Source organism: Haemophilus seminalis, from assembly GCF_006384255.1.
Lineage (GTDB): Bacteria > Pseudomonadota > Gammaproteobacteria > Enterobacterales > Pasteurellaceae > Haemophilus > Haemophilus seminalis.
The window spans coordinates 57,672-115,342 of sequence record NZ_VCED01000007.1; the positions used below are offsets into that span (position 1 = coordinate 57,672).

At 37.8% G+C, this 57,671-nt stretch carries 47 protein-coding genes and 2 pseudogenes; 27 read left to right on the forward strand and 22 right to left on the reverse strand.

The genetic code is table 11. The annotated features are described in order from the left end of the window. Positions 1-53 precede the first annotated feature (53 nt). Together FE813_RS10880 and FE813_RS08960 are read right to left on the reverse strand one after the other, a co-directional pair. Positions 54-380: pseudogene (locus FE813_RS10880) on the reverse strand (AAA family ATPase); the annotation flags it as partial. A 65-nt stretch (positions 381-445) separates the two neighbouring features. Continuing rightward, positions 446-1,651 carry an acetate kinase gene (locus tag FE813_RS08960; RefSeq protein WP_048954092.1) on the reverse strand — a complete coding sequence of 402 codons (1,206 nt, stop codon included), beginning with the start codon at positions 1,649-1,651 and terminating at the stop codon, positions 446-448. A 220-nt stretch (positions 1,652-1,871) separates the two neighbouring features. Here FE813_RS08960 and yfbV point away from each other — a divergent pair, with 220 nt between their 5' ends. From yfbV to purF, 3 genes are all read left to right on the forward strand, one after another. Next, the gene (yfbV, locus tag FE813_RS08965) at positions 1,872-2,315 is read left to right on the forward strand and encodes a terminus macrodomain insulation protein YfbV (protein WP_048954091.1); all 444 of its coding nucleotides are present in this window, start codon (positions 1,872-1,874) and stop codon (positions 2,313-2,315) included. 86 nt (positions 2,316-2,401) lie between these two features. Further along, the gene (locus tag FE813_RS08970) at positions 2,402-2,893 is read left to right on the forward strand and encodes a CvpA family protein (RefSeq protein ID WP_005626270.1); all 492 of its coding nucleotides are present in this window, start codon (positions 2,402-2,404) and stop codon (positions 2,891-2,893) included. A 10-nt stretch (positions 2,894-2,903) separates the two neighbouring features. After that, positions 2,904-4,421, forward strand: a complete 1,518-nt coding sequence (purF, locus tag FE813_RS08975; protein ID WP_139990278.1) for an amidophosphoribosyltransferase — start codon at positions 2,904-2,906, stop codon at positions 4,419-4,421. 66 nt (positions 4,422-4,487) lie between these two features. On the opposite strand, the gene FE813_RS08980 is transcribed toward purF, so the two are convergent. Together FE813_RS08980 and argR are read right to left on the reverse strand one after the other, a co-directional pair. After that, positions 4,488-5,378, reverse strand: coding sequence for a TIGR01777 family oxidoreductase (locus FE813_RS08980; protein ID WP_048954089.1), 891 nt, complete (start codon positions 5,376-5,378; stop codon positions 4,488-4,490). Next, positions 5,378-5,833, reverse strand: a complete 456-nt coding sequence (argR, locus tag FE813_RS08985; RefSeq protein ID WP_005638679.1) for a transcriptional regulator ArgR — start codon at positions 5,831-5,833, stop codon at positions 5,378-5,380. Before argR ends, FE813_RS08980 begins: the two co-directional genes overlap by 1 nt. A 207-nt stretch (positions 5,834-6,040) precedes the next feature. Between argR and mdh the strand changes: the two genes are divergently transcribed. Continuing rightward, a complete protein-coding gene (gene mdh, locus FE813_RS08990; protein WP_005634845.1) occupies positions 6,041-6,976 on the forward strand; it encodes a malate dehydrogenase in 936 nt (311 codons plus the stop codon). Positions 6,977-7,061: 85 nt separating this feature from the next. On the opposite strand, the gene lysS is transcribed toward mdh, so the two are convergent. Continuing rightward, the gene (gene lysS / locus FE813_RS08995; protein ID WP_050838325.1) at positions 7,062-8,570 is read right to left on the reverse strand and encodes a lysine--tRNA ligase; all 1,509 of its coding nucleotides are present in this window, start codon (positions 8,568-8,570) and stop codon (positions 7,062-7,064) included. A gap of 112 nt (positions 8,571-8,682) precedes the next feature. Further along, a protein-coding gene (gene prfB, locus FE813_RS09000) for a peptide chain release factor 2 (protein ID WP_139990279.1) occupies positions 8,683-9,781 on the reverse strand; the annotation gives its coding sequence in 2 pieces (ribosomal slippage) (positions 8,683-9,705 and positions 9,707-9,781; 1,098 coding nt in all). A gap of 132 nt (positions 9,782-9,913) precedes the next feature. Here prfB and dsbC point away from each other — a divergent pair. The 4 genes from dsbC (at position 9,914) to FE813_RS09020 (ending at position 14,003) form a co-directional block, all read left to right on the forward strand. Then, the gene (gene dsbC / locus FE813_RS09005) at positions 9,914-10,603 is read left to right on the forward strand and encodes a bifunctional protein-disulfide isomerase/oxidoreductase DsbC (protein WP_139990280.1); all 690 of its coding nucleotides are present in this window, start codon (positions 9,914-9,916) and stop codon (positions 10,601-10,603) included. Between the two features lie 286 nt (positions 10,604-10,889). Continuing rightward, positions 10,890-12,617, forward strand: a complete 1,728-nt coding sequence (recJ, locus tag FE813_RS09010) for a single-stranded-DNA-specific exonuclease RecJ (RefSeq protein ID WP_139990281.1) — start codon at positions 10,890-10,892, stop codon at positions 12,615-12,617. After that, entirely contained in the window at positions 12,610-13,314 is a 705-nt protein-coding gene (locus FE813_RS09015; protein ID WP_139990282.1) for a thiol:disulfide interchange protein DsbA/DsbL, read from the forward strand. Before recJ ends, FE813_RS09015 begins: the two co-directional genes overlap by 8 nt. Next, on the forward strand, positions 13,314-14,003 hold the full coding sequence (locus FE813_RS09020) for a 5'-methylthioadenosine/S-adenosylhomocysteine nucleosidase (RefSeq protein ID WP_139990283.1): 690 nt from the start codon (positions 13,314-13,316) through the stop codon (positions 14,001-14,003). The genes FE813_RS09015 and FE813_RS09020 overlap by 1 nt, the downstream gene beginning before the upstream one ends. A 97-nt stretch (positions 14,004-14,100) precedes the next feature. Here FE813_RS09020 and FE813_RS09025 read toward each other — a convergent pair whose 3' ends face one another. The 5 genes from FE813_RS09025 to FE813_RS09045 form a co-directional block, all read right to left on the reverse strand. Further along, positions 14,101-16,947, reverse strand: a complete 2,847-nt coding sequence (locus tag FE813_RS09025) for a TonB-dependent receptor domain-containing protein (protein WP_139990284.1) — start codon at positions 16,945-16,947, stop codon at positions 14,101-14,103. 179 nt (positions 16,948-17,126) lie between these two features. Continuing rightward, positions 17,127-17,825: a LutC/YkgG family protein gene (locus tag FE813_RS09030; protein WP_139990285.1), complete on the reverse strand. Its 699-nt coding sequence runs from the start codon at positions 17,823-17,825 to the stop codon at positions 17,127-17,129. 5 nt (positions 17,826-17,830) lie between these two features. After that, on the reverse strand, positions 17,831-19,243 hold the full coding sequence (locus FE813_RS09035; protein WP_111407237.1) for a LutB/LldF family L-lactate oxidation iron-sulfur protein: 1,413 nt from the start codon (positions 19,241-19,243) through the stop codon (positions 17,831-17,833). Between the two features lies 1 nt (position 19,244). Then, complete coding sequence (locus FE813_RS09040) at positions 19,245-19,976, reverse strand: (Fe-S)-binding protein (RefSeq protein ID WP_106013375.1); 732 nt, start codon at positions 19,974-19,976, stop codon at positions 19,245-19,247. 68 nt (positions 19,977-20,044) lie between these two features. Next, entirely contained in the window at positions 20,045-21,640 is a 1,596-nt protein-coding gene (locus FE813_RS09045; RefSeq protein WP_180978724.1) for a lactate permease LctP family transporter, read from the reverse strand. A 275-nt stretch (positions 21,641-21,915) separates the two neighbouring features. Between FE813_RS09045 and FE813_RS09050 the strand changes: the two genes are divergently transcribed. From FE813_RS09050 to yciH, 14 genes are all read left to right on the forward strand, one after another. Next, entirely contained in the window at positions 21,916-23,277 is a 1,362-nt protein-coding gene (locus tag FE813_RS09050) for an adenylosuccinate lyase (RefSeq protein ID WP_139990287.1), read from the forward strand. Continuing rightward, positions 23,277-23,795 (forward strand): GNAT family N-acetyltransferase, encoded by a 519-nt coding sequence (locus FE813_RS09055; RefSeq protein ID WP_048954075.1) that lies wholly within the window; start codon positions 23,277-23,279, stop codon positions 23,793-23,795. Before FE813_RS09050 ends, FE813_RS09055 begins: the two co-directional genes overlap by 1 nt. A gap of 18 nt (positions 23,796-23,813) precedes the next feature. Next, complete coding sequence (locus tag FE813_RS09060; RefSeq protein ID WP_139990288.1) at positions 23,814-24,611, forward strand: amino acid ABC transporter substrate-binding protein; 798 nt, start codon at positions 23,814-23,816, stop codon at positions 24,609-24,611. Positions 24,612-24,677: 66 nt separating this feature from the next. Next, positions 24,678-25,349 carry an amino acid ABC transporter permease gene (locus FE813_RS09065; RefSeq protein WP_139990289.1) on the forward strand — a complete coding sequence of 224 codons (672 nt, stop codon included), beginning with the start codon at positions 24,678-24,680 and terminating at the stop codon, positions 25,347-25,349. A gap of 18 nt (positions 25,350-25,367) precedes the next feature. Next, the gene (locus tag FE813_RS09070; protein ID WP_139990290.1) at positions 25,368-26,120 is read left to right on the forward strand and encodes an amino acid ABC transporter ATP-binding protein; all 753 of its coding nucleotides are present in this window, start codon (positions 25,368-25,370) and stop codon (positions 26,118-26,120) included. An 8-nt stretch (positions 26,121-26,128) separates the two neighbouring features. Then, complete coding sequence (locus FE813_RS09075) at positions 26,129-27,451, forward strand: MmgE/PrpD family protein (RefSeq protein ID WP_139990291.1); 1,323 nt, start codon at positions 26,129-26,131, stop codon at positions 27,449-27,451. An 8-nt stretch (positions 27,452-27,459) separates the two neighbouring features. Further along, positions 27,460-28,617: an amidohydrolase gene (locus tag FE813_RS09080; protein ID WP_139990292.1), complete on the forward strand. Its 1,158-nt coding sequence runs from the start codon at positions 27,460-27,462 to the stop codon at positions 28,615-28,617. A 55-nt stretch (positions 28,618-28,672) separates the two neighbouring features. Continuing rightward, complete coding sequence (gene cmk, locus FE813_RS09085) at positions 28,673-29,350, forward strand: (d)CMP kinase (protein WP_180978725.1); 678 nt, start codon at positions 28,673-28,675, stop codon at positions 29,348-29,350. Between the two features lie 96 nt (positions 29,351-29,446). Continuing rightward, on the forward strand, positions 29,447-31,096 hold the full coding sequence (rpsA, locus tag FE813_RS09090; RefSeq protein ID WP_139990293.1) for a 30S ribosomal protein S1: 1,650 nt from the start codon (positions 29,447-29,449) through the stop codon (positions 31,094-31,096). A gap of 122 nt (positions 31,097-31,218) precedes the next feature. Continuing rightward, positions 31,219-31,500 carry an integration host factor subunit beta gene (locus tag FE813_RS09095; RefSeq protein WP_065264606.1) on the forward strand — a complete coding sequence of 94 codons (282 nt, stop codon included), beginning with the start codon at positions 31,219-31,221 and terminating at the stop codon, positions 31,498-31,500. Positions 31,501-31,581: 81 nt separating this feature from the next. Then, the gene (locus FE813_RS09100; protein WP_065264607.1) at positions 31,582-31,875 is read left to right on the forward strand and encodes a LapA family protein; all 294 of its coding nucleotides are present in this window, start codon (positions 31,582-31,584) and stop codon (positions 31,873-31,875) included. After that, the gene (lapB, locus tag FE813_RS09105; RefSeq protein ID WP_139990294.1) at positions 31,875-33,065 is read left to right on the forward strand and encodes a lipopolysaccharide assembly protein LapB; all 1,191 of its coding nucleotides are present in this window, start codon (positions 31,875-31,877) and stop codon (positions 33,063-33,065) included. The genes FE813_RS09100 and lapB overlap by 1 nt, the downstream gene beginning before the upstream one ends. Before the next feature lie 23 nt (positions 33,066-33,088). After that, entirely contained in the window at positions 33,089-33,781 is a 693-nt protein-coding gene (gene pyrF / locus FE813_RS09110) for an orotidine-5'-phosphate decarboxylase (protein WP_139990295.1), read from the forward strand. A 5-nt stretch (positions 33,782-33,786) separates the two neighbouring features. Next, complete coding sequence (yciH, locus tag FE813_RS09115) at positions 33,787-34,107, forward strand: stress response translation initiation inhibitor YciH (protein WP_106013367.1); 321 nt, start codon at positions 33,787-33,789, stop codon at positions 34,105-34,107. A gap of 28 nt (positions 34,108-34,135) precedes the next feature. Here yciH and hda read toward each other — a convergent pair whose 3' ends face one another. The 6 genes from hda to dnaK form a co-directional block, all read right to left on the reverse strand. Then, positions 34,136-34,831 (reverse strand): DnaA regulatory inactivator Hda, encoded by a 696-nt coding sequence (hda, locus tag FE813_RS09120; RefSeq protein WP_139990296.1) that lies wholly within the window; start codon positions 34,829-34,831, stop codon positions 34,136-34,138. A gap of 69 nt (positions 34,832-34,900) precedes the next feature. Next, the gene (locus FE813_RS09125; protein WP_139990297.1) at positions 34,901-36,145 is read right to left on the reverse strand and encodes a nucleobase:cation symporter-2 family protein; all 1,245 of its coding nucleotides are present in this window, start codon (positions 36,143-36,145) and stop codon (positions 34,901-34,903) included. Between the two features lie 109 nt (positions 36,146-36,254). Next, positions 36,255-36,881: a uracil phosphoribosyltransferase gene (upp, locus tag FE813_RS09130; RefSeq protein ID WP_139990298.1), complete on the reverse strand. Its 627-nt coding sequence runs from the start codon at positions 36,879-36,881 to the stop codon at positions 36,255-36,257. A gap of 178 nt (positions 36,882-37,059) precedes the next feature. Beyond that, the gene (dnaJ, locus tag FE813_RS09135) at positions 37,060-38,208 is read right to left on the reverse strand and encodes a molecular chaperone DnaJ (protein WP_139990299.1); all 1,149 of its coding nucleotides are present in this window, start codon (positions 38,206-38,208) and stop codon (positions 37,060-37,062) included. Positions 38,209-38,270: 62 nt separating this feature from the next. Then, a complete protein-coding gene (locus FE813_RS09140) occupies positions 38,271-38,675 on the reverse strand; it encodes a GyrI-like domain-containing protein (RefSeq protein WP_139990300.1) in 405 nt (134 codons plus the stop codon). A gap of 233 nt (positions 38,676-38,908) precedes the next feature. Next, positions 38,909-40,816 (reverse strand): molecular chaperone DnaK, encoded by a 1,908-nt coding sequence (dnaK, locus tag FE813_RS09145; protein ID WP_139990301.1) that lies wholly within the window; start codon positions 40,814-40,816, stop codon positions 38,909-38,911. A gap of 313 nt (positions 40,817-41,129) precedes the next feature. Between dnaK and FE813_RS09150 the strand changes: the two genes are divergently transcribed. Further along, positions 41,130-42,572 (forward strand): YdgA family protein, encoded by a 1,443-nt coding sequence (locus FE813_RS09150; protein WP_139990302.1) that lies wholly within the window; start codon positions 41,130-41,132, stop codon positions 42,570-42,572. Positions 42,573-42,659: 87 nt separating this feature from the next. Here the strand turns inward: FE813_RS09150 and FE813_RS09155 are convergent, their stop codons facing one another. The 4 genes and pseudogenes from FE813_RS09155 to mgsA all read right to left on the reverse strand — a co-directional run bounded on the left by FE813_RS09155 (position 42,660) and on the right by mgsA (position 46,824). Continuing rightward, entirely contained in the window at positions 42,660-42,974 is a 315-nt protein-coding gene (locus tag FE813_RS09155; protein WP_139990303.1) for a hypothetical protein, read from the reverse strand. Between the two features lie 32 nt (positions 42,975-43,006). Beyond that, positions 43,007-44,476 (reverse strand): annotated as a pseudogene (locus FE813_RS09160) (surface lipoprotein assembly modifier). 91 nt (positions 44,477-44,567) lie between these two features. Beyond that, positions 44,568-46,082 (reverse strand): cell envelope integrity TolA family protein, encoded by a 1,515-nt coding sequence (locus FE813_RS09165; RefSeq protein WP_139990304.1) that lies wholly within the window; start codon positions 46,080-46,082, stop codon positions 44,568-44,570. 283 nt (positions 46,083-46,365) lie between these two features. Then, positions 46,366-46,824: a methylglyoxal synthase gene (mgsA, locus tag FE813_RS09170; protein WP_139990305.1), complete on the reverse strand. Its 459-nt coding sequence runs from the start codon at positions 46,822-46,824 to the stop codon at positions 46,366-46,368. Between the two features lie 303 nt (positions 46,825-47,127). On the opposite strand from mgsA, the gene aceE reads away from it, so the two are divergent. From aceE to FE813_RS09190, 4 genes are all read left to right on the forward strand, one after another. Continuing rightward, a complete protein-coding gene (gene aceE / locus FE813_RS09175; protein WP_139990306.1) occupies positions 47,128-49,788 on the forward strand; it encodes a pyruvate dehydrogenase (acetyl-transferring), homodimeric type in 2,661 nt (886 codons plus the stop codon). 63 nt (positions 49,789-49,851) lie between these two features. Continuing rightward, positions 49,852-51,744: a pyruvate dehydrogenase complex dihydrolipoyllysine-residue acetyltransferase gene (gene aceF, locus FE813_RS09180; RefSeq protein ID WP_139990307.1), complete on the forward strand. Its 1,893-nt coding sequence runs from the start codon at positions 49,852-49,854 to the stop codon at positions 51,742-51,744. 110 nt (positions 51,745-51,854) lie between these two features. After that, positions 51,855-53,279, forward strand: a complete 1,425-nt coding sequence (gene lpdA, locus FE813_RS09185) for a dihydrolipoyl dehydrogenase (protein ID WP_114890866.1) — start codon at positions 51,855-51,857, stop codon at positions 53,277-53,279. A gap of 266 nt (positions 53,280-53,545) precedes the next feature. Next, complete coding sequence (locus FE813_RS09190; protein WP_139990308.1) at positions 53,546-55,471, forward strand: LTA synthase family protein; 1,926 nt, start codon at positions 53,546-53,548, stop codon at positions 55,469-55,471. Positions 55,472-55,501: 30 nt separating this feature from the next. Here the strand turns inward: FE813_RS09190 and uvrB are convergent, their stop codons facing one another. Beyond that, the gene (uvrB, locus tag FE813_RS09195) at positions 55,502-57,541 is read right to left on the reverse strand and encodes an excinuclease ABC subunit UvrB (RefSeq protein ID WP_005646675.1); all 2,040 of its coding nucleotides are present in this window, start codon (positions 57,539-57,541) and stop codon (positions 55,502-55,504) included. Positions 57,542-57,671 lie beyond the last annotated feature (130 nt).

The window sequence follows — 57,671 nt, forward strand, 5'->3', positions numbered from 1 at the left end:
ACACCTAATATATCAGCGTTGTTCACACCACCAAATTCTGAAGCAACGGCTTCTATTAATGTGCTTTCTTCATTGTTTGCTACTAAGATGATTTGTGCATCTAAGGTTTGCGCAATCGCAAAGTTTAAGCTATTTGCAAAAGGCGCTTGAGCTGAAGGTTGAACACCTTTAACAACCACTAGATTTGCATTTAATGCTTGGAAATCAGCAACGATTTTTTCTAACAACACGTCTTTTTGATTATTTGCGATGAATGCTTGAGCGGCTTTTACATCTTCTACTGCATTGAATATAACCGCATTTGTTGTTTTAGCGATTTGTAATGCTGATGCTAAATTGGCTTCTGTGCTAGTTGGAATAAGAATAACTGCTTTAGTCATTTTGATATACCTTTTAATAAATGAAAAAAACCTGCTGATTTTTCAGCAGGTTTGATGGAAGTTGATTAGCCCGCTAAACGTGCGGTATCTTGAGCGATGACTAACTCTTCATTAGTTGGAAGTACAATCGCTTTAAATGCAGAATCATCAGTAGTGATTACGCCATCTTTACCGAAGCGTGCCGCAAGATTGCGTTCGTTATCCACTTTAATACCAAATAATTTTAAGTGATTTAATGCTAATTCACGAACATGAGCGGAGTTTTCACCGATACCACCCGTAAATGCAATGGCATCTAAGTGATCATCGCCTAATACCGCCATATAAGCACCGATGTATTTTGCTAAACGGTAACTATAGACGTCTAATGCACGTTTTGCTTCAGGCTTAGACAGATCGTCGTAGTTATCTTCTGCATAACGACAGTCACTGGTTACCTCAGTTAAACCTAAAAGACCGGATTTTTTCACTAAAGTCTCTTCGATTTGTTCCATTGACATACCTAAGTTTTTGTATAGGTAGAATACTATTGCAGGGTCGATATCACCACAACGAGTGCCCATTACTAAACCTTCTAACGGAGTTAAGCCCATTGATGTATCAATACATTTACCGTTACGAACAACAGAAACAGACCCCCCATTACCTAAGTGACAAATAATCGTATTGACTTGGTCTGCAGGTTTACCTACATATTCAGCGACTTCACGAGAAACGAAGTAGTGGCTAGTACCGTGAGCACCATAGCGACGAACAGCGTGCTCTTTATAGAGTGAATATGGAAGCGCATATAAGAATGCTTCTTCAGGCATAGTTTGGTGGAAAGCAGTATCAAATACGGCAACATTCTTATCTTTTAAATGTGGGAAGGTTTTAAAGGCTTCACGAATACCGATTAGGTGAGCAGGGTTGTGAAGTGGGGCAAATTGTGCTGCATCTTCAATACCTTTAACCACTTCATCTGTGATTACAACGGATTGAGTGTATTTTTCACCACCGTGAACGATACGGTGACCAATCGATGTGATTGAGTTTTTAAGCTCATCAGTCATAATGTTTGATGCAATGAAGTCAAGTGCTTCAGTATGTGCTGCACCTGCACCTAAATCTGCGCTCCCTTTCTCACCGTTAAGTTTCCATTTAATGCGAGCTTCTGGAAGGAAAAATGCTTCAGCTAAACCAGATAATTTTTCTTCACCTGTTGCTGGATCAAGGATTGCAAATTTTAATGAAGAACTACCACAGTTAAGGATTAGAACAAGTTTTGACATAGGAACCCTATATTTGATTAAAGTTAATGAAAATCCACTCAGTTGAATGGACTGAAAAAATCGGACATAGGATACACTTTTTGACAAATAAAATAAATTCGTCTATGCATAAAAATTCATCAGGTTATTAAATTTTTTGAAAATTTAAACTTTTTGGGTAAGGTGACAAAATAATATAAAGTGGGGTATGATAAGTGCGGTTATTTTAACGAGCATTTTTATGGCATTTTTTTCCATTTTAAAACAGGGACAAGTTTATCTTAATACTTGGCCGCAGGAGGCTAAGTTAGGCATGATTTTCCCTGAAAACCGTATTATGAAAGCCACGAGTTTTGCACAAAAATTCATGCCCTTTGTTGCTGTATTTGCAGTGGTGTGGCAACAGATTTATGCAAAAAATGATTTGATGGCCTTTTCTATTGCAATTTTGACCTCACTTTTTGCCTTGCTTATTCCTTTTCAAGGTCTTTATTGGCTTGGTAAGCGTGCGAATTCGCCATTAGAAAATCAAAGTGCGGTATGGTTTTATGATATTTGCGAACGCTTAAAACAACTACATGAACCCTTGCCTTTTGTGCAAGATCAACCGACATACCAACATTTAGCAGAAGTCTTAAAGAAAGCTCAAAGCAAATTTGAACGTGCTTTTTGGCAGGAAATTTAGTTTACGCAAACGTTTTCTTTTTGGCTTTATTTTTGTAAAATACCTCGGTCGTTTTAAACGGCCGTTTTTTATTGAGAGATTATTTAATGATCGATTACATTATTATTGGCATTATCGCTTTTTCTATTCTTGTCAGTTTATTACGCGGTTTTGTTCGCGAAGTGCTTTCACTCGGTAGCTGGGTTGTAGCATTTATTGTAGCAAGCCAGTTCTATCCTTATCTTGCAGCTTATCTTACGCAAATTGAATCAATGTATATTCGTAATGGAACCGCGATCGGGATTTTATTTGTACTGACTTTAATCGTGGGTGCCATAGTAAATTATGTGATTAGCCAATTAGTAGATAAAACTGGTTTAAGCGGCACTGATCGTGTTTTAGGTGCGATTTTTGGTTTAGTGCGCGGTGCACTGATTGTCGCTGCGTTATTATTTTTCATGGATACCTTCACCAATTTTGAACAAACTGATTGGTGGAAAGAATCTCAATTAATACCGCACTTTGGTTTTATTATTGAATGGTTCTTTCAACAACTTCAGGCTAGTTCAAGTTTTTTAAATCCAACGCTTAATCAATAAGGAACACAAAATGTGTGGTATTGTCGGTATTGTTAGCCAAAGTCCGGTTAATGAATCTATTTATGCGGCATTGACGCTTTTGCAACATCGTGGGCAAGATGCTGCGGGCATTGTGACGGTTGACGATGAAAATCGTTTCCGCTTACGCAAAGCTAACGGTTTAGTGAGTGATGTGTTCCATCAAGAGCATATGCTACGGTTGCAAGGAAATGCTGGGTTGGGGCATGTTCGCTATCCTACAGCAGGGAGTTCTAGCGTCTCAGAGGCGCAGCCTTTTTATGTGAATTCTCCTTATGGTGTCACTTTGGTGCATAACGGCAATTTAACCAACTCAGTGGAGTTAAAAGAAAAGGTCTTTAAAACTGCCCGCCGTCATGTAAACACTAATTCAGATTCCGAACTTCTTCTAAATATTCTTGCAAATCACCTTGATCACATTCCTCAAGAGAAACTTGATCCAAAAGATATTTTTAATGCTGTTAGTCAAACTCACAACGATGTTCGTGGTGCTTATGCTTGTTTAGCGATGATTATTGGGCATGGCATGGTTGCGTTTCGTGATCCTTTTGGTATTCGTCCTTTAGTGTTGGGTAAACGCGAAGAAAATGGCAAAACTGAGTATATGTTTGCCTCTGAAACAGTTGCTTTAGATATTGTGGGTTTTGACTTTGTTCGCGATATTGCCCCTGGTGAAGCTATTTATGTGACGTTTGATGGTGAGCTTTATTCGCAACAATGTGCCGAAAGTGCGGTGCTAAATCCTTGTATTTTTGAGTATGTTTATTTTGCACGCCCAGATTCAACAATTGATGGTGTCTCTGTTTATGCTGCACGTGTTCACATGGGGGAAAAACTCGGACAAAAAATTGCAAAACAATGGGCGGATGAAATTGATAATATTGATGTGGTGATTCCCGTTCCTGAAACCTCCACAGATATTGCGTTACAAATAGCTCGTGTACTAGGGAAACCTTATCGCCAAGGATTTGTGAAAAATCGCTATGTCGGTCGTACGTTTATTATGCCGGGACAAGCGCAGCGTATTAGTTCTGTTCGTCGCAAATTGAATACCATTAAAGCTGAATTTAAAGATAAAAATGTCTTATTGGTGGACGATTCTATCGTTCGCGGTACAACCTCTGAGCAAATTGTTGAAATGGCTCGCTCAGCTGGCGCGAAGAAAATTTACTTTGCCTCTGCTGCTCCAGAAATTCGTTATCCGAATGTATATGGTATTGATATGCCGAGTCGCGATGAACTGATCGCTTACGGTCGAAATGTTGATGAAATTGCGCATTTGATTGGCGTAGATAAACTAATTTTCCAAGATCTGACCGCACTTACCGAATCTGTTCAATTAGAAAATCCGGCTATTCGAGGATTTGATTGTTCAGTATTCACTGGCGAATATATTACAGGCGATATCACGCCAAAATATTTAGAAAAAATTGCAAGTCAACGGAACGACAGTGCAAAGAAAAAACGTGAAAAACAAGCATCTAATCTTGAAATTTATAATGAACAATAAATGGCGATAAGGCGAGATATTTAGTCTGATAAAAAATCACCGCATTAAAAAAGTGCGGTGATTTTTTTATTTGTTTTTTAGGATATCTTTTAGATAGTTTTCGCAATCAGAATATTGAAATTGGAATCCAGCGTTGAGTAATTTTTCAGGCACAACATTTTGGCTTTCTAGTAATAGATTCGCTCGTTCGCCAAGAATGAAATGTAATATCCATTTGGGAATGATTGCAAAGGCAGGGCGCTTTAATATTCCAGCCAAAGTGCGGTTAAATTTATGCTGTTTTATAGGATTCGGGGCGGTGAAGTTAAATGAGTCTTGGCACTCTGAATGATCGAGTAAAAATAAAATGCCATTGACCATATCTTCCAAAGCAATCCAGGGAAAATATTGCTCTCCATTGCCTAGTTTGCCACCAAGTCCCCATTTGTATAAAGGCAACATTTGAGCAAGGGCACCTCCTTTCTTAGAAAAGACCATGCCTGTTCGAATCAAACAAACCCTCCCATTAGCTTGTCGCGCAATATTTTCCCAATCTTGGCATAATTGTGCGGTGAAGGTTTTTGCTGTTTTGCTTGTTTCGGTAATTTTTTGTTCGTCTTGATCGCCATAAATTCCAGTCGCTGAACCTGAAATAAAAATAGGGTGTTGTTGATACTGATTGATGAATTCAACTAGTTGAGTGGTAAGGCTTAAACGACTTTCTCGTAAAATAGATTTTTGCTTTGTCGTCCAAGCTTTATGAAAAATCGGCTCACCAGCAAGATTGATGATGGCATCAAACTGTTCTTGTAAATCGAGTTCTGAAAGTGCGGTAATAAATTTGATATTTTTTTGCTTTGAGATAGTGTGCGGCGTACTTGAGCGCGTTAAGATCGTCACTTGTTCATTGCGTAAGCAGAGTTGTTCAACAAGTGCTTTGCCGATAAGTCCCGTGCCCCCAGTTAATAAAATGTTCATTACAGCGCGTTTTCAAATAAACGTTGAACATTTTTGAGTAAATCGACAATTTTTGTACCACGCGTTGGTGTGATAAAAATTGTGTCATCGCCTGCGATAGTGCCTAAGATGCCTTCTGATTTTCCAATTGAATCGAGCAAGCGAGCGATGAGTTGTGCCGCACCTGGAGAAGTCTTAATGACAATTAACATATCATTGTAATCAACGTCTAATACAAGATTTTTTAATGGACTACTGGTATTAGGAACACTTAATTCACCTGGTAAGCAATAGACCATTTCCATTTTGGTATTACGGGTGCGAACAGCGCCAAATTTGGTGAGCATTCTTGATATTTTTGATTGATTAATGCCTGTAAAGCCTTGTTTTTTTAAGGCATCGACAATCTCACTTTGAGAGCCAAAGCGTTCTTGATTGAGTAATTCTTTAAAAGCGCGAGTTAAATTGTCAGTCATTTTTATTTTTCAATAGTCAAAAATTTGCATAAGAATTGCATAAAAATTCATTTTCAGCAACTTGAATGTGAATAAAAGCAAAGAGAAGGAAAAAATTACCTCAGAAATGTGAACTAGATCATAGAATGATATTTCTCTGTTTGTAATTGTGAGATGAAAATTTTAAAATCAGGTCATCTTAAATTAACTAACACATAAGGAGTATTTATGAAAGTTGCAGTATTAGGCGCCGCAGGCGGTATTGGTCAAGCATTAGCGTTATTACTAAAACTTCAATTGCCTGCTGGTTCAGATTTAGCATTATATGATATTGCCCCTGTTACCCCAGGTGTTGCAGTGGATGTGAGCCATATTCCAACTGCAGTGAATGTGAAAGGTTTTTCTGGTGAAGATCCAACGCCTGCACTTGAAGGTGCGGATGTTGTATTAATTTCTGCTGGTGTTGCGCGTAAACCTGGTATGGACCGCTCTGATTTATTTAACATTAATGCAGGCATTGTTCGTGGTTTAATTGAAAAAGTCGCGGTTACTTGCCCGAAAGCATGCGTTGGTATCATTACTAACCCAGTAAATACTACCGTTGCGATTGCTGCAGAAGTATTGAAAAAAGCAGGCGTTTATGACAAACGTAAATTATTTGGTGTGACAACTTTAGACGTGTTACGTTCTGAAACCTTTGTGGCTGAATTAAAAGGTTTAAATGTTTCTCGTACGAGCGTTCCTGTTATTGGTGGTCACTCAGGTGTGACTATTCTTCCATTACTTTCTCAAGTTCAATATGCTGAGTGGAATGAAGATGAAATCGAACCATTAACAAAACGTATCCAAAATGCAGGTACAGAAGTGGTCAATGCAAAAGCTGGTGGGGGTTCTGCAACGCTTTCAATGGCGCAAGCTGCAGCGCGTTTCGCTCGTTCTTTAGTGAAAGGATTGAGTGGCGAGACAGTTGTTGAATGTACTTATGTTGAAGGTGATGGCAAATATGCTCGTTTCTTCTCTCAACCAGTTCGTTTAGGCAAAGAAGGCGTAGAAGAAATTTTACCAATTGGCCCATTAAGCAATTTTGAACAACAAGCCTTAGAAAATATGTTGCCGACTTTACGTGCAGATATTGAATTAGGTGAAAAATTTATTAATGGTTAATCATTAAAAAAATAAGGGGAGCGTTAGCTCCCTTTTTCATGTTTAGATAAAAAGCCACCAAATGGTGGCTTTGTTTGTATCTTTATTATTTCTGACGCATTGCAGGGAATAAGATAACATCACGAATTGATGGTGCATTTGCATAAAGCATTGCTAGACGGTCGATACCTAAACCTTCACCGGCTGTTGGTGGTAAGCCGTGTTCTAGCGCAACAACAAAGTCTTCATCTTTAAACATTGCTTCATCATCGCCCGCTTCTTTCGCAGCCACTTGTGCATCAAAACGTTCATTTTGATCTTCCGCGTCATTTAATTCTGAGAAACCATTACCGATTTCACGGCCACCGATAAAGAGCTCAAAACGATCTGTCACATCTGGATTTTCATCATTACGACGTGCAAGTGGCGAAATTTCCGCAGGGTGAGCCATTAAGAAGGTTGGCTGAATTAAGTGATGTTCAGCCACTTCTTCAAAAATTGCATTGACAATGCTACCTAAGCCCCAAGATTTTTGTACTTCAATACCTAAGCGTTCAGCCGTGGCTTTTGCACGATCAAAATCATATAAATCTTCTTTTACGATACCTTTGTCTGCACCATATTTAATGGTTGCATCGTGTAATGTAATACGTTCGAATGGTTTACCAAAATCAAATTCGTATTCGCCGTATTTCACAATGGTAGTACCAAGAATATCAATCGCTAATTTACGAAGAAGTTCTTCGGTGTTATCCATTAAATCATGGTAATCCGCATAAGCTTGGTAGTATTCAAGCATGGTAAATTCTGGATTATGGCGAACAGAAACCCCTTCATTACGGAAGTTACGGTTTAATTCAAATACTCGTTCAAACCCACCAACAACTAAGCGTTTTAAATAAAGTTCAGGTGCGATACGCAAATACATATCCACATCTAATGCATTGTGATGGGTTACGAAAGGACGTGCAGATGCACCGCCTGGAATCACTTGTAACATTGGCGTTTCCACTTCCATAAAGCCTTTAGAAATGAAATATTCACGAATACCCGCGACAACTTTAGAACGAATAATAAAAGTGCGGCGAGATTCTTCGTTAGAAATTAAATCTAAATAACGTTGGCGATAACGAACCTCTTGGTCGGTTAAACCATGGAATTTGTCTGGTAATGGGCGAAGTGCTTTAGTTAAAAGTTGAACTTCAGTGGTTTTCACTGTGAGTTCATCTGTTTTTGTTTTAAATAAAGTGCCTTTAACGCCAACGATGTCACCTAAATCCCAAGTACCAACATCATCTTTATAAACGCCTTCAGGCAAATTATCGCGTGCAACATAAAGCTGGATTTTACCGCTCATATCTTGAATGGTGATAAACGTCGCCTTACCCATTGCACGGCGAGTCATAATACGGCCAGCAACTTGTACTTCAATGCCTTTCTCTTTTAAGATTTCACCGTCTTCTGCATCATATTGATTGTGCAAATCTTGTGCGAGAGCATCACGACGAAACTTGTTTGGAAAGGCATTACCTTTTGCACGTAATGCTGCTAATTTTTCACGACGAACGAGCATTTCGCCATTGAGATCTAATTCTTTAACTTCTTGTTCTGACATGTTGTTTACCTTTAATTTTAACTTTAAAAATACCTTTAAAAATAACCGCACTTTGGGGTTATTTCTTATGATGGGATAAGTAACGCGTCTTTACTTATCCAGCAAATCATGATTAAAGCCCAGCTTTTAAACTCGCTTCAATAAATCGATCTAAATCACCGTCTAATACGGCTTGCGTATTACGGTTTTCCACGCCAGTACGCAAATCTTTAATGCGTGAATCGTCTAATACATAAGAGCGAATTTGGCTTCCCCAACCAATGTCGGATTTATTATCTTCCATTGCTTGCTTATCTGCATTTTTCTTCTGTAATTCAAGCTCATACAATTTCGCTTTTAATTGTTTCATCGCTTGATCTTTATTTTTGTGCTGTGAACGATCGTTCTGACATTGCACAACAATACCACTTGGCATATGGGTAATTCGCACCGCACTTTCAGTTTTGTTTACGTGCTGTCCACCAGCTCCCGATGCACGATACACATCAATACGTAAATCAGCGGGATTGATTTCAATATCAATATCGTCATCAATTTCAGGATAGACAAATGCCGCGCTGAACGATGTGTGACGACGGTTATTGGAATCAAATGGACTTTTACGCACCAAACGATGAATACCAGTTTCTGTTCGTAACCAACCAAAAGCATATTCACCGCTCACTTTAATCGTTGCCGATTTCAACCCAGCTACATCACCGTCAGATACTTCCATCAGTTCTGTTTTAAAACCTTTGCTTTCAGCCCAACGGAGATACATACGGAGCAACATTTCTGTCCAATCTTGAGCTTCCGTACCGCCAGAACCAGCTTGTAAGTCCACATAGCAATCGCAAGCATCATGTTCGCCACTAAACATTCGACGGAACTCTAATTTTTCGAGTTGTTGTTCGAGTTCATCTAATTCAGATACCGCTTCATTGAAAGTGTCTTCGTCTTCTGCTTCGATGGCAAGTTCTAATAATCCATCAACATCTTCTAAACCTTGTTCTAAGTTTTTGATGGTATTTACAACTTGTTCTAAAGAAACGCGTTCTTTACCAAGCGCCTGGGCTTTATCTGGATCATTCCAAACATCTGGCTGTTCTAATTCGGCATTGACTTCTTCTAAACGCTCAACTTTGGCATCGAAGTCAAAGATACCCCCGAAGCACCGAAGTGCGGTCGGATAAGTCGGTGATTTTATTTTTTACAGGATTGATTTCAAACATAATAAATTCACTGTGTGATAAAGTGTGGAATTATATGCTATTTTCTGATTTTTGGATAGTTTGACCTTGCAGAAATTAGCAATCTCTCTATAATTTCAGACTTTCTTGCTCAAGCTAATTTAGGAACAAAAAATGAAGAAAATTCTTACCGCACTTTTGTGCGTGGCTGCGGCTAATGCAATGGCAAACGATGCCACGATTAAAAGCAAATTACAGTCTCTTGGCGCATCAAATATTGATGTGAAATCCTCGCCAATTTCAGGTATCAAAACTGCCGTAACAGATCAAGGCGTACTTTATGTGACAGAAGATGGAAAATATGCTTTCCAAGGTAAACTTTACGAACTTACAAATAATGGCCCTGTTGATGTGGCGGGTAAAATTTTAGTGGATAAACTTAATTCTTATAAAAATGAGATGATTGTTTACCCCGCTAAAAATGAAAAGCATGTTGTGACGGTATTTATGGATATTACTTGCCATTATTGCCATTTATTACATCAGCAATTAAAAGAATATAATGATCTTGGTATCACCGTGCGTTATTTGGCTTTCCCTCGTGCGGGCATGAATAACCAAACTGCACAACAAATGGAAGCTATTTGGACGGCAAAAGATCCTGTTTTTGCTTTAAATGAAGCAGAAAAAGGCAATTTACCGAAAGAAGTTAAAACCCCAAATGTGGTGAAAAAACATTATGAATTAGGCGCACAATTTGGCGTAAATGGCACACCTAGTATAGTTACCTCAACTGGTGAGCTTATTGGCGGTTATTTAAAACCAGCTGATTTATTGAGCGCACTTGAAGAAACCGCGAAATGATTTTATAATGAAAAGCAAGGGGCAGATGCCTACCCCTTGTATTTAGTCGGTTATGCTTAATATGCTGGGGAGCTTAAAAGCATTAACAATACGAAGACTATGATATAACTACATAATTTAGGCATTATTAAAATCCTTAGCTGACACAATAGTTAGACTAATGGTCAGTAGGGCTTTTAACCCCTGTCAGCATTCAGGGTTAAAAGCCCTGACCGACGGGAAAAGTATAGATAAAAGAGCTGTTGATTTCAACAGCTTTTTGCTTTTAGATATGAATTAATATCCAGTGAAAAAACTTATCAAACGCCGTGAAATTCCAATTGGAAATTCTGTTTCAAACCATCCGTTATTAGATCGCCTTTATCGCGCACGCCATATTCAAAACACCGAAGAATTAGACCGCACTTTAAAATCAATGCTGAATCCAAATCAGTTATATGGTATTGAACAAGCGGTAAATTTATTAGTGGAAGCTTACCAACAACAGCAAAAAATAGTGATTGTTGGGGATTTTGATGCTGATGGTGCAACCAGTACAGCATTGAGTGTGCTGGCTTTAAGACAACTTGGTTTTGCGGATGTGGATTATCTCGTACCAAATCGATTTGAACAAGGTTATGGTTTGAGTATTCCAGTGGCTGAAATGGCGATTGAAAAGGGCGTTCAGCTATTAATGACGGTGGATAATGGCGTTTCATCTTTTGAAGGCGTTGCATTTTTGAAAGAGAAAGGTGTCCGTGTTTTAGTGACGGATCATCATTTACCTCCCGAAACTTTGCCGCTAGCCGATGCTATTGTTAATCCTAATTTAAGCCAGTGTGGTTTCCCTTCAAAATCCTTAGCGGGCGTTGGTGTTGCGTTTTATTTGATGTTAGCCGTACGAGCAAAATTTCGTGAACTGGGTATTTTTACTGCAGAAACACAACCTAATTTTACTGACTTGCTCGATCTAGTAGCATTGGGTACTGTTGCGGATGTGGTGCCTTTAGATCAAAATAATCGTATCCTTGCTTATCAAGGCTTAATGCGGATTCGTGCACGGCGTTGCCGCCCAGGTATTGTTGCATTAGCAGAAGTGGCTAACCGTAATGTTGAACAGTTTACTTCAAGTGATCTCGGTTTTTGTATCGGACCTCGTTTAAATGCAGCGGGGCGTTTAGACAATATGTCGATTGGAGTAGAGCTTTTACTGGCGGACGATATGCTAAAAGCCAGAGAATTGGCTTTAGATCTTGATCAACTCAACCAAACGCGTAAAGAAATTGAAGCTGGCATGAAGCTTGAGGCGTTAGAAATTTGCCAAAATCTCACCGCACTTTTTAAAGAGTTACCTTCGGGGATTACACTTTATCAACCAAATTGGCATCAAGGTGTGTTGGGAATAGTATCCTCTCGAATTAAAGAACAATATCACCGTCCAGTCATTGCCTTCGCGAAAGATGGTGAGGGAATCTTGAAAGGTTCTGCGCGTTCTATCGAAGGTTTGCATATGCGTGATGTTTTAGAGCGTATTCATTCGCAACATCCTAATATGATTTTAAAATTTGGTGGCCATGCGATGGCTGCAGGATTAAGCCTTCGAGAAGAACACTTTGATGATTTCCAACATATTTTTAATCAAACCGTTGCCGATTGGCTTGATGAAGAACATTTACAAGGTGTAATCTGGACCGATGGCGAATTAAATTTAAATGAATTTAATCTTGAAGCGGCGGAACTAATAAAATCAGCAGGCCCTTGGGGACAAGCTTTCCCAGAGCCTTGTTTTGATGGCGAATTTAAAATTTTAGACCAGCGTGCAATTGGACAAAATCAAAACCATCTCAAAATGTTAGTGGAACCAAAACAAGGTGGGCCTTTATTAGATGCGGTTGCGTTTAATATTGACACAAGATTGTATCCTGATCTTTCAATTAAACAGGCAAGATTTGCATATAAATTAGATGTTAATGAGTTTCGTGGTAACCGAAATGTACAGCTTTTAGTGGAATATATTGAAGCGATTGATGAGTAATGTTTTGAAATTTTATGGATTATTCGTATTAGGCTTATTTGGATTTGCATCATCGGTTCTAGCCGAAGTAAATCAAAAAGAATTTTCTACTCAAAATTCACCGCACTTACCATCTTCTGATGTCATGCATTTTGAAGATGGGCGAGATTATTTTTCTTATCAAGAGCCTATTGAACAAGCGCCTAGAGCGGATAAAAAAATACGTATTCAATTCTTTTTTGATTACGATTGCCGAGTATGTTCGTCAGCGCAAGATATTTTGGAGCTTTATAGTCAAATGCGTACAAATAAAGTTGCGTTGGAACAATATCCTATTGCAACTGCCGATAGCCAGTTTAGCGCACGCGTTTTTTATACCTTGCAAGCACTAAGTGCGGGTGAATTATCTAATGTTTTATTATTTGAAACTTCAGAAAAATCTCGTTATGCAGAGTTGTCTGCGACAAATAAAATTCAACAATGGGCGGAAGAACAAGCTCTAGATAAACAGTTATTTATTCAGGCTGAAAATTCAGAAAGAGTAAAAGAGCAAATTCAAGATGCAATTGAATTGACGGAAGAATATGGTGTTTTTACCTATCCTTACGTTGTCATTGGTGGAAAATATGTACTCACGGCGAGCACGCTTTATAACGATGATTATAGCGTGGCGGTGTTAGATTTTTTGGTAAATAAAATAGAACAGGAACAAAAGTGATGAAAATCGGAATTGTTGGCGCAATGGCGCAAGAAGTAGAAATTTTAAAAAATTTAATGGCAGAGAGAACTGAAACTCGAGTAGCAAGTGCGGTCATTTTTGAAGGCAAAATTAATGGTAAAGATGTTGCATTGTTGCAATCAGGTATTGGAAAAGTAGCCGCTGCAATTGGCACGACGGCATTGTTACAAGTAGCCAAGCCAGATTTTGTGATCAATACTGGTTCTGCGGGTGGGGTAGCAAAAGGCTTGAAAGTGGGAGATATTGTAATTTCAGATGAAACACGCTACCACGATGCGGACGTGACAGCTTTTGGCTATGAAAAAGGGCAGTTGCCAGCTAATCCAGCAGCATTTTTATCTGACAAAAAGCTAGCTGACCTCGCTCAAGAAATTGCAGAAAAGCAAGGACAATCAGTAAAACGTGGTTTAATTTGCTCTGGCGATAGTTTTATTAATAGTGAAGACAAAATTGCACAAATAAAAGCAGACTTCCCGAATGTGACGGGAGTTGAAATGGAAGCCACAGCGATTGCACAAGTTTGCTATGCTTTTAATGTGCCTTTTGTAGTGGTTCGAGCCATTTCAGATGCAGGCGATGGTGAAGCAAGTATGTCTTTTGAAGAGTTCTTACCGTTGGCTGCAAAACAGTCTTCGGCATTAGTATTAGGGATGATTGATAGACTGTAGTAATAATCTTTTCATAAGATAATAAATTCTAAAATTGAATTATAAACATTATTTAAAAAGGCATAGTTTATTAGCTATGCCTTTTTATATGAGCCAATTAGAATTTATAGTTCAAACTTAGAATATAAGTTCTTCCACGTGCAAAGTTATAAAGTACAGATTTATCTTTTCCTCCATCTTCACAAGTATTATTTTTACTACAAATTGAATCATTTAAGCTTGAATAATAGCGCTGTGAAGCAGCATCATTGCCTGAGTCTAAAGGATCAACATAACGTTTATCTAGTAGGTTTTGTACTTCAGCTTTGATAATTAAATCTTTAACAGGTTCATAACTTACATGCAAATCTAAAATAATCGGTTGTTTATTAATTTCCTCTGTTTTCTTGATTGCATAATAAGTTCGTTCATGGCTCGTATTTAATTCAAATTGAGAACCGTTAATATAATCTTCTTGAATGGTTGCTCGTTTACTTTTCCCATAGTAACGTGCTGCGATACCAAGAGTTAATTTTTGATCAAACCAGCGAGATCCAAGTTCTAATCTTCCATAATCTTTAGGTAACATTGAGATACGAGATAGACCATAACCTTGTTTCAGAATATCATCTTTTGATGCGTTGTTAGGACGTGGGCTTGCGTCTGCATAATTGGTTGGTTGATTTGTTCGTTGGTATGCATAAGACAGATTTGCAAAGAAACGTCCCATGTCATAATTTACTTCTAATTCAACACCGCTCTTTTTCACAATTGGCTTATAATTTTGATGAGCAATGGTAAATCTAAATCCATTCTCAGAAGCCCAGTCAGGAACAATGCCATCTCTCCACCATACACCATATACATTATGAATATAATTTTTGATAAAACTACGATAGCCCACTAATTTTAAACCTAATACATCTTCTTTAGTGAAAACGCCTTTTTTATAGGTATTAAAACCAAGTTGATAAGTTTCAGCTCGCTCAGGTTTCAATGCGGTATTCACCCCCGCATCAGACACTTGAGAGAAAAACATCTCTTGAATATTCGGCATTCTGTGTGTTCGTGAATAAGTAAAAAATGGCATAAAATAATCACTCAGTTCTGCACTTAATGTAGCAGAATGATTGAATGCTTTTTTATGACCTGATTTATGCAAAATCGGTTCATCAATTTGTGTTGGTGTATTTTCGTAACCTACATACTCACCGTTAAATGCATAATGCGTAAAATTGACACTATAGTCTAAATGGTAAATACCTTTAGAAAGTGCGGTATCAAAATAAACAGTTTTAAATTTTTGTTTCCCAGAAGGTTGTAAGATTACTGAACGTTGGGGGAGTAAGGCTCTAGTGCCCTCAAGTGTTCCTAAATAATTGTAACGACCAGGATCGTGCGATGCTTCTTTGGAAAATAAACTTAATTCGTCTGGAAAACGATTTTTGCTATATTCATTGGTAATATAGTTAAAACCTAACGTAGCTTTTAAATCAATTTCTTTTGGTAATAAGAAGGTATAGCTGTTATTAATATCAATGATATTTGCTACATTTTTTGTGATAAGTTTATCTGTGACTCGCCAGCCAGAAAAAAATCCTCCCTTAGGATAAATTGTTTTTCCAAGGTTATGTGCCACCATTAAGTTAAGATCGAGATAACTGTTATTATTAAAATTATAATTGACTTGGTAATTTTGATTCTCAATTTTGCGAGAACCAATTTTATTATCCAATGTACGTAGTTGCGCCCCTAGAGTATGGTGATCATCCCCATACTCAAATTTTAATAAATGGCTACGCGAACGAGATTGCAAACTGCCAGGTTCAATAGGGGCGACGCTATATTGATCTTTATTACGTTCAAATGATTTGTCAGTTTTTTCAATTCCATCATCACCTTTTTGGAGTTCTTCAATGTCTTCGGGTTTTTTGCCAGCTCCTAATTGTTGTAGAATGTTTTTTCTAGCCTGATTTTTATAAATATTCTTTACACTGGTCTCGGTTTCTTCAGGATCATATATATTGGATTTTTCAATATGGGTAATGCAATTTGAATCAGTCCATATGGTTTCTGTTTCTCCTGTGAAATCATTAGAGTTTGTCGTTTTTTCTGTACTTCCATGAAATGTTGGAGTGGGGGCATTACAAGACCAATGGTTTTTGTTTAAATCAGGTGTCCATTGCCCTGCAGGATTTAAAACATAACCCGCATTACGAAAATAAGCTTCTTTTTCTTTCTCTAGAATATCCTGCCCTAATGATGCTAATCGTTCTCCGCCACCGATACGATAATCTTGTGAAACGTCACGTTGGCTATAACCATACACCACGCCTACATAGCCACCATTATCAAGCCATTTTCTGCCTGCCGCCATTGTCATAAAATTGGATTTAGTGGCATTGCTCCCTGTCATTCCTTTCAGAATAATACCAAATGGTTTGTCATCGGTAATAACATCATTAACGCCCAATGTTCTAAAATTAGCACTGCCCGCTAACGCATTTATACCGCTTGTTCCTGAAAAGTTGCTTTTATTGACATCGACACCAGCAATAAAATTGGGCTCTATCGCTGCTCCAAATTGAGAGCTACCACCAGATTGTCCCGAATCCATTGAGGTGGAATAAAAGGTTTGTGTAACCCCATCAACCATTGTATTGACACGACCTAACCCATTTTCGCCACGAATATTCACAGAAACTACGCCAGAGCCTTTATCTTGTTGAGTAAAAGCACCAGGAATACTTCGAATAACTTGATCTATAGTTTGGGTTTCTTTAAAAATATGCTCTCGGGTGCTTTTGGCTTTCGCTTCCGTAAAAGGTTTTTTATCGTTGGCGACATTTTTTTCTACTACATCAATTTGATCTAATGTTTCTTCAGCTTTTGCATCAACGATAGAAACACTTAGGGTATTGATTAAGCAGAGTGTGATTAAATTTAATTTAATAACTTTCTTCATTATCATATCCTTTTATTATTGAGAAAGATTATCATTATTTCACTTTAACTAAAAAACTCAAGAGGTAATTTAATAAAATTAATGAAATAACAAAAAATAATGAAAAAAACTAATTTCAGATAAAGGTGGAAAAATGTCTTGATAGGGGAAAGAAAAAGGGGCATTTGCCCCTTTCTGCATTATAGATCATCAATTATTAAATAGATTTTTGCTACGGGTCCATGGACACCAATCACTTTAATCAATTCAATATCCGCCGTTGAGCTTGGGCCTGAGATAATATTGATACAAGATGGCATACGCTCGCCTTGTTGTGCTTTCTCGTGTAATACTTTCGCCACTTGTGCAACACGAGGAACAATTTGACTTTTACGTAAAACAACAATTGATTTCTCAGGTAATAAACTCACTGAACGTCCACGATCTGCGCTAGAGAATAAGACGATTCCGCCAGTTTCCGCCAAACCATATTCTGCATAAACTACGCCAAGATTAGCTTTTTCAGAAAAACGAATGTTATCTTGTGCCGTTTCTGATGACCACGTATGGCAAGTATATTTCGCTTCAAGCGTTGCAGGAATATCAAGTGCGGTCAATCTTTCATCGGAATTAAGTACAACATCACCGCCACCATATTTTTCACAAAGAGCAAGTAAAGTTTGCACTGCATCAGATTCTTTACACACATTTACGTCCACCATCATGGTTTTTGCAGAATTGATAAATTCATTCGCTAAATCAACCGTACTTAAATGAGTTAAACGCTCAGTTGGGTACGTATTGACCGGTGTATCCATCGGTTCAGGTACGATAGCACGGGCTTTTCCCATTTTCGCCGCTAATTTATTAAGAAAATTTTCGCGATTTTGTAAATCCATGCTTATTACCCTCTCTCTCTATTATTAAACCATTGACGGAAACTTTCACCATCTGCTTGTGGTAAATCTCGTGCTTTTGTCCATTCACCCAATGCACCAAATGTAATTGGTGCTTTCCCATTTTTGATCAGCTTACCCGCTAATTTCGCACCGATATTCACACCTGCTTTCCATAGTGTTGGGTTGGCATTGGCTGTGGTGAAACCAAAAATAGATAAACGTTCCATTGCGGGAGTTTTACCTAACTCTACCATTTTCTCACGGTGTTTTAAGATTAACTGCGCTAATGGAATACGCACTGGGCAGACAGAATTACACGCATTACATAATGAACAAGCATACGGCAATTCTTTGAATTCATCATAACCACCTAGTAATGGAGAAATTACTGCACCAATTGGACCCGGGTAAATAGAACCATATCCATGGCCACCGATTTGACGATATGCCGGACAGGTATTCAAACAAGCACCGCAACGAATACAACGTAAAACTTCTTGGAATTCAGACGCTAAAATATCTGAACGGCCATTATCCACAATAACCAAATGGAATTCTTCAGGACCGTCGGTTTCACCAGCAAGACGAGGACCGGTTAACCACGTGTTATAACCGGTTAATTTCGCCCCTACCGCACTACGAGCAAGCATCGTAATTAACACATCCACCTCTTGGAAAGTCGGCGCTAAACGCTCCATTCCCATCACGGCAATATGCGTTTTCGGCAATGTCGTCGCTAAACGTAAGTTACCTTCGTTTGTCACCAAACAAACTGAGCCAGTTTCCGCTACGGCAAAGTTACAACCACTGATACCGATATCAGCCTCTAAAAAATCTTGACGAATTTTTTCACGTACAAAACGCGTCATATCTTCAGGCGTTTCCTCGCCCTCATAGCCGAGTTTTTCAGATAAATCTTTGCGGATTTGGTGACGATCTTTGTGAATTGCAGGCACAACGATATGGGATGGTTTATCACCTGAAATTTGTAATAGATATTCACCCAAATCGGTTTCGATCACTTGCATGCCCTCTTTTTCAAGCACTTCGTTTAAACCGATTTCTTCTGTCACCATGGATTTGGATTTTACGATTTTCTTCGCATTTTTCTCTAATGCGACTTTGCGAATATAAGCACTCGCTTCTTCGGCCGTTTCAGCAAAATACACTTTACCGCCATTTTCCATCACTTTTTCGCTCAATTGATACAAATAAGCATCTAAATTAGCTAAAACATGGTTACGAATCTGTTTAGATAAATCACGCCATTCTTCCCAATGACCTAATTCGTCCACCATTTTTTGTCGATTAGCCCCAATAGTTTCTTGGGCTTTCACTACCGCTTTACGCATGATAGTGTTATGTACTTCATGATCGACACGCGCTTTAAAAGGAAGATTACTGGTTTTCAATGACATCTTATTTCTCCCCTTGCATTAATACTTCCGCAATGTGCATCACTTTGATCTTACTGCCTTCGCGTTGTAAACGACCACCAATATTTAATAAACAACTTACATCTGCACCGATTAAATATTGCGGTTCAACCTCTTCAATATGCTCAACTTTTTCTTTCACCATTTCTCCAGAAATCTCTGCCATTTTCACAGAGAAAGTCCCACCGAAGCCACAGCAGGTTTGTTGATTATGAATAGGAAGCAGCTCTAATCCTTTCACATTTTTTAACAGTGCGATAGGCTCATTTACGATGCCCAGTTTACGTGTAAGGCTACAAGAAGGGTGATAAACCGCTTTACCTGGCAAATAGGCACCAATATCAGTTATTCCAAGTTTATTCACGATAAAATCGGTTAAATCACAGAAACGTGAAGCGACTTTTTGGGCACGTTTAGCCCAGTCTAATTCTCCTGCGTTAGTGAAGTAGTTGGGGTAATTTTTGATCGCATAAACACAAGATCCGGCAGGTGCTACGATTGGGTAATCATTTACTTCAAAGGTTTCGACTAAGTTTTTCATGCCTGGGATGGCTTGTTTTGTATAGCCACTATTTAATGCAGGCTGCCCACAACAACCTTGTTTTTCAAGGAAAGTAACATTGCAACCGAGTTTCTCAAGCAGTAAAACGGTGTTTTTGGCCACACCACTTTTTACTACGTCTGCAATGCAGGTTACGTAGAAATTTACGTTCATTTTTAATCACTCCAATAAGAGAAAAGTAACAAATGACCGCAAAAGTGCGGTCATTTTTCCAAGTAAATTTATAGATTATAAAGTAAAGGTACTAGGTACAGCGCACAGAGTGCCGCAATAATACCGTAAATCATCATAGGGATAATGGTTTTCTTAATAATGGTACCTTCTTGGTTAGAAATATTTAATACTGAACTGACAGCAACGATATTATTAATACATACCATATTCCCCATTGCGCCTCCAACAGATTGTAAAGCTAGGACTAACGCTACTGAAATTCCTGTTGTTTCCGCTGTAGAAAGTTGAACACTACCAAATGTTAGGTTAGATACGGTGTTTGATCCTGAGAAGAATGCCCCTATAGCCCCTAAGAAAGAAGAGAAAATTGTCCAGTTACTGCCGGATATTTCTGCAAAGGTGCGACCAATAATTTTCACCATGGAGTGTTCGCCTCCGACTAACATTAAGTTCACCATAACCAAGGCTCCCACTAAGGCTATAAATGGATTTTTTGATTGTTGTAAACTTGAAGCAAAAACGTTTTTAACATTGCTAATTGAGACGTTAAATATAGGAATTGCAATTAAAACTGTGATTACAAATGGAATTAACGCCGGTACGTAAAGCAATTTGTAGCTTGATGATACATCAGAACCAAAAATATCTTTTAAAGTAAAGATTAAGCCTTTACTAATTTCAAATGTACCTAATGATCCTAGGGTTGTTGAGAACCAAATTGTAGCGTCATTCATCATTGCTTTGAAAGGTAATTGATGGATACGTGTAATGATTAGGAATGCAATCAATAAACCTGTTGGGAATAATGCTTTCATTACTTGCTTAGTTGTTACCGTATTATTATCCAGACTATTTTCTACTTTTGTTAAGCCAATATTGCGATTTGCAGCCCATACAGAAATAAATAAACCAATTGCTCCGCCTACTAATGATGGAAATTCATCATTAACTTGGGCAAGTAAGAAATAAGGAATGACACAGGCAAAGACACTGATATAGATAAATAGAATATTTTTACGAATATCGTTCCAACTTACTAAGACTCGTAATGCTAATAATGGAATAATAAATGCGGCAATGGAATGGATAAATGCTGTAATCGAACCAATTTCCAAAATTATATCTTCTGATAGTTTTAGTGGACCGAAACCAAACCATGTAGGCGTTCCCACAGCCCCAAAAGAGACTGGGACGGAGTTCATGATTAGTGCCAACATGGCGACTTTTAATGGATGAAAACCTAGCCCGACTAAAATAGGTGCCGCAATGGCTGCAGGTGTACCAAAACCACTTGCTCCTTCAATCATAAAAGCAAATGCCCAACCGATAATCATTAATTGAGCTACAGGATTGGGATTAATATTCCCTAGCCATTTACGCATGGTATCTGTCGCACCTGAAATTTCTGAAAAGCGATTAAATAAGATCGCGCCAAAAATAACTGTAATTGGGGTTTGTACAGCAATAATAGCGGAAACAACATTGGCACTAATTGTGACAATATCAGTATTAAAGTGAAGAAGATGGACACCCATTACTAATGTTGCAATCCAAGGTAATGCGACATAAGAAGGCAAGGCATTTCGTTTTACCATTAGATAAATCAGCAAAACAATAGGAAAAATACTCAGAACAAAAGACATCAGAAAATATCCTTAAATTTATAATAAAAAAGACTCGTGCATTGTATGGATTTAGGCATAAAAGAATATACCTCTTTGGGGAAAATGTGATCAATATCTCATAAAAATTAACATTTTATTTTCATTTTTTACATTTTTATTACCGAATTTCTCTGATTAAAATCTTAATAGACTAAAATGGAATATGATGTGGGGATTAATTATTAGATGGGGAGATAAAAGATTTATAGAATCATCGTCATTCCAAATTAGTTATTTTATAAAAGGGAAGCAAAATGGCAGCACATGTAATTGATTTTCTTACATTGGGGAATAATTTTGGTACTCCTGAGATGAGAGCTATATGGTCAGAGGAAAATCGTTTTCGTAAGCAAATTGAAGTCGAAATTGCTTTAGCAAAAGCTGAGGGGGAATTAGGGGTTATTCCATCAGAAGCGGCAAATAAAATTGCTCAATTGGTGAAGGTTGAGGCGCTTAATTTTAATGAACTTGCAGAGGAAGCTGTTCGCTTAAGACATACTTTTATGGCGACCATTAATGCTTTACAGCGTCAATCCGGTGATGCCGGGGAATATATTCATTATGGCGCGACAACACAAGATATTGTTGATACGGCAACAGTGCTTCAGTTAAAAGAAGCTTTTGAGATTGTACTACGTGATACACGTCTTGTTGCGCAAGAATTAAAGACATTAGCTAAAAAATATCAATATTTACCTATGGTGGGGCGGACTCATGGAATGCAAGCTTTACCAACAACATTTGGTTTTAAATTAGCGGTGTGGTTAGATGAATTTGTTCGCCATTTGCAACGTTTAAATGAGATTCGTGATCGTGTGTTGGTCGGCAATATTAGTGGTGCGATCTGTACTTATGCATCATTTGGTAAAAAAGGTCCTGAAGTGGAAGCGAGAGCATTAGCATTATTAGGATTAAATGCACCGAATATCGGATGGCAAGCCGCACGGGATCGCTTTTCTGAATATGCTTCGGTTGTAGCCTTAATCAGTGGAACGTTGGGTAAAATTGCTAATGAGTTTTACAACTTAATGCGTACAGAGATTAATGAAATTGAGGAGCCTTTTTCTAGTGGAAAAATTGGTTCATCAACAATGCCTCATAAACGGAATCCTGCTGCATTAGAGGGAATGGCTAGCCTTACCTCACCTATTTTTAAAAGTGTTGCATTAATTCATGAATCAATGAGAGTTGAGCACGAACGTGATGCCATGAGTTGGCGAGCAGAGTGGATTGCTTTGCCTGAGATGAATATTTATCTTTCAGCTCAATTACAAATTGGTTTATCTATTTTACGCGGAATGAAAGTGAATGCTGAGCAAATGTTAAAAAATTTGGAGTTGCAGAATGGGCTACTTCTTTCTGAAAAAGTGATGTTTGAATTAGGTAAACGTTTAGGAAAACAAAGTAGTCATAGCTTAGTATATGAATGTTCAATGAAAGCTTTTGAAGAAGCTCGATCATTTAAAGATGTATTGTTAGAAAACCCTATTATTAAGAAAGAATTTAATGAGTCTGAAATAACAGAATGGCTTGTTCCACAAAATTATTTAGGAAGTGCTCCAGATAAAGTAGATATCGTTATTCGTTATGCAGAGCTATCGGGGTTATTAGATTAATGGATATTAGAACACTAACGCTTGTTGATATTGAATCATATCAAAGTTTATTACATCGTGCTTATCAACCTATATTAGCTTTAGGAATTCATTTTTCTGCATCAACGGTTTCTAAGTCTGAAATTGAGCAGCATTTATGCGCTAATTTAGTCTTTGGTGGATTTATTGATGGCAATCTTGTTTGTTCTATTAGTTTACGTTTGCCTTGGGGGAATAATCCAGGACCTTATGGTGTACCTCATATTGGCTGGTTGGCAACCCATCCAGATTATAAAAAGCAGGGGCTAGCAGTAGAGCTTATAAAGTGGACAGAGGAGAATATTTTACTAAAGCAACTTAAAGTGCCTTTTGTGACACTAGGTACTGCAGAAAATCATCCTTGGTTAAATTCCTTTTATATAAAACAAGGTTTTGAAGAAATCGGAAAAGCAAATTTAACCGATGATCATACTACAATTTATTATCGAAAAATTTTAAACACAACATTATTTCAAGAGTATCAAAAACATCATCATTAATTAAATAAGGAGTTAAAAATGATTTTAAAACATACCGCACTTTTCACTATTTTAGCAACAACAGTTGTTTTAGCTGGTTGTAATGATAAGGACAATGATAGCTCAAAGATAGTTTCACCTAAGATATTAAAAATAGGATCTACTGGACAAAGTTATCCAAATGGTTTTAAACAGAATGGTAAATTAGTTGGGTTTGATGTAGAGACAACTGAGGCAATAGCAAAAGAATTAGGCTATACCATTGAATGGACGACAGCTGAATTTTCAGGGCTTATGGGCCAACTTGATTCAGGCCGTTTAGATACTGTTGCTAATGCAGTCGCAGTAACTGAGGCGCGTAAAACTAAATATGATTTTACACAACCTTACAGTTATTATGGTAGTCAACTTGTAGCTCATAAAGATAATAGCACAATTAATATTTTGGATGATTTTAAAGGAAAAACGATTTCAGGGGTATTGGGTTCTAATCATTTGAAAAATTTGCAGAAACGCTTTCCTAATAATGAAGTAAATGTGAAAACTTATGAAACTCGCGATGGTGCAATGTATGATTTGGTATATAAACGTGTTGATGGTTATATAAATTCTAAACCAATCTTATTGGCTGAGATTAAACGCGGTAATTTACCATTTAAATTAGTAGGAGAACCATTAGTAATTGAAGAAGTAGCATTTCCATTTGCTAAAAATGAAAAAGGAGAAGAACTACGTAAAGAATTTAACCAAGCTATAAAGAAATTAAAAGAAAGTGGGAAATTAAAAGAGCTTTCTATTAAATATTATGGCGAGGATATTACCGCATCAGATAAATAAGAATTGGGAGGTTAAACCTCCCGGTTTTTGATAGGATATTTCTTGGTTTCACCTAATGGATTATATATGAGTTTTGATTTTGTATATTTTATTTCAGTTTTCCCTAATATTATTTCATATTTGCCAACTACATTATTTATTGCGGTAGTGTCAATTTCTATAGCAATTTTTATTGGTTTATTTATTGCTCTAATTCGTGTGAATAAAAGTTTTATGATAGATGGGGTACTTGCTTTATATATTTCATTGTTTCGTGGGATGCCAACGGTAGTGTTGCTATTTATCATTTATTATGGTTCACCACAGTTATTTCCTAGTTTAAAAGAAATGTCAGCAATGAACGCTGCATTACTTTGTTTTAGTTTGAAATATTCAGCTTATTTGGCCGAAATTTTTCGAGCAGGTTTAGAGTCTGTAGACAATGGTCAGAAAGAGGCAGGTATGGCGATGGGATTATCTCTTATAAATGTTTATCGTCATATTATTTTACCTCAGGCTTTTGTTAATGCCTTACCAAGTACAGGGAATATGTTTATTTCTTTATTAAAGGATTCATCAGTAGCATTCTTCGTTGGGGTGCCAGAATTATTAGCTGCAGGTAAGTTATTAACGGTAGAATCATATAAATTCTTTGAAACCTATCTAGCTGTAGGTATTGTTTATTGGCTTGTGGTTGTTCTTTATTCTTGGGCCCAAAAACGATTGGAAGTGGCTTTATCTTCCCCTTATAAACGTTAAGGATGTATTATGACTACAATGATTTCTGTTGAAAAACTTTCAAAATCCTTTGGAAAAAATACAGTATTAAAATCAATTGATTTATCTATTCAAAAAGGGGAGGTTGTCGCAATTATTGGACCTTCAGGATCAGGGAAATCTACTTTATTACGGTGTTTAAATTTATTGGAAAAACCTGATGAAGGGAAAATTAAAATAGCATCTAAAGAGTTTGATGTTAAAGAGCATTCTCGTCGGGATGAAGTCTCATTACGTCATCAATCAGCAATGGTGTTTCAAAGTTATAATTTATTTAAAAATAAAACTGCACTTGAGAACATTACACTAACGCCGTTGGTTAATCAGAAAATGAGCAAAATTGAAGCGCAAAAATTAGGTTTGGATTTACTAAAACGGGTCGGACTTTCCGAGCAGGCCCACCAGTATCCTATTACGCTTTCTGGTGGGCAGCAACAACGTATTGCGATAGCTCGTGCTTTGGCTGTAAAACCTAAAGTTTTGCTTTTTGATGAGCCTACATCTGCGTTGGATCCAGAGCGTGTAAATGAAGTTTTACAAGTGATACAACAGTTAGCTAAACAAAAAATTACAATGGTTATTGTTACTCATGAAATGGAATTTGCAAAACATGTGGCTGATCGTATTATTTTTATGGCAGATGGAAATATCATAGAACAAGGACCTGCTAAGCAGCTTATTGATTTTCCTAAGCAAGAACAAACAAAACGTTTTGTAAAGCAATTTTCAGATCCCATTGAATTTTATATTTAGGGGGAGGAATGAATGCACAAGAATTGGCAAATAAAATTCTAAATACCCCCTTAATTAATGAACAAGATACATTAAAAAAGGCTACAAGAGGGGTTGTAGATTATTTTGCCTCTTCACTCCAAGCTAAAAATCAAGTTGAATTACAACAATTTAAAGATTGGATTATGCTAGAGGGAGGAAATAAGAAGGCATGGTTAATTGGACAAAAACAGTTAGTGACCGCAAGACAGGCTGCCTTATTTAACGGTTTTCAAGCACATTACTTAGATTATGATGATGTGCATGCGACTGTACGTGGACACCCTTCATCTGTGATTTTAAGTGCGCTTTTTGCCAGCATTGATAAAAGTATACATAGAATTGACAGTAGGCGTTTTTTAACTGCTTATGTTATTGGTGTAGAGGTTATGGCTCGTTTGGGTCAGATACTAAATCCTAAACTCTATATCAGGGGATGGCATAGTACAATCACTTTAGGAGGAATTGCCGCAACTTGTGCTATAGGCTATTTACACCAATATCTTTTTCTATCTGATGCTATTTCTTTGGCTGCAACACAATCATCAGGAATGCGTTTTGTGTTTGGTTCTCCTATTAAGGCTTTACATGCAGGAATTGCTGCACAAAATGCGATTCAATCTATTGATTGGATTAAAACAGGCTTGTCTTTACCACAAAATCCATTTGATAAAAAAATTGGTTTTTTTATGTTATTTGGAGACCAATGTTCGGTTGAAGACTGGGGATATGATTGGGAGAAAAATTGGCAAATTCATCAGCTTTGGTTTAAAAATTATCCTTATTGTTCTGCCGCAGCAGGAATTGCTGATATTTCTTATAAGTTAAGAAATAAGATTTCAAATATAAGTGATATTCTTCAAATTGAGATTTGTTTTTATGTTAACTCAGATGCTGCATTAATTTATCAAAAAGTAGATATTGCTAGCCAGGGAAAATTTTCTGCAGAATATATTTTAGCTTCAATTTTGCTAAATAAAAAATTGGATTTTCAACATTTTGAGCAGTCTCAAGTTGAACCATGTATTTGCCAGATTATGTCTAAAATTCATCGAACTTATCAAAATAATGAAGTAAATCCTAAAAAAGTGAAAATTAGAGTACAGTTAAAAAATGGGGCTATTTTAGAGGCCAGTTCTAATTTCCCAAAAGGAAGTCCTATGAATCCTTATTCCAATACTCAATTAAAAGAGAAACTTGAGTTCGCTATAGGTAATAATTCCTTATCTCAGCAACTTTATCAAGATATTAGCAATTTAAAAAATGGAATTAATATTCAGGATTTTATTCAAGCTTATCAATCAATATTGTGAGATGTAATATGGAAAAATTAAATCAATTGACACAACAATATCAAATCTTGGCAGATTTTTTACGTCAATTTCGTCAAGAACGCCATCAATATCCAGAGCTTTCCAATGAAGAATTTGAAACAACGGCAAAAATTAGGGAAGTTTTAGAAAAACATCATATTGATATTTTACCATTTCCACTTCAAACAGGATTAGTGGCAGAGATTAAAGGCCTTAAAGCTGGAAAAACCGTAATGCTGCGTGCAGATATAGATGCATTACCAATAGAGGAAGAATCAGGTGTTGAATTTAGCTCAAAAAAAGTTGGTATTATGCATGCCTGTGGACATGATTTTCATATGTCAGCTGCACTTGGTGCTGCAATTTTATTAAAACAGCATCAAAATGAATTAGAGGGGACAGTTAGAGTATTGTTTCAGGCTGCAGAAGAAACAGGTTTAGGTGCATTGAACGTATTAAAGTCTGGTGCTTTACAAAATGTAGATGCTATTTTTGGTTTACATAATGATCCCATGTTGCCTGTAGGTACAGTAGGTACCAAGTCACATGCATTAACAGCAGGAGTGGATCGTTTTGAAATTCGTATTTTAGCAAAGGGAGCTCATGCGGCTTGCCCACAGGATGGTAAAGATCCCATAGTAGTACTTGCTCAGATTATTAGTGTTGTTCAAACTATTATCAGTCGAAATATTGCGGCTAATGAAAATGCGGTTATTTCCATAACTCATATTGAAAGTGGTAATACTTGGAACGTCATCCCTGACAATGCTTATTTAGAAGGAACTGTTCGAAGTTTTAATGCGAATGTAAGAACTCAGATTGAACAGCGTTTACGTATGTTATTGCAAGGTATTGCGATTACGTTTGATGTTGAAATAGAACTAGATTGGCATGCTGGCCCGCCTTCTGTAAATAATGATGAGCAGTTGGTTCCTTTTGTTTTAAATGTAGCAGGTGCTATTGGATTTGAGACTAAAATTGTGGAAGCGAGTCCCATTGGTGAAGACTTTGCTTTTTATCAAGTAGAAGTGCCAGGTGTATTTGTTATGATAGGTTCAGGTGGAGCTTATGCATTACATCACCCTAAATTCCGTGTAGATGATAGGGTGTTGTTTCCAACCGCTTATTACTTATATGAGTTAGCAAAAGAATTTTTAGCGAAATAACTCGTTTATCTCTATAATACGATAGATTGTCATAATTAGGTAAGAGATAGGTAGCATGGGAACGATTATTACCGTTGATGGGCCTAGCGGTGCTGGGAAAGGTACGCTTTGTTACGCTTTGGCTGAAAAGCTAGGTTATGCGTTGTTGGATAGTGGAGCGATTTATCGCGTTACAGCATTAGCTGCATTACAACGTAAAACTGATTTAACAAATGAGTCGGCGCTAGCTGAATTAGCCCGTCACTTAAATATTCAATTTATTCCTCAAAATGGCGAGGTGAATATTTTGCTTGCTGGAATGAATGTAAGCCATTTAATTCGTACTCAAGAAGTCGCTGATGCCGCATCTAAAGTAGCTGTGTTTCCAGAAGTGCGGTCAGCTTTGCTACAACTTCAGCAAGATTTTGCGAAAAATGATGGATTAATTGCTGATGGTAGAGATATGGGTACTGTGGTATTCCCAAATGCTCAAGTGAAGTTATTTTTAGATGCGAGTGCTGAAGAACGTGCAAAAAGACGTTATAAACAGTTGCAAAATAAAGGAATAAATGGTAACTTTGAACAGATTTTAGCCGAGATAAAAGAGCGTGATTTTCGTGATAGAAATCGAGAGGTTGCGCCTCTAAAACCGGCTGATGATGCTTTGTTATTGGATAGCACAACGTTGAGTATTGGTGAAGTTATTGATCAGGCGTTAGCTTATATTCAAGAAAAGGTGTCAGTTTCGATTTAACTGTTTGTTCAAGGAAGAATAAGCATTTATCCTCAACCCCGCATTTTATGGATTTTAATGTGGATGTTATTAACTTAAATTAAGAAGATTATTTATATGTCAGAATCTTTTGCTCAACTTTTTGAAGAATCATTAAAAGGCCTTGAAACTCGTCAAGGTTCAATCGTTAGCGGTACTGTAGTAGCTATCCAAAAAGGCTTTGTGCTTGTTGATGCAGGTTTAAAATCTGAGTCTGCAATCCCAGTTGCTGAATTCTTAAATGCACAAGGCGAACTTGAAATCCAAGTTGGCGATACTGTAAATGTTGCATTAGATGCAGTTGAAGATGGTTTCGGTGAAACTAAACTTTCTCGTGAGAAAGCTGTTCGTCACGAATCTTGGATTGAATTAGAAAAAGCTTACGAAGAAAAAGCGACCGTTATCGGTTTAATCAACGGCAAAGTGAAAGGTGGTTTCACAGTTGAGTTAAACGGTGTTCGTGCATTCTTACCTGGTTCTTTAGTTGATACTCGTCCAGCGCGTGAAGCAGATCACTTACTTGGTAAAGAATTAGAATTCAAAGTAATCAAATTAGATCAAAAACGTAACAACGTTGTTGTTTCTCGTCGTGCAGTGATTGAATCTGAAAACAGCCAAGAACGTGAACAAGTATTAGAAAATCTTGTTGAAGGTTCAGAAGTTAAAGGGATCGTTAAAAACTTAACTGAGTACGGTGCATTCGTTGATCTTGGTGGTGTTGACGGTTTATTACATATCACAGATATGGCTTGGAAACGTGTTAAACACCCAAGCGAAATCGTGAATGTTGGCGATGAAGTTACTGTTAAAGTATTAAAATTTGATAAAGATCGTACTCGTGTGTCTTTAGGCTTAAAACAATTAGGCCAAGATCCATGGGCTGCAATTGCTGAAAATCACCCAGTAAACAGCAAATTAACTGGTAAAGTAACTAACTTAACAGACTATGGTTGTTTCGTTGAGATCTTAGATGGCGTTGAAGGTTTAGTTCACGTTTCTGAAATGGATTGGACTAACAAAAATATCCACCCATCTAAAGTTGTTAGCTTAGGCGATACTGTTGAAGTAATGGTATTAGAAATTGATGAAGAACGTCGTCGTATTTCTTTAGGCTTAAAACAATGTAAAGCTAACCCATGGACTCAATTTGCTGAAACTCACAATAAAGGCGATAAAGTAACTGGTAAAATCAAGTCTATCACTGATTTCGGTATCTTCATCGGTCTTGAAGGTGGTATCGATGGTTTAGTTCACTTATCTGATATTTCTTGGAATGTATCAGGTGAAGAAGCAGTTCGTAACTACAAAAAAGGTGACGAAGTTTCTGCAGTAGTATTAGCAGTTGATGCAGTGAAAGAGCGTATTTCTTTAGGTATCAAACAACTTGAAGAAGATCCATTCAATAACTTCGTAGCGATCAACAAAAAAGGTGCTGTAGTATCTGTAACTGTAGTTGAAGCAGATGCAAAAGGTGCTAAAGTTGAATTAGCGGGCGGCGTTGAAGGTTATATCCGCGCAGCTGATTTAACAAATGAAGTTGCTGCAGGTGACGTAGTTGAAGCTAAATACACTGGTGTAGATCGTAAATCTCGTATCGTTCACTTATCAGTGAAAGCAAAAGATCAAGCTGAAGAAGCTGCAGCAGTTGCAAATGTGAATAACAAACAAGAAGAAGTTGCTATTCCAAACGCAATGGCTGAAGCATTTAAAGCAGCTAAAGGTGAATAATTAATTCACATAGTAAGGCTGGGCTCATGTCCAGCCTTATTTGTTAGGGCTTATTGCTAATGTATTGAAATAATGTATTAGCAATAGATCTTAATTTGAATAATATGAGGGGAGAAAAGACGATGACTAAATCAGAACTTATCGAAAAATTATCAGAAAAGCATCCAATGTTACCTCTGAAAATGGTTGAAAATATTGTAAAAGATATTCTTGAGTTTATGTCTCAGTCTCTCGAAAATGGTGATCGTATTGAAGTTCGTGGGTTTGGTAGTTTTTCGTTACATTATCGTCAGCCTCGTTTAGGGCGTAATCCTAAAACAGGTGATTCAGTAAAATTAGATGAGAAATCAGTGCCACATTTCAAGGCGGGTAAAGAATTAAAAGAACGAGTAAATTGTTTATAGTTCATTAGTACAAACGGCGCGTAAGTGTCGTTTTTTATTAGAAAGTTTGGCATAATAGTGGCGTAATTGAAGAGGGGAATTATGATTAAGTATATTTTAGGTTTTGTGATTGTTATTGCTATTGTACTTGTTGCGATTACTGTTGGAGCCAATAACGATCAAATAATAACCTTTAACTATATTGTGGCAGAAAGCCAGCTCCAACTTTCTACACTTGTCGCGATTTTATTTGGTTTTGGGTTAATTCTTGGTTGGTTAATTAGTGGATTTTTCTATTTAAAATTAAAATTCAAGAATATGGTTTTAGCGCGCCAAGTTAAACGTCAAACATTACAACTTCATGAATTAACGACTACCCGTGATAAGGCTGTCTAATGCTGGAATTACTCTTTCTACTATTACCCATCGCTGCAGCCTATGGTTGGTACATGGGGCAGCGTAGTGTAAAGAAAGATCAAGATGACATTAGTAATAAACTCTCCCGAGATTATGTTACGGGGGTAAACTTCTTACTTTCCAATCAAACTGATAAGGCTGTAGATCTATTTTTGAATATGCTACAAAAGCAAGAAGCCGAAAATGAAATCGAAAGCCACTCCCAATTTGAAGCTGAACTGACTCTTGGCAATCTATTCCGTTCTAGAGGCGAAGTTGATCGTGCTCTTCGCATTCATCAGGCTTTAGATCGTAGCCCAAATTATACTTTTGAACAAAAACTGCTCGCTAAGCAGCAGCTTGCTCGAGATTTTATGACGGTTGGTTTTTTTGACCGAGCTGAAAGTCTTTATATTTTACTAGTGGATGAACCTGAATTTGCAGAAAATGCTTTGCAGCAACTTTTAGTGATTTATCAAAAAACTAAAGAATGGAAAAAAGCGGTTAATATTGCTGAAAAACTCGCAAAAATCAAACCCCAAGAGAATAATATTGAACTTGCGCAATGTTATTGTGAATGTTCACAAAGTTTAGAGCCTGAAAATGCGGTTGAAAAACGCAGTATTTTACAAAAAGCTTTGTTGGTTTCTCCTACTTGTGTTCGCGCTTCTTTATTACTCGCAAATTTAGAAATGCTTGAAGGTCAATATCAACAAGCAGCAAAAATACTAGAAAATGTTTTGGAGCAAAATCCAGATTATACGGGTGAAATTTTATCATCTTTAAAACATTGTTATGAAGAATTAAATCAGTTAGATAACTTTGAGTTATTCTTAATTCGTGCTGGTCAAATTACTAATAATGATGAGGTAGAGTTAGCCCTAGTTAAATTAATTGAAGAAAAAGATGGAAAACTTGCTGCTCAAGCTAAGCTTTATCAGCAACTCACGAAAAAGCCAAGTACTTTAATTTTCCATCGTTTTATGCAGTATCAAATTGATGAGGCAGAAGACGGACGTGGAAAAGAAAGTCTAATTTTATTACATAAAATGGTGGGGGAACGAATTAAGCAAACTTCAGCTTATCGTTGTACAAATTGTGGTTATCAAATCCACAAGTTGTTGTGGAATTGCCCATCTTGCCGTCAATGGGAATGTATTAAACCAGTTTCAAGTCAAGAACATAATTAATTGATACTCTGTGAGGTAACATTATGACAAGTAAAATTATTGTGGCATTGGATTATGAGAAAGAATCAGATGCTCTTGCTTTAGTTGATCAAATTGATCCGAATTTGTGTCGATTAAAAGTGGGTAAAGAAATGTTTACTACACTTGGTATGAATTTTGTAAAACAATTGCATCAACGTAATTTTGATGTTTTCTTAGATCTTAAATATCATGACATTCCAAATACGGTAGCAAGAGCGGTCCGATCCGCCGCTGATTTGGGGGTATGGATGGTCGATTTGCACGCAAGCGGTGGGCTACGAATGATGGAAGAAGCTAAGAGAATTCTTGAACCTTATGGGAAAGATGCGCCATTGCTTATTGCTGTGACGGTATTAACCAGTATGGAAGATTTGGATTTATTACAAATTGGGATTAATGCATCGCCAATGGAACAAGTTTTACGCTTAGCTCATTTAACCCAACGCTCAGGTTTGGATGGAGTGGTTTGTTCTCCGCAAGAGGTTGAAATTTTACGTAACGCTTGTGGAGAAGAGTTTAAATTGGTGACCCCAGGTATTCGTCCAACTGGGGCTGATTTTGGTGATCAGAGACGAGTGATGACTCCTACTGCTGCGATTCGTGCTGGTTCAGATTATTTAGTAATAGGGCGCCCTATTACTAAAGCTAATAATCCAGTAGAGGTTCTTCGTTCTATTAACGCGTCTATTAGGTAAGAATGATGTCAGATTCTGTTTTAGTGTATTCAACTGATGCGGGGCGAATTAAAGAGGAAAAGGCTTCTGTAGTTCGTCCAAAAGGAGACGGTGTTGTACGTATCCAAAAACAAACGAGTGGTAGGAAAGGTGCAGGCGTATCGGTTATAACTGGTTTAGATTTATCTGATGAGGAATTGAAAAAATTAGCTGCTGAATTAAAAAAACGTTGTGGATGTGGTGGTTCAGTTAAAAATGGAATGATTGAGATTCAAGGTGAAAAGCGTGATTTGCTCAAGCAATTTTTAGAGCAAAAAGGGTTTACCGTTAAATTATCAGGTGGATGATTAAAAAGGCGCATTAGCGCCTTTTTTGTTAAAGATTTAAAATTTCTTTAACGAAAGGAATCGTAAGATTTCGTTGTGCTTGCAACGAGGCTTTATCTAGTAGATCAAGTGCTTCAAATAATGTGTGCATGTCTCGTGCTAGTCGTGTAAGTAAAAAATTAGCCGTCTCATCGGGTAATTGAATTCCTCGTTGATAAGCGTTATGTTGTAGCACACTAATTTTTTGCTCGTCAGTTAGGGAATTTAATTGATAAATTTCACCCCAAGTCAAGCGGGAGTTCAAATCAGGCAATTTTACAGAAAGTGCAGAAGGCGATTTATCTGAACTAATAAGCAAAAGCGTTTTTCCGCTTGCTTTAATTCGATTGAATAGATCAAAAATAGCTAATTCCCATTCGTCATTTCCGATCACACTTTGTACATCATCTAGACATACTAATTCTTGCTGTTCTAGATTTTCAAGAACTGCGGTAGAAAAATATTGAGATTTGCTGAGCGGTACATAAATAGCAGTACGTTGATTGATTAAATATTCGTTACTGAATGCTCTCAGAAGATGAGTTTTTCCAGAACCTTTATTTCCCCAAATATAGAAAAACTGTTGTTTTAATTCAGATGAATTTTTGCGTAAAGAATTGAGCAATAAAAGATTATTATCGCCGTAAAAGTTTTCTAATGTGGCATCATCAATTTGATGAATGGGTAAGGGAAGCTGCTTATTCAAATATTTATGTATAATAGATTACAAGTAAGAAAAGGGCTAAATTGGGATTTAACCCTTTTAAAAGAACTCTTATTCTACTTCATTTTTTGCTTTCGGTAAAACAAGGTTTAAGATGATAGCAACAACTGCGCATAAGCTGATACCTTTTAGTGATACATTGCCTACATCTACAAACATATTGCCGATACCAAATGTCATTACGACAGAAATAATACACAGATTACGTGCTTCGGTAACATCAACTTTGCCACGAATTAAGGTGCTCATGCCCACGACTGCGATTGAACCGAAAACAAGCATCATAATTCCTCCCATTACAATAGTTGGAATCGTTGATAGGAATGCACCTACTTTTCCACAGAATGAAATTGCAATAGCCCAAACGGCAGCCCATGTCATAATATTAGGATTGAAATTTCGGGTTAACATTACGGCACCAGTTACTTCAGAATAAGTTGTATTTGGTGGGCCACCCACTAAAGATGCAGCTGCAGTTGCTAAGCTATCGCCTAATAAAGTGCGGTGTAATCCTGGTTTTTTTAAAAAGTCCTTACCTGTTACAGAGCTGATTGCCATAATACCGCCAACGTGTTCTACCGCCGGTGCAATAGCAATTGGCAACATATAAAGAATAGCTTCTAGGCTAAATTCAGGCTTAGTTAATTTTGGTAAGCTAAACCAAGGCGCATCAATCACTGGTTGGAAATTAATTAAACCAAGGAATAAGCATAAAATATAGCCCGCAGTAATACCAAACATAATCGGGATGAGTCTCATCAATCCTTTGGCAAACACAGCTACAGATAAAGTAGTGAGAAGTGTTACCATTGAAACTAATATAGCGTCGTTATAAGCATAAGCACTGTTTTTGCCTAATGACATATCAACTGCCACTGGGGCAAGCCCCATCCCAATAATAATAATCACTGGGCCTACAACAATCGGTGGGAAAATGCGTTGTAATGCTTCTGTTCCACGTAATTTTACTAACGTGCTTAGCGCTAGATATACAAGACCAGCAGATGCTAAACCACCCATAGTGGTCGCAATGCCCCAAGTTTGAACACCATATTGAATCGGCGCGATAAAGGCAAAAGATGAGGCTAAGAAAATAGGAACTTGTTTGCCAGTGCAAAGTTGGAAGAGTAGGGTGCCAACGCCGGCAGTTAATAATGCTGTATTGGAATCAAGTCCTGTAATTAATGGTACAAGAACAAGCGCACCAAATGCGACGAAGAGCATCTGTAGGCCAACGAATGATTGTTTTAATGTACTTTGTTTTTCCGAAGGGAAAGAAGAAGTTTGATTTGTCATTTAGTTTCAACTCTCTGTTTGAATTAACTTAAAGTGCGGTCAGTTTTTCTAGTGTTTCACGCACACAAAAAGACGGCAAGAAAATGCCGTCCATCTTTTATTTTGGGGATTATTTGGTCCCAAAAATTTTATCACCCGCGTCACCTAGACCCGGAATAATGTAACCATGTTTATTTAGGTGGCTATCAATAGAAGCGCAGTAAAGTTCAATGTCAGGATGTGCCGCTTCAAGAGCCTTAATACCTTCTGGCGCAGCGACTAAAACTAATACTTTAATATGCTTACAACCTTTTGCTTTTAAAAGATCAAGGGTAGCAATCATAGAACCGCCCGTTGCAAGCATCGGATCAACAACAATGGCAAGACGCTCTTCTAAATCGCTAGCTAATTTTTGGAAGTAAGGGACTGGTTCAAGAGTTTCTTCATTACGGTAGATCCCCACTACACTGATGCGTGCGCTTGGTACATGTTCAAGTACACCATCCATCATACCTAAACCTGCACGTAAAATTGGGACAACCGTTACTTTTTTACCTTTAATTCGGTCGATTTCTACTGGGCCATTCCAACCGTTGATCGTTACTTTTTCAGTTTCTAAATCTGACGTTGCTTCGTAGGTTAATAGGCTACCGATTTCTGTTGCCAGTTCACGGAATTTTTTTGTATCAATCTCAGCTTCACGCATCACACCTAATTTGTGTTTAACAAGTGGGTGTTTTACTTCAACCAGTTTCATATTTACTCTCCTTTTGGCGTTTAAAAAACAAATTGACGAATTCTAGATTAAAAAAAAGAAAAAAGGTAGCAATTTATGAAAATATTTTAAAGAATACCAAGAATGGAATAGGGACAACTATAATAATTTGGATAGGCTATAAGCAAAAAGTCCGCGAAAGCGGACTTTTTAATTATCTTTATTTGTCAGATTTACCCAAATTATCAAAGAATTTTTTCACACCATCCAAAAATCCTGAAGATTTTGGTGCGTGTTTACTTAAATCTTTACCTTGTAAACTTTCTTCAAGTTTTTGGAGTAATTCTTTTTGTTCGCTGGTTAAATTAACGGGTGTTTCGACCACAATACGGCAAATTAAATCACCCGCATAACCACTACGTGTAGAGGCAACTCCTTTGCCTCGCATGCGGAATAATTTTCCAGTTTGCGTTTCAGCTGGGATTTTAAGCTTCACTCTGCCATCTAAGGTTGGCACTTCAATTTCACCGCCAAGTGCTGCCGTGGCAAAGCTAATCGGTACTTCGCAATATAAGTTGTTACCATCACGTTCAAAAATGTTATGTTCTCTCACGTGAATCACAACATATAAATCTCCAGCTGGTGCACCATTTTCGCCCGCTGCGCCTTTGCCAGCTAAGCGAAGTTGGTTGCCCGTATCTACGCCTGCAGGAATTTTTACTGAAAGATTTTCTTTCTTATGAACGCGTCCTTCGCCGTGACAGCTTCGACAAGGTTTTTCAATTTTCTTACCACTACCATGACAAGTTGGACAAATACTTTCAGATACAAAGAAACCTTGCTGACGACGAATTCGACCAGAGCCGTGACAATGCGGACAAGTTTCCACTTTAGAACCTTTTTCAGCACCAGAACCACCACAGCTCTCACAATGCGCAAGAGTATTGATTTGAATATCTTTGGTTGTACCTTTTACGGCTTCTTCCAAAGTAATTTCTAAGTCATAGCGTAAGTCTTCGCCACGAACAACACGCTGGCGACCACGTCCACCGCCACCAAAAATATCTCCAAAGATATCGCCGAACATATCACCAAAATCAGCACCGCCAAAGCCACCACCGAAACCACCTGCGCCACCACCTTGTTCAAAGGCTGCATGGCCATATTGATCATAGGCTGCACGTTTTTGATCGTCGCCTAATACTTCATAAGCTTCATTAATTTCTTTGAATTTTTCTTCCGCTTCTTTACTGCCTTGGTTTTTATCAGGGTGATGTTTAGACGCTAAACGTTTATACGCACGTTTAATGTCATTCTCACTCGCCCCTTTTTTCAAGCCAAGGACTTCGTAGTAATCTTTTTTTGCCATAGTGTTTCCGTATTTTTATTTGCAAATATTTTGTCATTTCTGACCGCTTGCATTCGCTATTTTTAGCAATGTGGGCAAATTGAAATATAAATATCCACTTTTCCATTTGGATAATATTTCTCAAAATCCACTTTATAAGCACGTTTTAATAAACCTTGCTTTTCTTTATTCCAAATGCGTTGCCACGTTTGAACTGCTGATTCATAAGTCGTGGGGAAGATTTCATACCAAGTCAGATCTTCAATTTCAATGGTTGAAAAACTGCCTTCAGGTTTACTTTCTTGAGCAATAGCAACATCATAATAGCCCGTAAAATCCGATTCGTAATTCAGATAAACACCATAATAAGGCTCATTTTGAGGCAATTTTACAAAATTATTCTGCCAAAGCTGTCCAATCTTTTCTGCAGGATTTTCCTTTGTGTTATGCGTACGAATTGTAGCAAGTGGATAAAGTGTTAGTGGCATAACTATTCCTTAAATTTACAAAACTCTGGGTAAATTTGACCGCTTATAACATACTCCCCTCTTTAGCAAAGAGGGGCGGGGGAAGATTTGGCAGAAGTAAATTTAGCTCATAAGAAAATTTGATATCGCTATCAAATCTCCCCTAACCCCTCTTTTCTAAAGAGGGGGATCATTTATATACACCAAAAGGGCGTGTTTCCACGCCCTTTGTTTATGCTAAGAAGAGCGGTGAATTATTTATTATCTTTCACTTCTTCAAATTCCGCATCTACCACACCATCATCTTTTGCTGATGATTGTTGTGGTTGCTCGCCACCAGCTTGTTGAGCTTTTGCTTGCGCTGCTTGCATTAACGGTTCAGAGGCTTTAATTACAGCTTCAATTTTCGCTTCAATTTCTGCTTTATCTTCGCCTTTTGCTGCTGTTTCAAGCTCAGCGATTGCAGCTTCAATTTTCTCTTTATCTGCAGCACTCAATGCGTCACCAGCTTCTGCAATTTGTTTACGTGTTGCGTGAGCAATGCCATCTGCTTGATTACGCGCTTGAACAACTTCTTCAAATTTACGGTCTGCATCAGCATTTGCTTCTGCATCACGCACCATTTGTTGAATTTCTTCATCAGATAAACCAGAAGATGCTTGAATACGAATTTGTTGTTCTTTACCCGTATTTTTATCTTTCGCAGATACGTTGATTACTCCGTTTGCATCGATATCAAATGTTACTTCGATTTGTGGCATACCACGCGGTGCAGGATTAATACCTTCTAGGTTGAATTGACCTAAAGATTTATTGTCTGCCGCACGTTTACGTTCACCTTGAAGAACGTGAATGGTTACCGCACTTTGGTTATCTTCCGCTGTTGAGAACACTTGCGATTTTTTGGTTGGAATCGTGGTGTTTTTCTCAATTAAAGTGGTCATCACGCCGCCCATAGTTTCGATACCAAGAGATAACGGAGTAACGTCTAATAAAAGAACGTCTTTTACATCACCTTTTAATACACCACCTTGAACTGCCGCACCGATTGCCACCGCTTCATCAGGGTTAACATCTTTACGAGCTTCTTTACCAAAGAACTCAGCAACTTTTTGTTGTACAAGTGGCATACGAGTTTGACCACCCACAAGAATAATATCGTGAATTTCACTTACGCCTTTACCTGCATCTTTTAATACAGCTTTCAAAGACTCAATTGAGCTTGCCACTAAATCTTCTACTAATGCTTCTAATTTTGCACGAGTGATATTTAATGCTAAGTGTTTAGGGCCTGTAGCATCTGCAGTGATGTACGGAAGGTTCACTTCAGTAGATTGAGCTGATGAAAGTTCAATTTTAGCTTTCTCTGCTGCTTCTTTTACGCGTTGTAATGCCATTGGGTCATTACGTAAATCGATGTTTTGTTCTTTTTTGAACTCATCAATAATGTAATCAATTACACGGTTATCGAAGTCTTCACCACCTAAGTGAGTGTTACCACCTGTTGCCAATACCTCGAAAGTTTGTTCGCCATCAAAGTTATCAATCTCGATGATTGAAATATCGAATGTACCACCACCTAAGTCGTAAACTGCGATCACTTGATTCTCTTTGCTTGAACCTAAACCGAACGCTAACGCAGCCGCTGTTGGTTCATTGATGATACGTTTAACGTCTAAACCTGCGATTTTACCCGCATCAATCGTTGCTTGACGTTGTGCATCGTTAAAGTATGCTGGAACAGTAATTACCGCTTCTGTTACAGATTCACCTAAGAAGTCTTCTGCTGTTTTTTTCATTTTTTTCAATACTTCAGCAGAGATTTGCGGTGGTGCTAATTTATCACCTTTTACATTTACCCACGCATCGCCGTTGTCAGCACGAGTAATTTCGAAAGGCATAATTTTAATATCGCGTTGAACTTCTTCGCTTTCAAAACGACGGCCAATTAAACGTTTAATAGCAAACAATGTATTTTTCGGGTTAGTGATTGCTTGACGTTTTGCTGGCTGACCAACTAAAGTTTCATTGTCTGTATAAGCAATAATTGAAGGGGTTGTACGTGCACCTTCTGCATTTTCAATTACGCGAGCCTTGTCGCCTTCCATAACTGCTACACAAGAGTTTGTTGTACCTAAGTCAATACCAATAATTTTTCCCATTTTGTACTCCTAGTAAAAATTTTAAAATTCGGGGTTGAACTTATAAACGTCTCAAAATAGCCTCTATCACAAATATTTTTGAAACATCTACAAGCCCTATTTGTTACGAATTGTAAGATGTGGATATTCTTTCGCATTTCAAGAGAAAATTTTAAAAATTTTTTATTTCTTAAAGTGCGGTAATTTCCGTTCTTGTTTTCAAGATAAGTCTCAAATGATGAACTTCAAGGGGAAAACAAAAATTTTTAGGTAAGAAAAAGGGATTTATGATAAATTTGGCGAAAATTTTTACTTTAAAATAGGAAAGAAATAAATGAAAAAATCAAAAATTGCTGCAGGCGTAGTCGTTGCTCTTGCTGCCGTTTGGTGTACTGGTGCATGGTTTACAGGGAAAAAAGCGGAAGAAGAATATTTACATCAACTCAAACAGTTAAATCAACTATTTGCTAAAACAGATGTATTAGAAGAAAGTAAAATTTTTTATAAAAATATAAAATTTGATAGAGGATTATTTGCGTCTCATATTCAAGATCAAATAGAAATCCACAAGGCAAATGAAACGATCATTATTCCTTTATCATCAACGCTTTATCACGGTCCTTTGCCTCTTGATCGTGTGGCGAAACTGAATTTCGTTCCAACCATTTTTTCAAGCCAAACCTTATTAGGAAAAAATGCAACAACTCAGGCATTCTTTGACATCACAAAATCAGAGAAACCGTTACAACTGAATTTTGCAATGAATTATGCCTTAAACGGTAATGCGGAATTAAAACTTGCAGCGGGGCAATATCACAATGAGCAATCTAAGGCAGATTTTGATTGGTCAAATGTCGTCTTAAATGTTGATTTAGACAAAAATGAACCAAGCAATTATACGCTATCGGTAGATGCATTTAATTCAAATGACCCTAATCAGGCAGTTTCAACGGCTTCATCAATTAAAATAAAAGATCTTGTCTTACAAGGCTCACTACAAAGCACAAAATGGCCATTTATTTATAGTGGGAACATCAATAGTAAAATAGGCTATTTTGAGCAAAATACCGAATCTGCAGAGACTGGGGAAAAATTCTCTCTTATTCAGAAAAACAGCCAAGCAAATTTAACTACACAAGTTGAGGGTGATACAGTAAATATCATCAATAAAACAAATCTAGATGAATTACATATTAACGGCAACAACTTAGGTAAAGTGACCAACAATGTAGAATTCAACCATATTGATGGCAACGCATTACAAGAACTTTTAAACATTTTAGTGGCAATAGGCAAGGCTGATTCAGATACGCCTTTATCTAAAACATTGGTGCAAAAATTACAACAAGCAGGCATGGTCATTGCGAATAATCAGCCTCAAATTAAATTTGCCCCTCTTTCTATTTCTGATGAAAAAGGCAAAGTGGCATTGGATCTGAATATTGCTTTAGTGCCAAACCCTAAATTTGATTTAATGCGCAGCGGCTTATACAAACAATTCAAAGATTTTTCGATCAATTTTGATGTGAATAAAGAAACTGCGATTTCATTGTTATCTAAATTTGTACCAGAAAACCAAAAGCAAGATTTAGTTCACCGATTGGATGAATTAGTCTCTGATGGAGAAGCGAATGGCATTATCGTAAACTCTGATAAAACAGTCACATTAACGCTTGCTTTAGAAAATAACGAATTGAAACTAAACGGAAAGCCAATCCCAGAAGAACAATTGAAAATGATCCTCTTCATGCTTGTAATGGGGGGAATTGGGAGATAATTTGTAGAGACTAAAAGGAAATCTGACAGTATGCTTTCACATCTGTCAGATTAACTCTTGTAGTTAATAAATATGCTTTGAATTCAATTACTTACAAAGTCCGATTGTATTACTAAAAACATCACACTTTCCTTTACTTGTACCACCATCAATTGGAGTACATCTTGGGGCAGCAGTTAAACCAAAGCTAAAAAATCCGCCCCCTAAAATGGTGCAGTTATGTTTTTTCCCTTTAATCATTGCATTATAAGTAGTTTCTGAAAAACCATGAGAAATGTTAGAAACTTGTACTTGATTTTGATCATAACCAAATTCAAAAGAGGTTTTTCTTTCAAGTGTTGACTGACCAACACAACCAGAAAGAATAATTGTAGAGAGAGATAATAATGTTAATTTTTTCATAAGATTTTCCTTATTTTTGGTTAATAAAAGATTTAAAACGTTTTCTCAAACAACATATTCACATTCTTCTGTGTATAAGAATACATTTCTGGAATATTGCTATCTTGTTTACGCCAACTTAATTGGAGTTTTGGTGTAATTCCCCAAATATGCCAGTCGCGTTTCCATAGGGATAAATTTATGCCGTAAATTTTATCTTCTCGACGCTTTCCAAAAGAAAACAAATTGAGATTACCGAGTTTGGCAATATCTTTAAATTCACGTTTCATTATGGATAAGCCGAGACGTGAGGAAATGCCCCAATTCCATTCTTGTCCCCAACCTAAACGTAGGCTTTTACTGTCTGAACCATATTGACGAACCTTCGTTCTTTCTGCCATAAAATCAGAACCGAGGTAGAAAAACTGTTTTGGTGTTCTTGCTCACAGCAAGGTTGCGGAAACTAGTTTGTTATTGCCGTTTTGTGATGTGCTGTCTAAATAACGTTGTTTTGAAAACTCTCCTGCTGTAGAAAGTTGCCAGTTTGGGCTTAACCAACGAGAAAATTCCACCCTTGCCCCATTAGACCAACGGTAACTTTCGCCGCCATACCAACGTTTTTCATAAAAAGGTTTGATACGGAAATTTTGCTTCGCAGTTTTATGTGCATAGCCAACAAAAGTGCGGTTGGAAATATCATCAAATTCATGATTATCCCAATAGCTCTTGCCACCAAACTCATTGCCCACCGTGAGATAATGAGAACCCCATAAATTGAAATCTCTGGAAATATCGAATGAATACGCTAAGCCGTGTGCTGTTTGTGGCATCATTGATTCGGAACGCGTTAAGGTGCCACCATTATTTAATGCGACCGTTTTTCCGTCGCCGACATTGTTGACATTGGTATCACGCACATAATTAAAAGAAAAATCCACATTCCAGCTATCACGTTCTTTTAAAGCCTCTAAATAAGCATCCATTAAACGCTTAACTTGAGGCGGTAAATCCTCTGCGGTTTGTGCTTTTTCAAATTGGTCTTTAGCAGCACTGTCTTGTTTTTGATTGAATAAAGCGATAGCCAGTTCAATTCGTACAGGGTTTAAATTTGGATTTTTGGCTAAAATTTCGCGATATTTATCAATAGCTACAGTATAGTTTTCCGTTATCGCAGCCAATTTTCCTTCCGCAAAGCGTTCCATAATCGGGTCACGATTTGGAAAAGTGCGGTAAATTTCCAGCAATTTTTTTATCATTTCTGGATTACGGGCATAAATGGCACGGCTTAATAATTCGTGGGTTAAAGCGGGGTTTTGTTTAAGTTGCTCAAGGGTAATTTGAATTTGTTCGACTTGCTCTGTGCCTAAGGGCGGTAAATTTTGTTCGCGTTTTTCAAGTTTAGCGACATTAATTTGTGGTTCAAGTTCGGTTTTAATTGGTGTTTGACGAATGTCTAGTACTGTTGTTTCTGCCAAAGCAAGAGCAGGGCAAAGCGCGGTAAAAAAGAGGGTAATATTTTTCATAAAATGGGTAACAATCTAATACATAAGATTAAAGTGAAGGCGGAGGTTAAAAATGGCGGACAAATGCCCGCCAAATACTGTTTTATAACGATTACTCAGGCTGCTTCGTTGCTCCAAATACACCCTCATAATCTAACAAACCATTTTTAGGTATATTGTCAGAATAAAGTTGTCTCTCTTCTTTTTTGTCAAAATAAGTAGGGTCACCAAATCCTGGTCCTCTATTAAGAGAATACTTAATTTGACCTATAACGTCTGTGGCATTTTTATCTATAACCATAGCATCCATACTCATGTGGTAGTCATAATCAGAATCAAATGCTTTTTCAAACGTCTGACCAGCCTTAAAGCGGCTAGCTACTAAAGAATCTTCAATATTGAATTTTATATTATTTCCAAGTACGTTGCTGTTAATAACCCCGTCAAACATTCTAGCTGATACACGTTTTGCGAATTCAACTTTAAATGTAATATCTCCGTCAACCTTTGGCTCATCAATTACAATTAAATTTGTTTTTGGAATCGCTCTTTGTGTTCTAGCAATAATATTTCCTTTATATGTAAAGGTTTTCCCTTGGAGGGATTCATTATTGTACCGAATACCACCTTTTACATAGAGTCCCTGAACAAAATCAAAATCACGACCAGAAAGAGACTGTGCAAATAATTCAGAACGGTGCTGATCAACAAATAATGCGCCATAACTAGAATAAGGATTATTAATAAAGAGATAATTTACATCTTTGTTGTTATAATCCGCTTTTTTAATAATTAATTTATCACTACCATGCTCAAAAGACTTATCATCAAGCTCAATCACTTTCGGCAGTGTTGTTTTTGTTGTATAACTACCCTCATGAACTCCAAGATATTTCCCTCCTTTTTTGATATTATTTGCCGTAATTTCTGACAGCACAATTCTATCTTCGTTTTTATCTGATTCAGATAATACATCAGATGAAGGATACTTATCAGGAGTTAGTAGCTCGGTTACATCTTTGTAATTTGGGAAGAAATATTTAAATGGATGTTCAAGATCGTCTCCTTCATACATCCATCCTTGACCCCATGTTTTTATTTTACCATCAGATGTTTTTGGCATTTTATCTAACTCTGATTTAACACGAGCATCTACAGAAGATTGTTTTTCTTTTTCTAAACGTTCTTTTTCTAAACGTTCTCTTTCTAAGCGTTGACGATTCTCTTCTTCCAATTTGGCTTTTTGTTCCGCTTTAATACGTTCTTCTTCAAGACGTTTTGCTTCTTCAGCCTTTTCTTTGGCTTCACGTTCTAGACGAGCTTTTTCTTCTAAGTCTTTTGCTTTTTTAGCTTCTTCAGCTTTAACTTTTGCTTCTTCTTCTAAACGTTTTTGCTCAGCAGCTTTCTGTTGTGCTTCACGTTCTGCTTTGGCTTTTTCTTCTTCAGCGTTTTGTTCTGCTTCTGATTTTTTACTCTTATCTTGAGCATTAGGCTTGGATTGAGAATTTGGATTTGTCGGTTGAACTTGCTTAGGCTGCTGATTATTACTTGGCGAAGTAGAAGAACAAGCCACAGCACCCAATGAAACTAAAATCGCAAGTGCGGTTGTTTTAAAGGTTGGTTTCATAATTTTTTCCTTTTGGAATCATAAAAAAATAGAGGAATGTTCTTATTGAAAACAAGAGATTTTATAGATGAAAAAATGCATTTATAAAAAACACCAATAAAAACTTTCTCATTCTAAAAAAAAAAAAAACGCAAGCTAAAATGATTAAAAAATAAAAAATTTTTATTTCTTTCTGATAATTTAGGCGGATTGAAAAAAATAGAGAGGAGAAAAAGAAAAATTAAGGAGAGAAAAATCCCCCTGAACACTAGAAAGTACGTTTATCAGGGGGAAAATATGAATGTTATTTTAACCGCTCTTTTAAATACCCTTCATAATCTGGTACTTCAATTTCCACATCTTGTTCAAATAAAACTGAAGTTAACATGAAATCTGCGGAGCTTTGATTAATCGCAACCGGGATATTCCACACAGTTGCAATACGCATGAGGGCTTTCACATCTGGATCATGTGGTGCGGCATTCATTGGATCCCAAAAGAAGATCATCATGTCGATTTTCTTTTCTGCGATTAATCCGCCAAGTTGTTGGTCGCCGCCCATCGGACCACTTAATAAAGATTGAATGCTTAAACCTGTTTCTCGTTCTAAAATATGCCCTGTGGTACCTGTTGCATAAAGTATATGAGGAGCTAGGGCATCTTTGTGTTTTTGCGTCCAATTCAGTAAATTTTTTTTGCAGCTATCATGAGCCACAAGCGCAATACGTTTGTGTTGAGTGAGCGTTCGAGTCGTTATATGCATGATTGATTCCTTTTTGAAATAAGTTTGAAAACTTTAAAGCAAAGCCCTACATAATGCAATGTTTTACTTATGATTTTAATAGGCTTTACAAAAGGCGAGAAAAAATTACCGCACTTTCAAAAGATTACCGATTAACACAGTACTGAACAGGGATATTTGATGAAAATTTACTATCTTTATCTCAAAAAATCTTCTAAAATTTGCAAGATTTGTTAAATGTTTGTAAAAAGGCAAGCATTTCTGATATTCGTGTTTAGTGTTTACTAAACTAATGTTCACTTAATTAACAGATAAGGAAAACCTATGTCTGAGATTTTAAAAAATGACGTTGATCCAATCGAAACTCAAGATTGGTTACAATCATTAGATTCTTTGATTCGTGAAGAAGGCGTAGAGCGTGCACAATATATTATTGAGCAAGTTATCGGCCAAGCACGCACCAACGGTGTTTCATTACCTACAGGTGTAACGACCGATTATGTCAATACTATCCCTGCTTCTGAACAACCTGCTTACCCAGGTGATCATGCTATTGAGCGTCGTATTCGTTCTGCTGTGCGTTGGAATGCTATTGCTATGGTATTGCGTAGTCAGAAGAAAGATCTTGATTTAGGTGGCCATATCTCAACTTTCCAATCTGCTGCAACCATGTATGAAGTGTGCTATAACCACTTCTTCAAAGCAGCAACGGAGAAAAACGGTGGCGACTTAATTTTCTTTCAAGGCCATGCTGCTCCGGGTATGTATGCGCGTGCATTCTTAGAAGGTCGTTTAACTGAAGAACAAATGGATAACTTCCGTCAAGAAGCCTTTACCGATGGTTTATCTTCATATCCACATCCTAAATTAATGCCTGAATTCTGGCAATTCTCTACTGTATCTATGGGTTTAGGCCCTGTGAACGCAATTTATCAAGCGCGTTTCTTGAAATACTTAGATAACCGTGGCTTAAAAGATACCAAAGATCAAAAAGTCTATGCATTCTTAGGCGATGGTGAAATGGATGAAATTGAGTCTAAAGGTGCATTAACTTTTGCGGCTCGTGAGAAATTAAATAATCTAATCTTCACTATCAGCTGTAACTTACAACGTTTAGACGGCCCGGTTAATGGTAACGGTAAAATCGTTCAAGAATTAGAAGGATTGTTTACTGGTGCGGGCTGGGAAGTAATCAAAGTATTATGGGGCAGCGACTGGGATAAATTATTCGCTAAAGATACTTCAGGTAAATTAACTCAGTTAATGATGGAAGTAGTTGACGGTGATTATTTAACCTTTAAATCTAAAGACGGTGCTTATGTTCGTGAACATTTCTTCGGTCGTTATCCAGAAACCGCTGCATTAGTTGCAGATATGACTGATGATGAAATTTGGGCATTACGCCGTGGTGCACACGATAGCGAAAAATTATATGCAGCCTATGCAAAAGCACAAAATGCAACGAAACCAGTTGTGATTTTAGCGCATCAAGTTAAAGGTTATAAAATTCCTGAAGCGGAAAGTAAAAACACTGCTCACCAATCTAAAAAAATGTCTTACGAAAGCCTTAAAGGTTTCCGTGACTACTTCGATTTACCATTGACTGATGAGCAAGTAGAAAAATTAGAATACATTAAATTTGCAGAAGGAACGCCTGAGTATGAATACTTACATGGCCACCGTAAAGCATTAAACGGCTATGTTCCTGCTCGTCGTACTAAATTTGATGTTGAATATAAAGTTCCTGCATTAGAAGAGTTTAAAGCATTATTAGAAGAACAACCTCGTGGTATTTCAACCACTATGGCGTTCACTCGTGCATTAAACATCTTATTAAAAGATAAAAACATTGGTAAAACTATCGTTCCAATGATTGCGGATGAAGCGCGTACATTCGGTATGGAAGGTTTGTTCCGTCAAGTTGGTATTTATAACCCACATGGTCAAAACTATGTTCCTTCAGATCGTGATTTAGTTGCATACTATCGTGAAGCAAAAGATGGTCAAGTGCTACAAGAAGGTATCAATGAATTAGGTGCGACAGCATCTTGGTTAGCAGCAGCGAATTCATACTCCGTTAATAATCAACCAATGATTCCATTCTTCATCTATTACTCCATGTTTGGTTTCCAACGCGTGGGTGATATGATGTGGGCGGCTGGAGACCAATTAGCTCGTGGTTTCATGGTGGGTGGTACTTCAGGCCGTACGACATTAAACGGTGAAGGTTTACAACACGAAGATGGTCATAGCCATATTCAAGCAGGTATCATTCCTAACTGTATCACTTACGATCCATCATTTGCATTTGAAGTTGCTGTAATTATGCAAGATGGTATTAACCGCATGTACGGCGAAAAACAAGAAGATATATTCTATTACATGACAACATTAAATGAAGTCATGGATCAACCTGCAATGCCAGCTGGTGCAGAAGAAGGTATCCGTAAAGGTTTATACAAATTTGAAACAGTGGAAGGTAAAAAAGGCAAAGGCCACGTTCAATTGTTAGGTTCTGGTGCCATCATGCGTCATGTTCGTGAAGCGGCACAAATTCTTGCAAAAGATTATGGTGTCACCTCCGATGTATTCTCAGCACCTTCATTCAATGAATTAGCGCGTGAAGGTCACGATGCTGCACGTTGGAATTTATTACACCCGACAGAGACACAACGCGTACCATACGTTGCTCAAGTATTAGCTGATTTACCAACCGTTGCTTCAACTGACTATGTTAAAGCATACGCAGATCAAATCCGTGCATTCGTACCAAGTCGTCATTATCATGTGTTAGGTACAGATGGTTTCGGTCGTTCAGACAGCCGTGCAAACTTACGTGAACACTTCGAAGTTGATGCACGTTATGTTGTGGTTGCTGCACTTTCTCAATTAGCGAAAGAAGGTACAGTATCTAACCAAGTTGTTGCAGATGCGATTGCGAAATTCGGTTTGAATGTAGATCGTATCAATCCGCTTTACGCGTAATTGATGAAAACTGCGGTCAAAAAACATCGTGTTTTATGACCGCACTTTAAAAGGAACAAAAAAATGTCAAAACAAATTCAAATTCCTGATATTGGTAGTGATGAAGTTACAGTAACAGAAGTCATGGTAAACGTAGGTGATACCATTTCTGTTGATCAATCTATCATTAACGTTGAAGGCGATAAAGCTTCAATGGAAGTGCCTGCACCAGAAGCGGGTGTTGTAAAAGAGGTTTTAGTTAAAGTCGGTGATAAAGTCACAACAGGCACCCCAATGCTCGTATTAGAAGCTACAGGCGCTGCGCCAGCTGCTGAAGCACCTGCAGCACCAGTAGCTACTACTGCGCCAACTGCGTCGGCTGTTGTTGAAGTAAACGTACCAGACATCGGTTCTGATGAAGTAAACGTTACTGAAATTATGGTTAAAGTGGGTGATAGTGTTGAAGTTGATCAATCAATCATCAATGTTGAAGGCGATAAAGCTTCAATGGAAGTTCCAGCACCAATCGCAGGTGTAGTAAAAGAAATTTTAATCAATGTCGGTGATAAAGTTTCAACTGGAAAACTCATCATGAAATTTGAAACGGCATCAGCTGCTCCAGCTGCTGCATCAGCACCAGCTCAAACAGCTGCACCTGTAGCTGCCACAACATCTGCAATTAAAGATGTGAATGTGCCAGATATTGGTGGTGATGAAGTCAATGTGACTGAAATCATGGTTACCGTTGGTGATAGCGTTTCAGAAGATCAATCATTAATTACCGTTGAAGGTGATAAAGCGTCAATGGAAGTTCCAGCTCCATTCAGCGGTGTAGTAAAAGAAATTCTCGTGAAATCAGGTGATAAAGTATCGACTGGTTCATTAATTATGCGCTTTGAAGTAGCAGGTGCAGCGCCAGCTGCGGCAACATCTACTCCAGCACCACAAGTTGCATCGCCTGCGCCGGCAGCACAACCTGCGGCTCAATCTGGCAATGTATCTGGCTTAAGCCAAGAACAAGTGGTCGCAAGCGCTGGCTATGCGCATGCTACTCCAGTTATTCGTCGTTTAGCACGTGAATTTGGCGTAAACTTAGATAAAGTAAAAGGTTCTGGTCGTAAAGGTCGTATCGTTAAAGAAGATATCGAAGCTTATGTGAAGACCGCAGTTAAAGCTTATGAAAGCGGTGTAACAGCACAAGCTGCTGGCAATGGCGTAGCGAATGGTGCTGGCTTAGGCTTATTGCCATGGCCAAAAGTTGATTTCAGTAAATTCGGTGAAGTTGAAGAAGTCGAATTAAGCCGTATCAACAAAATTTCAGGTGCCAACTTACATCGTAACTGGGTCATGATTCCACACGTTACTCACTTCGATAAAGCAGATATCACGGATTTAGAAGCATTCCGTAAAGAACAAAATGCGTTAGCAGAAAAACAAAAACTTGGCGTGAAAATTACTCCAGTTGTGTTCATTATGAAAGCGGTGGCAAAAGCATTAGAAGCATATCCACGTTTCAACAGCTCAATTACCGAAGATGCTCAACGCTTAATCCTGAAAAAATATATTAACATTGGTGTCGCAGTAGATACACCAAATGGCTTAGTCGTGCCTGTATTTAAGAACGTGAACAAAAAAGGCATTATCGAACTTTCGCGTGAATTAATGGAAGTATCGAAAAAAGCACGTGAAGGCAAATTGACTGCATCTGATATGCAAGGTGGCTGTTTCACCATTTCAAGTCTTGGTGGTATTGGTACAACTCACTTTGCACCAATCGTAAACGCGCCAGAAGTTGCCATCCTTGGTGTATCTAAATCATCAATGGAACCAGTATGGAATGGTAAAGAATTTGCGCCACGCTTAATTCTTCCAATGTCATTATCATTCGACCACCGTGTCATTGATGGTGCGGATGGTGCACGATTCATTAGCTATATCGGTGCTGTATTAGCAGATTTACGCCGTTTGATTATGTAATAATGCCCCCTTCTTCTAATTAGAAGAAAGGACGTTTTAGCAAATCCATTATGATCGAAAAGATCGCAAAAAAGTGCGGTCGATATTTTGAACGTTTTTACGAGGTAAAAATGAGTAAAGAAATTAAAACCCAAGTCGTCGTACTTGGTGCTGGCCCGGCGGGTTATTCCGCGGCGTTCCGTTGTGCGGATTTAGGCTTAGAAACTGTATTAGTTGAACGTTATTCAACTCTTGGTGGGGTATGTTTAAATGTAGGTTGTATCCCATCTAAAGCATTGTTGCACGTAGCAAAAGTGATTGAAGAAGCAAAACACGCAAGTAAAAATGGTATTTACTTTGGTGAGCCAAGAATTGATTTAGATGAAGTTCGTGCGGGTAAAGAAGCGGTTGTCGCTAAATTAACTGGTGGTTTAGCAGGTATGGCAAAAGCGCGCAAAGTCACTGTGGTTGAAGGCTTAGCAGCATTTACTGATCCTAATACTTTAGTCGCTCGTGACCGTGATGGCCATCCAACTACAATCAAATTTGATAATGCTATTATTGCAGCAGGTTCTCGCCCAATTGAATTACCATTTATTCCACATGAAGATCCACGTATTTGGAACTCAACTGATGCGCTTAAATTAAAAGAAGTACCTAAAAAACTTCTCATTATGGGTGGCGGTATCATCGGTTTAGAAATGGGTACGGTTTACCACGCATTAGGTTCAGAAATTGAAGTTGTGGAAATGTTCGACCAAGTTATCCCTGCAGCGGATAAAGATGTTGTTGCAATTTACACCAAACAAATCGAGAAAAAATTCAAGTTAATGCTTGAAACCAAAGTGACTGCAGTTGAAGCAAAAGATGATGGTATCTACGTTTCAATGGAAGGTAAAGCATGCAATGACACCAAACGTTATGATGCGGTGCTTGTCGCTATCGGTCGTGTACCAAATGGCAAATTGATTGATGCGGGTAAAGCAGGCGTTGAAGTTGATGATCGTGGTTTCATTCATGTTGATAAACAAATGCGCACCAATGTGCCACATATCTTTGCAATCGGCGATATTGTTGGCCAACCAATGTTAGCACACAAAGGTGTTCACGAAGGCCACGTTGCTGCAGAAGTAATCGCGGGACAAAAACACTACTTCGATCCTAAAGTTATTCCATCCATCGCTTATACTGAACCAGAGGTGGCTTGGGTAGGTAAAACTGAGAAAGAATGTAAACAAGAAGGTTTAAACTACGAAGTCGCTAAATTCCCTTGGGCAGCATCAGGCCGCGCGATTGCATCCGAATGTTCAGAAGGTATGACGAAGTTAATCTTTGATAAAGATACTCATCGTGTACTTGGCGGTGCAATCGTTGGTTCTAACGGTGGTGAATTATTAGGTGAAATCGGTTTAGCCATCGAGATGGGGTGCGATGCAGAAGATATTGCATTAACTATCCACGCTCACCCAACTTTACACGAGTCTGTTGGTTTAGCCGCGGAAGTATTTGAAGGCTCAATCACTGACCTTCCAAATGCAAAAGCGAAGAAAAAATAATTTTTTAAGTACAAGAAAAAGCGAGTGTTAAACTCGCTTTTTTTATATCAGTAAAGCCAATGTTATTTTTTAACATGGGGCGTTAAGATTTTAACGGTGAAATTGATTGATAATCTATGAATACATTTGAGATTAAGTAAAACTATGCGAAAATTGACCGCACTTTAAGACTTTTGTCATGTCGAAAAGGAACCGACCGATAGACAGTTGCCTATCTTTCTTTAATTTAATACGGCTTGGATGCCGTTGCATTAGTGGTTTTTACAATGAAAAAAGCGCATTCCCCTTTATTCCCCATCTTCACCTTCGTGTTGATTAATCTCATCATCCTTTCCTTATCCCGTTTGGGACTTGCTATATGGCAATCAGAGCGTGTATCCGCCGTAGATGGCTGGTTGCAATTATTTTTGCAAGGCGTACGAATGGATGTTGTGGCTCTCTGTTATTTATTTGGCGTACCAGCATTGCTCACAACATTGTTCCATAGTAGCAAAGTTTGGGTAAAAATTTTACGCCTTTGGCTAACCCTTGGTAGCGTGTTCATTATCTTTATGGAAATTGCCACACCTGCCTTTATTGAAACTTATGATTACCGACCAAATCGTTTATTTATCGAATACTTAATTTATCCGAAAGAAGTTTTTTCAATGCTCGCGGAAGGGCATTTAAGTGCGGTAATTTTTAGCCTTGTTTTCACGATTTTAGCTGCCGTGATTTATTGGAAAATTTCTGGTTGGGCAGTCAAAAATTTACGTTCAATGAGTTGGAAACTTCGCCCTGTGATTGCTTTGCTTGTGATTGTAGTGAGCTTTCTTGGCGCACGTTCAAGTTTTCAACACCGCGGTATCAATCCCGCCATGGTGGCATTTTCTTCTGATGCGTTAGTGAATTCTTTGGTGCTTAACTCAGGCTATTCCGTAATTTATGCCGCACAGCAATTTAAAGATGAAGAAAAATCTTCAGAAATGTACGGAAAAATGGATGCAGATGAAATGTTTCGTATTGTTAAAGCCAGTCGTGGCCGTCCAGACAGCGATTACATTTCAGATAAATACCCAACTTTAACGAAAAATGTCGCGACTTATCAGGGTAAACCTAAAAATATCGTGATTTTGTTACAAGAAAGTCTTGGTGCTCAGTTTATTGGAACGCTCGGTGGCAAACCACTTTCCCCAAATGTGGATCAGCTCGCAAAAGAAGGGTGGTTATTTGAAAATCTTTATGCAACAGGTACACGTTCAGTACGCGGTATTGAAGCAACAACCGCAGGTTTTACGCCAACGCCGGCTCGTGCAGTGGTGAAACTTAATAATGCCCAAAGTGGTTTCTTTACTATTGCGGATTTATTGCATAAACAAGGTTATAACACTTCCTTTATTTATGGCGGCGAAAAGCACTTCGACAATATGGCGAGCTTTTTCTATGGCAATGGTTTTAAAGATATTTGGGATCAACAAGATTATCAGAATCCAAAATTTACTGGCACTTGGGGCGTGAGTGATGAGGATTTATTTGATAAAGCCAATGAAACTTTCACGAAATTACAAAATGAAGGTAAACCGTTTTTTAGTTTAGTATTTAGCTCTAGCAATCACGATCCATTTGAATATCCAGATGGCAAAATTGAGCTTTATGAGCAACCAAAAGCTACTCGTAATAACGCGGCAAAATATGCGGATTATGCGTTAGGTCATTTCTTTAAAATGGCAAAACAGTCTAATTATTGGAAAGATACGATTTTCTTAATTGTTGCGGATCACGATTCTCGTGTAGGTGGAGCAAGTCTTGTGCCAATTAAGCATTTCCATATTCCAGCCTTGATTCTTGGTGATGGCATTGCGCCACGTCGTGACAGCCGTCTTGTGAGCCAAATTGATATGCCAACTACATTGCTTTCTTTAGCAGGTGTTAGTGGCAATTATCCAATGATTGGTTTTGATTTAACGCAAAATGTAAACCCAGATCGTGCCTTTATGCAATACGATCAAACTCAAGCAATGATGAAGGGCAATAATGATGTGGTGATTCAAATGCCAAATAAAGCGGCGCAAGGTTATCATTATGATAAAGCTTCAGAAACTTTAACGCCTAAAGATGTGCCTGATGCAATGAAAAAAGAGGCATTGGCTCACGCTTTATTAGGTAGTTATTTATATAAGAATCGCTTGTATTCTTCAGGTGAAAATAAATAAACGGAACGCCAGCTTAAGCTGGCGTTTCTTTTAGTTATCAAAAACAAACTGTTCACGTAATTGATGTAATTGATCGCGAATTGCCGCGGCTTTTTCAAATTCCAAATCTTGCGCAAATTTATACATTTGTTGTTCCAGTTTTTTGATTTGTTGTTGATATTCTTTAGCATTTTTCGGTGCATTATAAAGTGCGGTTGGTTCTGCTGCCATTTTTCCACGTTGTTTATTGGCTTTCGCTTTTTGATTTGCACCTTGTCCAATATCTAACAATTCACCGACTTTCTTATTTAATGCTTGTGGCACAATGCCATGTTCTTCATTGTATTTTGTTTGTTTTTCGCGACGACGATTGGTTTCAGTAATGGCTTTTTCCATCGATTTTGTGATGCTATCCGCATATAAAATCGCTTTACCATTTAAGTTTCGTGCAGCACGGCCGATGGTTTGAATTAAAGAACGTTCGGATCGTAAAAATCCTTCTTTGTCAGCATCTAAAATCGCCACAAGAGACACTTCCGGAATATCTAAACCTTCACGCAATAAGTTAATTCCCACCAATACATCAAATTCGCCTAAACGCAAATCACGGATAATTTCAACGCGTTCCACGGTGTCAATATCAGAATGTAGATAACGCACTCGAATCCCGTGTTCATCCAAATAATCCGTTAAATCTTCCGCCATTTTCTTGGTGAGTGTTGTCACTAAAACGCGCTCATTTTTATCCGCTCTTTGGCGAGCTTCGGAAAGTAAATCATCCACTTGAATAGACACTGGACGAATTTCAATGAGCGGATCAAGCAAACCAGTCGGACGAACCACTTGATCGATGATTTCACTGCCTGATTTTTCTAATTCATAAGGCCCTGGGGTTGCGGAAACATAGATGGTTTGTGGGGCTAAGCGTTCAAATTCCTCAAAGCGTAACGGACGATTATCCAATGCGGACGGTAAACGGAAACCATATTCGACTAAGGTTTCTTTGCGAGAACGGTCGCCACGATACATTCCACCAATTTGAGGCACAGTCACATGAGATTCATCAATAATTAAAATGGCATCAGAGGGCATATAATCAAACAATGTTGGTGGTGGCTCGCCCTCATTTCTGCCCGATAAATAGCGAGAGTAGTTTTCAATACCCGAGCAATAGCCCAATTCATTCATCATTTCAATATCAAATTGGGTTCGTTGGCTAATTCGTTGTTCTTCTAAAAGTTTGTGCTCTTTAATGAAGTATTCACGGCGTGATACCAGTTCTTTTTTGATGTTTTCTATCGCATCTAAAATGCGTTCTCTTGGCGTCACATAGTGCGTTTTAGGATAGATCGTGAAACGTGGTACTGCACCAAAACTACTGCCAGTAAGTGGATCAAATAAACTTAAACGCTCAATTTCATCATCAAATAATTCAATACGCACCGCACGATCATCGGATTCAGCAGGGAAAATATCAATAATTTCGCCACGAACACGGAAAGTTCCACGCTGAAATGCTTGATCATTGCGGGTATATTGCAATTCCGCTAACTTCGCTAAAATTTGGCGTTGATCGATAATGGCACCTTGTTGTAAATGCAACATCATTTGTAAATAGCTATCAGGATCGCCCAAACCATAAATTGCAGAAACGGAAGCCACCACGATGGTATCTCGACGTTCTAAAAAAGATTTCGTCGCAGAAAGACGCATTTGTTCGATTTGATCATTAATAGACGCATCTTTTTCAATAAAGGTATCACTGCTCGGAACATAGGCTTCTGGCTGATAATAATCATAGTAAGACACAAAATATTCCACCGCATTTTCTGGAAAAAAGGCTTTCATTTCTGCATAAAGCTGAGCTGCAAGGGTTTTATTCGGTGCAAGTAACATTGCGGGGCGATTTAATTGAGCGATTACATTGGCAATAGTAAAGGTTTTCCCTGAGCCTGTTACACCGAGCAAAGTTTGATGCGCCAAACCATCCGTTAAATTTTCAGCTAATTTTTCGATAGCTTGTGGCTGATCGCCAGAAGGACGAAAGTCGGAATGCAGAATGAATGGTTTTGTGTTGATTTTTTCAGACATAAAGTGCGGTCGGTTTTTTCATAGTTTTGAATAATGTCTATTTTAGCATATTTAATGTGTAAAATTGATCAGGCAAAAATCTAAGTTTTACACAGACTTAGCAATGTCAATAGGAGGATGTCACAAATTC

Bases quoted from the DNA above. Each gene is read 5' to 3' on its own strand.
- FE813_RS08960 (WP_048954092.1), bottom strand. From the start codon at position 1,651: ATGTCAAAACTTGTTCTAATCCTTAACTGTGGTAGTTCTTCATTAAAA.
- yfbV (WP_048954091.1), top strand. From the start codon at position 1,872: ATGGCATTTTTTTCCATTTTAAAACAGGGACAAGTTTATCTTAATACT.
- FE813_RS08970 (WP_005626270.1), top strand. From the start codon at position 2,402: ATGATCGATTACATTATTATTGGCATTATCGCTTTTTCTATTCTTGTC.
- purF (WP_139990278.1), top strand. From the start codon at position 2,904: ATGTGTGGTATTGTCGGTATTGTTAGCCAAAGTCCGGTTAATGAATCT.
- FE813_RS08980 (WP_048954089.1), bottom strand. From the start codon at position 5,378: ATGAACATTTTATTAACTGGGGGCACGGGACTTATCGGCAAAGCACTT.
- argR (WP_005638679.1), bottom strand. From the start codon at position 5,833: ATGACTGACAATTTAACTCGCGCTTTTAAAGAATTACTCAATCAAGAA.
- mdh (WP_005634845.1), top strand. From the start codon at position 6,041: ATGAAAGTTGCAGTATTAGGCGCCGCAGGCGGTATTGGTCAAGCATTA.
- lysS (WP_050838325.1), bottom strand. From the start codon at position 8,570: ATGTCAGAACAAGAAGTTAAAGAATTAGATCTCAATGGCGAAATGCTC.
- dsbC (WP_139990280.1), top strand. From the start codon at position 9,914: ATGAAGAAAATTCTTACCGCACTTTTGTGCGTGGCTGCGGCTAATGCA.
- FE813_RS09015 (WP_139990282.1), top strand. From the start codon at position 12,610: ATGAGTAATGTTTTGAAATTTTATGGATTATTCGTATTAGGCTTATTT.
- FE813_RS09020 (WP_139990283.1), top strand. From the start codon at position 13,314: ATGAAAATCGGAATTGTTGGCGCAATGGCGCAAGAAGTAGAAATTTTA.
- FE813_RS09025 (WP_139990284.1), bottom strand. From the start codon at position 16,947: ATGAAGAAAGTTATTAAATTAAATTTAATCACACTCTGCTTAATCAAT.
- FE813_RS09030 (WP_139990285.1), bottom strand. From the start codon at position 17,825: ATGGATTTACAAAATCGCGAAAATTTTCTTAATAAATTAGCGGCGAAA.
- FE813_RS09035 (WP_111407237.1), bottom strand. From the start codon at position 19,243: ATGTCATTGAAAACCAGTAATCTTCCTTTTAAAGCGCGTGTCGATCAT.
- FE813_RS09040 (WP_106013375.1), bottom strand. From the start codon at position 19,976: ATGAACGTAAATTTCTACGTAACCTGCATTGCAGACGTAGTAAAAAGT.
- FE813_RS09045 (WP_180978724.1), bottom strand. From the start codon at position 21,640: ATGTCTTTTGTTCTGAGTATTTTTCCTATTGTTTTGCTGATTTATCTA.
- FE813_RS09050 (WP_139990287.1), top strand. From the start codon at position 21,916: ATGGCAGCACATGTAATTGATTTTCTTACATTGGGGAATAATTTTGGT.
- FE813_RS09055 (WP_048954075.1), top strand. From the start codon at position 23,277: ATGGATATTAGAACACTAACGCTTGTTGATATTGAATCATATCAAAGT.
- FE813_RS09060 (WP_139990288.1), top strand. From the start codon at position 23,814: ATGATTTTAAAACATACCGCACTTTTCACTATTTTAGCAACAACAGTT.
- FE813_RS09065 (WP_139990289.1), top strand. From the start codon at position 24,678: ATGAGTTTTGATTTTGTATATTTTATTTCAGTTTTCCCTAATATTATT.
- FE813_RS09070 (WP_139990290.1), top strand. From the start codon at position 25,368: ATGATTTCTGTTGAAAAACTTTCAAAATCCTTTGGAAAAAATACAGTA.
- FE813_RS09075 (WP_139990291.1), top strand. From the start codon at position 26,129: ATGAATGCACAAGAATTGGCAAATAAAATTCTAAATACCCCCTTAATT.
- FE813_RS09080 (WP_139990292.1), top strand. From the start codon at position 27,460: ATGGAAAAATTAAATCAATTGACACAACAATATCAAATCTTGGCAGAT.
- cmk (WP_180978725.1), top strand. From the start codon at position 28,673: ATGGGAACGATTATTACCGTTGATGGGCCTAGCGGTGCTGGGAAAGGT.
- rpsA (WP_139990293.1), top strand. From the start codon at position 29,447: ATGTCAGAATCTTTTGCTCAACTTTTTGAAGAATCATTAAAAGGCCTT.
- FE813_RS09095 (WP_065264606.1), top strand. From the start codon at position 31,219: ATGACTAAATCAGAACTTATCGAAAAATTATCAGAAAAGCATCCAATG.
- FE813_RS09100 (WP_065264607.1), top strand. From the start codon at position 31,582: ATGATTAAGTATATTTTAGGTTTTGTGATTGTTATTGCTATTGTACTT.
- lapB (WP_139990294.1), top strand. From the start codon at position 31,875: ATGCTGGAATTACTCTTTCTACTATTACCCATCGCTGCAGCCTATGGT.
- pyrF (WP_139990295.1), top strand. From the start codon at position 33,089: ATGACAAGTAAAATTATTGTGGCATTGGATTATGAGAAAGAATCAGAT.
- yciH (WP_106013367.1), top strand. From the start codon at position 33,787: ATGTCAGATTCTGTTTTAGTGTATTCAACTGATGCGGGGCGAATTAAA.
- FE813_RS09125 (WP_139990297.1), bottom strand. From the start codon at position 36,145: ATGACAAATCAAACTTCTTCTTTCCCTTCGGAAAAACAAAGTACATTA.
- upp (WP_139990298.1), bottom strand. From the start codon at position 36,881: ATGAAACTGGTTGAAGTAAAACACCCACTTGTTAAACACAAATTAGGT.
- dnaJ (WP_139990299.1), bottom strand. From the start codon at position 38,208: ATGGCAAAAAAAGATTACTACGAAGTCCTTGGCTTGAAAAAAGGGGCG.
- FE813_RS09140 (WP_139990300.1), bottom strand. From the start codon at position 38,675: ATGCCACTAACACTTTATCCACTTGCTACAATTCGTACGCATAACACA.
- dnaK (WP_139990301.1), bottom strand. From the start codon at position 40,816: ATGGGAAAAATTATTGGTATTGACTTAGGTACAACAAACTCTTGTGTA.
- FE813_RS09150 (WP_139990302.1), top strand. From the start codon at position 41,130: ATGAAAAAATCAAAAATTGCTGCAGGCGTAGTCGTTGCTCTTGCTGCC.
- FE813_RS09155 (WP_139990303.1), bottom strand. From the start codon at position 42,974: ATGAAAAAATTAACATTATTATCTCTCTCTACAATTATTCTTTCTGGT.
- FE813_RS09165 (WP_139990304.1), bottom strand. From the start codon at position 46,082: ATGAAACCAACCTTTAAAACAACCGCACTTGCGATTTTAGTTTCATTG.
- mgsA (WP_139990305.1), bottom strand. From the start codon at position 46,824: ATGCATATAACGACTCGAACGCTCACTCAACACAAACGTATTGCGCTT.
- aceE (WP_139990306.1), top strand. From the start codon at position 47,128: ATGTCTGAGATTTTAAAAAATGACGTTGATCCAATCGAAACTCAAGAT.
- aceF (WP_139990307.1), top strand. From the start codon at position 49,852: ATGTCAAAACAAATTCAAATTCCTGATATTGGTAGTGATGAAGTTACA.
- lpdA (WP_114890866.1), top strand. From the start codon at position 51,855: ATGAGTAAAGAAATTAAAACCCAAGTCGTCGTACTTGGTGCTGGCCCG.
- FE813_RS09190 (WP_139990308.1), top strand. From the start codon at position 53,546: ATGAAAAAAGCGCATTCCCCTTTATTCCCCATCTTCACCTTCGTGTTG.
- uvrB (WP_005646675.1), bottom strand. From the start codon at position 57,541: ATGTCTGAAAAAATCAACACAAAACCATTCATTCTGCATTCCGACTTT.